Annotated in this window: 51 protein-coding genes, 3 tRNA genes and 3 pseudogenes (2 of these 57 only partly in view); 33 read left to right on the top strand and 24 right to left on the bottom strand. The window is 68.8% G+C overall.

Annotated elements, in window-relative coordinates; all coding sequences use genetic code 11:
- Positions 1–109 carry the 3' portion of a PAS domain-containing protein gene (locus KTN05_RS00865; RefSeq protein WP_217327471.1) on the top strand. 647 nt of this gene lie to the left of the window's left edge, so 109 of the gene's 756 nt are visible here — the last part of the coding sequence; its start codon lies off the left edge, out of view; it ends in the stop codon at positions 107–109.
- A gap of 78 nt (positions 110–187) precedes the next feature.
- Here KTN05_RS00865 and KTN05_RS00860 read toward each other — a convergent pair whose 3' ends face one another.
- Positions 188–1,603, bottom strand: coding sequence for a class II 3-deoxy-7-phosphoheptulonate synthase (locus KTN05_RS00860; RefSeq protein WP_217327470.1), 1,416 nt, complete (start codon positions 1,601–1,603; stop codon positions 188–190).
- Positions 1,604–1,775: 172 nt separating this feature from the next.
- On the opposite strand from KTN05_RS00860, the gene KTN05_RS00855 reads away from it, so the two are divergent.
- The 5 genes from KTN05_RS00855 (at position 1,776) to KTN05_RS00835 (ending at position 7,122) form a co-directional block, all read left to right on the top strand.
- Complete coding sequence (locus KTN05_RS00855; protein ID WP_217327469.1) at positions 1,776–2,960, top strand: ABC transporter substrate-binding protein; 1,185 nt, start codon at positions 1,776–1,778, stop codon at positions 2,958–2,960.
- A gap of 118 nt (positions 2,961–3,078) precedes the next feature.
- On the top strand, positions 3,079–3,861 hold the full coding sequence (locus KTN05_RS00850) for an ABC transporter ATP-binding protein (RefSeq protein ID WP_217327468.1): 783 nt from the start codon (positions 3,079–3,081) through the stop codon (positions 3,859–3,861).
- Complete coding sequence (locus tag KTN05_RS00845; RefSeq protein WP_217327467.1) at positions 3,858–4,688, top strand: ABC transporter ATP-binding protein; 831 nt, start codon at positions 3,858–3,860, stop codon at positions 4,686–4,688. Before KTN05_RS00850 ends, KTN05_RS00845 begins: the two co-directional genes overlap by 4 nt.
- Before the next feature lie 75 nt (positions 4,689–4,763).
- The gene (locus tag KTN05_RS00840; protein WP_217327466.1) at positions 4,764–5,771 is read left to right on the top strand and encodes a branched-chain amino acid ABC transporter permease; all 1,008 of its coding nucleotides are present in this window, start codon (positions 4,764–4,766) and stop codon (positions 5,769–5,771) included.
- Between the two features lie 10 nt (positions 5,772–5,781).
- Positions 5,782–7,122, top strand: coding sequence for a branched-chain amino acid ABC transporter permease (locus KTN05_RS00835; protein WP_217327465.1), 1,341 nt, complete (start codon positions 5,782–5,784; stop codon positions 7,120–7,122).
- 3 nt (positions 7,123–7,125) lie between these two features.
- Here the strand turns inward: KTN05_RS00835 and purN are convergent, their stop codons facing one another.
- Both purN and purM read right to left on the bottom strand, forming a co-directional pair.
- Positions 7,126–7,713, bottom strand: coding sequence for a phosphoribosylglycinamide formyltransferase (purN, locus tag KTN05_RS00830; protein WP_217327464.1), 588 nt, complete (start codon positions 7,711–7,713; stop codon positions 7,126–7,128).
- Positions 7,710–8,741: a phosphoribosylformylglycinamidine cyclo-ligase gene (gene purM / locus KTN05_RS00825; RefSeq protein WP_217327463.1), complete on the bottom strand. Its 1,032-nt coding sequence runs from the start codon at positions 8,739–8,741 to the stop codon at positions 7,710–7,712. The genes purN and purM overlap by 4 nt, the downstream gene beginning before the upstream one ends.
- Before the next feature lie 105 nt (positions 8,742–8,846).
- Here purM and KTN05_RS00820 point away from each other — a divergent pair.
- Positions 8,847–8,922, top strand: a tRNA-Ile gene (locus tag KTN05_RS00820).
- Positions 8,923–8,963: 41 nt separating this feature from the next.
- Here KTN05_RS00820 and KTN05_RS00815 read toward each other — a convergent pair.
- Positions 8,964–9,839 (bottom strand): hypothetical protein, encoded by an 876-nt coding sequence (locus KTN05_RS00815; RefSeq protein ID WP_217327462.1) that lies wholly within the window; start codon positions 9,837–9,839, stop codon positions 8,964–8,966.
- A 120-nt stretch (positions 9,840–9,959) separates the two neighbouring features.
- On the opposite strand from KTN05_RS00815, the gene KTN05_RS00810 reads away from it, so the two are divergent.
- Positions 9,960–10,035: transfer RNA gene (locus KTN05_RS00810), tRNA-Thr, on the top strand.
- A gap of 126 nt (positions 10,036–10,161) precedes the next feature.
- Here KTN05_RS00810 and KTN05_RS00805 read toward each other — a convergent pair.
- The 5 genes from KTN05_RS00805 to KTN05_RS00785 all read right to left on the bottom strand — a co-directional run bounded on the left by KTN05_RS00805 (position 10,162) and on the right by KTN05_RS00785 (position 13,802).
- The gene (locus tag KTN05_RS00805; protein ID WP_217327596.1) at positions 10,162–10,773 is read right to left on the bottom strand and encodes an outer membrane protein; all 612 of its coding nucleotides are present in this window, start codon (positions 10,771–10,773) and stop codon (positions 10,162–10,164) included.
- 176 nt (positions 10,774–10,949) lie between these two features.
- Positions 10,950–11,897, bottom strand: coding sequence for a biotin-dependent carboxyltransferase family protein (locus KTN05_RS00800; RefSeq protein ID WP_217327461.1), 948 nt, complete (start codon positions 11,895–11,897; stop codon positions 10,950–10,952).
- Positions 11,894–12,577 carry an allophanate hydrolase subunit 1 gene (locus KTN05_RS00795; RefSeq protein WP_217327460.1) on the bottom strand — a complete coding sequence of 228 codons (684 nt, stop codon included), beginning with the start codon at positions 12,575–12,577 and terminating at the stop codon, positions 11,894–11,896. The genes KTN05_RS00800 and KTN05_RS00795 overlap by 4 nt, the downstream gene beginning before the upstream one ends.
- A 5-nt stretch (positions 12,578–12,582) precedes the next feature.
- Complete coding sequence (locus KTN05_RS00790) at positions 12,583–13,347, bottom strand: LamB/YcsF family protein (protein WP_217327459.1); 765 nt, start codon at positions 13,345–13,347, stop codon at positions 12,583–12,585.
- A gap of 203 nt (positions 13,348–13,550) precedes the next feature.
- A complete protein-coding gene (locus KTN05_RS00785) occupies positions 13,551–13,802 on the bottom strand; it encodes a DUF2312 domain-containing protein (protein ID WP_217327458.1) in 252 nt (83 codons plus the stop codon).
- Positions 13,803–13,934: 132 nt separating this feature from the next.
- Between KTN05_RS00785 and KTN05_RS00780 the strand changes: the two genes are divergently transcribed.
- Both KTN05_RS00780 and dtd read left to right on the top strand, forming a co-directional pair.
- Positions 13,935–14,162: a hypothetical protein gene (locus KTN05_RS00780; RefSeq protein ID WP_217327457.1), complete on the top strand. Its 228-nt coding sequence runs from the start codon at positions 13,935–13,937 to the stop codon at positions 14,160–14,162.
- Position 14,163: 1 nt separating this feature from the next.
- A complete protein-coding gene (gene dtd / locus KTN05_RS00775; protein ID WP_217327456.1) occupies positions 14,164–14,613 on the top strand; it encodes a D-aminoacyl-tRNA deacylase in 450 nt (149 codons plus the stop codon).
- Positions 14,614–14,619: 6 nt separating this feature from the next.
- On the opposite strand, the gene KTN05_RS00770 is transcribed toward dtd, so the two are convergent.
- The 6 genes from KTN05_RS00770 to KTN05_RS18010 form a co-directional block, all read right to left on the bottom strand.
- Positions 14,620–15,195, bottom strand: coding sequence for a lipocalin family protein (locus tag KTN05_RS00770; RefSeq protein ID WP_217327455.1), 576 nt, complete (start codon positions 15,193–15,195; stop codon positions 14,620–14,622).
- Between the two features lie 29 nt (positions 15,196–15,224).
- Entirely contained in the window at positions 15,225–15,989 is a 765-nt protein-coding gene (locus KTN05_RS00765; protein ID WP_217327454.1) for an ABC transporter permease, read from the bottom strand.
- A complete protein-coding gene (locus tag KTN05_RS00760) occupies positions 15,986–16,933 on the bottom strand; it encodes an ABC transporter ATP-binding protein (RefSeq protein ID WP_217327453.1) in 948 nt (315 codons plus the stop codon). The genes KTN05_RS00765 and KTN05_RS00760 overlap by 4 nt, the downstream gene beginning before the upstream one ends.
- Positions 16,930–18,066: an ABC transporter permease gene (locus KTN05_RS00755; protein WP_217327452.1), complete on the bottom strand. Its 1,137-nt coding sequence runs from the start codon at positions 18,064–18,066 to the stop codon at positions 16,930–16,932. The genes KTN05_RS00760 and KTN05_RS00755 overlap by 4 nt, the downstream gene beginning before the upstream one ends.
- A gap of 7 nt (positions 18,067–18,073) precedes the next feature.
- Positions 18,074–18,979 (bottom strand): ABC transporter substrate-binding protein, encoded by a 906-nt coding sequence (locus tag KTN05_RS00750; protein WP_217327451.1) that lies wholly within the window; start codon positions 18,977–18,979, stop codon positions 18,074–18,076.
- A 146-nt stretch (positions 18,980–19,125) separates the two neighbouring features.
- The gene (locus KTN05_RS18010) at positions 19,126–20,124 is read right to left on the bottom strand and encodes a BON domain-containing protein (protein ID WP_254367875.1); all 999 of its coding nucleotides are present in this window, start codon (positions 20,122–20,124) and stop codon (positions 19,126–19,128) included.
- Between the two features lie 409 nt (positions 20,125–20,533).
- Between KTN05_RS18010 and KTN05_RS00740 the strand changes: the two genes are divergently transcribed.
- Positions 20,534–22,012, top strand: coding sequence for a DEAD/DEAH box helicase (locus KTN05_RS00740; protein WP_254367874.1), 1,479 nt, complete (start codon positions 20,534–20,536; stop codon positions 22,010–22,012).
- A 105-nt stretch (positions 22,013–22,117) separates the two neighbouring features.
- Here the strand turns inward: KTN05_RS00740 and KTN05_RS00735 are convergent, their stop codons facing one another.
- Complete coding sequence (locus tag KTN05_RS00735; protein ID WP_217327450.1) at positions 22,118–22,588, bottom strand: GatB/YqeY domain-containing protein; 471 nt, start codon at positions 22,586–22,588, stop codon at positions 22,118–22,120.
- Between the two features lie 126 nt (positions 22,589–22,714).
- On the opposite strand from KTN05_RS00735, the gene carA reads away from it, so the two are divergent.
- Together carA and KTN05_RS00725 are read left to right on the top strand one after the other, a co-directional pair.
- The gene (gene carA / locus KTN05_RS00730) at positions 22,715–23,863 is read left to right on the top strand and encodes a glutamine-hydrolyzing carbamoyl-phosphate synthase small subunit (RefSeq protein ID WP_217327449.1); all 1,149 of its coding nucleotides are present in this window, start codon (positions 22,715–22,717) and stop codon (positions 23,861–23,863) included.
- An 80-nt stretch (positions 23,864–23,943) separates the two neighbouring features.
- Positions 23,944–26,070: a glycosyltransferase family 2 protein gene (locus tag KTN05_RS00725; RefSeq protein WP_217327448.1), complete on the top strand. Its 2,127-nt coding sequence runs from the start codon at positions 23,944–23,946 to the stop codon at positions 26,068–26,070.
- 162 nt (positions 26,071–26,232) lie between these two features.
- On the opposite strand, the gene KTN05_RS00720 is transcribed toward KTN05_RS00725, so the two are convergent.
- A complete protein-coding gene (locus KTN05_RS00720) occupies positions 26,233–29,055 on the bottom strand; it encodes a bifunctional [glutamine synthetase] adenylyltransferase/[glutamine synthetase]-adenylyl-L-tyrosine phosphorylase (protein WP_217327447.1) in 2,823 nt (940 codons plus the stop codon).
- A gap of 201 nt (positions 29,056–29,256) precedes the next feature.
- Here KTN05_RS00720 and KTN05_RS00715 point away from each other — a divergent pair, with 201 nt between their 5' ends.
- From KTN05_RS00715 to ilvN, 3 genes are all read left to right on the top strand, one after another.
- On the top strand, positions 29,257–30,087 hold the full coding sequence (locus KTN05_RS00715) for an arginyltransferase (RefSeq protein ID WP_217327594.1): 831 nt from the start codon (positions 29,257–29,259) through the stop codon (positions 30,085–30,087).
- Positions 30,088–30,243: 156 nt separating this feature from the next.
- A complete protein-coding gene (locus KTN05_RS00710; RefSeq protein WP_217327446.1) occupies positions 30,244–32,010 on the top strand; it encodes an acetolactate synthase 3 large subunit in 1,767 nt (588 codons plus the stop codon).
- 11 nt (positions 32,011–32,021) lie between these two features.
- Positions 32,022–32,594 (top strand): acetolactate synthase small subunit, encoded by a 573-nt coding sequence (ilvN, locus tag KTN05_RS00705; RefSeq protein ID WP_217327445.1) that lies wholly within the window; start codon positions 32,022–32,024, stop codon positions 32,592–32,594.
- 105 nt (positions 32,595–32,699) lie between these two features.
- On the opposite strand, the gene KTN05_RS00700 is transcribed toward ilvN, so the two are convergent.
- A complete protein-coding gene (locus KTN05_RS00700) occupies positions 32,700–33,005 on the bottom strand; it encodes a hypothetical protein (RefSeq protein WP_217327444.1) in 306 nt (101 codons plus the stop codon).
- A gap of 139 nt (positions 33,006–33,144) precedes the next feature.
- Positions 33,145–33,951 (bottom strand): M48 family metalloprotease, encoded by an 807-nt coding sequence (locus KTN05_RS00695; RefSeq protein WP_254367873.1) that lies wholly within the window; start codon positions 33,949–33,951, stop codon positions 33,145–33,147.
- A gap of 121 nt (positions 33,952–34,072) precedes the next feature.
- Here KTN05_RS00695 and KTN05_RS00690 point away from each other — a divergent pair, with 121 nt between their 5' ends.
- On the top strand, positions 34,073–34,315 hold the full coding sequence (locus KTN05_RS00690) for a hypothetical protein (RefSeq protein ID WP_217327443.1): 243 nt from the start codon (positions 34,073–34,075) through the stop codon (positions 34,313–34,315).
- A 23-nt stretch (positions 34,316–34,338) separates the two neighbouring features.
- Here KTN05_RS00690 and KTN05_RS00685 read toward each other — a convergent pair whose 3' ends face one another.
- The 4 genes from KTN05_RS00685 to cysS all read right to left on the bottom strand — a co-directional run bounded on the left by KTN05_RS00685 (position 34,339) and on the right by cysS (position 39,290).
- Positions 34,339–35,385, bottom strand: coding sequence for a chemotaxis response regulator protein-glutamate methylesterase (locus KTN05_RS00685; protein ID WP_217327442.1), 1,047 nt, complete (start codon positions 35,383–35,385; stop codon positions 34,339–34,341).
- Between the two features lie 88 nt (positions 35,386–35,473).
- Positions 35,474–36,226: a squalene/phytoene synthase family protein gene (locus tag KTN05_RS00680; protein WP_217327441.1), complete on the bottom strand. Its 753-nt coding sequence runs from the start codon at positions 36,224–36,226 to the stop codon at positions 35,474–35,476.
- The gene (gene cimA, locus KTN05_RS00675; RefSeq protein WP_217327440.1) at positions 36,223–37,839 is read right to left on the bottom strand and encodes a citramalate synthase; all 1,617 of its coding nucleotides are present in this window, start codon (positions 37,837–37,839) and stop codon (positions 36,223–36,225) included. Before cimA ends, KTN05_RS00680 begins: the two co-directional genes overlap by 4 nt.
- Complete coding sequence (gene cysS / locus KTN05_RS00670) at positions 37,836–39,290, bottom strand: cysteine--tRNA ligase (protein WP_217327439.1); 1,455 nt, start codon at positions 39,288–39,290, stop codon at positions 37,836–37,838. Before cysS ends, cimA begins: the two co-directional genes overlap by 4 nt.
- A 176-nt stretch (positions 39,291–39,466) precedes the next feature.
- Between cysS and KTN05_RS00665 the strand changes: the two genes are divergently transcribed.
- Positions 39,467–39,556 (top strand) — tRNA-Ser (locus tag KTN05_RS00665).
- A 629-nt stretch (positions 39,557–40,185) separates the two neighbouring features.
- Here KTN05_RS00665 and KTN05_RS00660 read toward each other — a convergent pair.
- A complete protein-coding gene (locus tag KTN05_RS00660) occupies positions 40,186–41,529 on the bottom strand; it encodes an IS110 family transposase (protein ID WP_371823247.1) in 1,344 nt (447 codons plus the stop codon).
- Positions 41,530–41,600: 71 nt separating this feature from the next.
- Between KTN05_RS00660 and KTN05_RS00655 the strand changes: the two are divergent.
- The 15 genes and pseudogenes from KTN05_RS00655 to KTN05_RS00585 form a co-directional block, all read left to right on the top strand.
- Positions 41,601–42,029, top strand: a pseudogene (locus KTN05_RS00655) (integrase core domain-containing protein); the annotation flags it as partial.
- Positions 42,015–42,439, top strand: a pseudogene (locus KTN05_RS00650) (ATP-binding protein); the annotation flags it as partial. The pseudogenes KTN05_RS00655 and KTN05_RS00650, both read left to right, overlap by 15 nt.
- 77 nt (positions 42,440–42,516) lie before the next feature.
- Complete coding sequence (locus KTN05_RS00645; protein ID WP_217327438.1) at positions 42,517–43,902, top strand: PLP-dependent aminotransferase family protein; 1,386 nt, start codon at positions 42,517–42,519, stop codon at positions 43,900–43,902.
- Between the two features lie 122 nt (positions 43,903–44,024).
- Positions 44,025–44,810 (top strand): ectoine/hydroxyectoine ABC transporter ATP-binding protein EhuA, encoded by a 786-nt coding sequence (gene ehuA / locus KTN05_RS00640; RefSeq protein ID WP_256449466.1) that lies wholly within the window; start codon positions 44,025–44,027, stop codon positions 44,808–44,810.
- 44 nt (positions 44,811–44,854) lie between these two features.
- Complete coding sequence (gene ehuB, locus KTN05_RS00635; RefSeq protein ID WP_217327437.1) at positions 44,855–45,679, top strand: ectoine/hydroxyectoine ABC transporter substrate-binding protein EhuB; 825 nt, start codon at positions 44,855–44,857, stop codon at positions 45,677–45,679.
- 93 nt (positions 45,680–45,772) lie between these two features.
- A complete protein-coding gene (ehuC, locus tag KTN05_RS00630) occupies positions 45,773–46,429 on the top strand; it encodes an ectoine/hydroxyectoine ABC transporter permease subunit EhuC (RefSeq protein WP_217327436.1) in 657 nt (218 codons plus the stop codon).
- A complete protein-coding gene (ehuD, locus tag KTN05_RS00625) occupies positions 46,429–47,088 on the top strand; it encodes an ectoine/hydroxyectoine ABC transporter permease subunit EhuD (protein WP_217327435.1) in 660 nt (219 codons plus the stop codon). The genes ehuC and ehuD overlap by 1 nt, the downstream gene beginning before the upstream one ends.
- A complete protein-coding gene (locus tag KTN05_RS00620; RefSeq protein ID WP_371823246.1) occupies positions 47,085–47,843 on the top strand; it encodes an ectoine utilization protein EutA in 759 nt (252 codons plus the stop codon). The genes ehuD and KTN05_RS00620 overlap by 4 nt, the downstream gene beginning before the upstream one ends.
- Positions 47,840–48,826 (top strand): hydroxyectoine utilization dehydratase EutB, encoded by a 987-nt coding sequence (eutB, locus tag KTN05_RS00615; RefSeq protein WP_217327434.1) that lies wholly within the window; start codon positions 47,840–47,842, stop codon positions 48,824–48,826. Before KTN05_RS00620 ends, eutB begins: the two co-directional genes overlap by 4 nt.
- Positions 48,823–49,812: a cyclodeaminase gene (locus tag KTN05_RS00610; protein WP_217327433.1), complete on the top strand. Its 990-nt coding sequence runs from the start codon at positions 48,823–48,825 to the stop codon at positions 49,810–49,812. Before eutB ends, KTN05_RS00610 begins: the two co-directional genes overlap by 4 nt.
- Positions 49,813–49,823: 11 nt before the next feature.
- Positions 49,824–51,005, top strand: coding sequence for an ectoine hydrolase DoeA (doeA, locus tag KTN05_RS00605; protein ID WP_217327432.1), 1,182 nt, complete (start codon positions 49,824–49,826; stop codon positions 51,003–51,005).
- Positions 51,006–51,009: 4 nt separating this feature from the next.
- The gene (doeB, locus tag KTN05_RS00600) at positions 51,010–52,092 is read left to right on the top strand and encodes a N(2)-acetyl-L-2,4-diaminobutanoate deacetylase DoeB (RefSeq protein WP_217327431.1); all 1,083 of its coding nucleotides are present in this window, start codon (positions 51,010–51,012) and stop codon (positions 52,090–52,092) included.
- A gap of 42 nt (positions 52,093–52,134) precedes the next feature.
- The gene (locus KTN05_RS00595) at positions 52,135–53,511 is read left to right on the top strand and encodes an aspartate aminotransferase family protein (RefSeq protein ID WP_217327430.1); all 1,377 of its coding nucleotides are present in this window, start codon (positions 52,135–52,137) and stop codon (positions 53,509–53,511) included.
- Between the two features lie 98 nt (positions 53,512–53,609).
- Positions 53,610–55,189: pseudogene (locus KTN05_RS00590) on the top strand (ABC transporter substrate-binding protein).
- Positions 55,190–55,332: 143 nt separating this feature from the next.
- Positions 55,333–55,360: the start of an ABC transporter permease gene (locus KTN05_RS00585; RefSeq protein ID WP_217327429.1), read on the top strand. It continues 956 nt past the right edge of the window; 28 of the gene's 984 nt are visible here — the first part of the coding sequence; its start codon is at positions 55,333–55,335; its stop codon lies beyond the right edge, outside the window.

Raw genomic sequence — 55,360 nt, 5'->3', positions numbered from 1 at the left:
GTTCATCGGGCGGACCCGCGCGTCGGTCACGCCCGCGCCTGACCTGCCGCCCACGCCCGAAGAACGGCGGGCGCTGTTCCGCGTGATTCCGTCCGATCCGTCCGGCTGATCGGCGCTTCAACGGGACGATCCGCGCAAGCAAAAGGCGCGGCCTTTCAGCCGCGCCCAAAGTTCGCGCGTCGGACGGTCAACCCGCCTGACGCAGCCCGTTCTGGCCGTTGGTGCGGCGGGTGCGCAGCTCCTCGGCCACCAGGAACGCCAGTTCCAGCGACTGGCTGGCGTTCAGGCGCGGATCGCAAGCGGTGTGATAGCGCGATTGCAGATCCTCGTCCGTCACCGCCCGGACACCGCCGGTGCATTCGGTCACGTCGCTGCCGGTCATCTCGAAATGGACGCCGCCGGGCACCGTGCCTTCGGCCTGATGGACCTTGAAGAACTCGCAGACCTCGCGCAGCACCGAATCGAAGGGCCGGGTCTTGTAGCCCGAGGCCGACTTGATCGTGTTGCCGTGCATCGGATCGCAGGACCAGACGACGTTCGCGCCTTCCTCCTGCACGGCGCGGATCAGGCGCGGCAGGTGGTCGCCGACGCTGCCGGCCCCGAAGCGGGCGATCAGCGTCAGCCGGCCCGGCTCGTTCTGCGGGTTCAGCGTGGCGATCAGCGTCTTGAGGTCCGAGGTCGAGATCGTCGGCCCGCATTTCAGCCCCAGCGGGTTCTGGACGCCGCGGCAGAATTCCATATGGGCGCCGTCGATCTGGCGGGTGCGGTCCCCGATCCAGATCATGTGGCCCGAGCCGGCGATCGGCAGGCCGGTGGTGGTATCGATCCGGGCCAGCGCCTCCTCGTATTCCAGCAGCAGCGCCTCGTGGCTGGTGTAGAACTCCACCGTGCCAAGTTCATGCGCCGTCTCGGCGGTCACACCGGCGGCCTGCATGAACGCCATCGCGTCGCTGATCCGGTCCGCGATGTCGCGGTAGCGCGCCGCCTCGGGGCCGTCGGTGAAATCCGCGATCCAGCTCTGCACCCGGTGGATGTCGGCAAAACCGCCGGTCGAAAATGCCCGCAGCAGGTTCAGCGAGGCTGCGGCCTGCGTGTAGGCCTGCAGCATCCGCTGCGGGTCGGGCACGCGCGAGGCGGCGGTGAAGTCGAAGCCGTTGATGATGTCGCCGCGATAGCTGGGCAGTTCCACCCCGTCCACGATCTCGGTCGGGGCGCTGCGGGGCTTGGCGAACTGACCGGCCATCCGGCCGACCTTGACCACCGGAAGCTGCGCGCCCCAGGTCAGGACGACCGCCATCTGCAGCATCACCTTGAAGGTGTCGCGGATGTTGTCGGCCGAGAACTGGGCGAAGCTTTCGGCGCAGTCGCCCCCCTGAAGCAGGAACGCCTTGCCGGCGGCGACGTTCGCCAGCTCGGCCTTGAGGCGGCGGGCCTCGCCGGCGAAGACCAGCGGGGGATACTGGCGCAGCTGCGCCTCGACCGCGCTCAGCGCCTGCGGGTCGGTGTATTCGGGCATCTGGATGCGCGGAAACCGGCGCCATCCGGCCCGGTCCCAAGCGGGGGCAGTGGTGGCAGGCTGGGGTATGGCGTTGCTCTGGGCCATGTCGGTCCTCCGAAGTTCGCAATGTTATAGGCATTGCGGGCAGCAAACAAAACCCTTGCGTTCGCCACGTCCGTGACGCCCCGTCCGACCGCTTTCATGACGCTTTTCTTTTGGAAACGCCGCCTCTACCGTGACGTCAAGGACGAATGTCCGTCTGACAGGGAGAGAGAGAATGAAGAAGTTTTTCCTGGCCACCGCCGCGGTGGCCGCGCTGACCGCCGGCGCCTCGGCGCAGGATGTCAAGATCGGCATTTCCATGGGCTATACCGGACCGCTGGAATCGATGGCGCCGGACATCACCAACGGCGCCGAACTGGCCATCAAGGAGGTCAACGACTCGGGCAACCTCCTGGACGGGGCGAACGTCACCAGCGTGCAGGGCGACAACACCTGCGCCGACGCCGCCGCCTCGGTCGCCACGGTCGAGCGGCTGGTCACCTCCGAGCGGGTGAACGGGATCATGGGCGGCATGTGCTCGGGCGAGACGATCGCCAGCCTCGAACGCGTGGCGGTGCCGAACGGGATGGTGATGATCTCGCCCTCGGCCACCTCGCCCGCGCTGAGCGACATCGAGGATCAGGGCTATTTCTTCCGCACCTCGCCGTCAGACGCGCGGCAGGGCGAGGTCATGACCGACATCATGATGTCGCGCGGCGTGGACAACGCGGCCGTGACCTACACCAACAACGACTACGGCAAGGGTCTGGCCGAGGCGTTCAAACGCTTCTACGAGGAAGCGGGCGGCACCGTCACGATCATGGCCGCGCATGACGACGGCAAGGCCGACTATTCGGCCGAGGTCGCGGCGCTGGCCGCCGCCGGGGGCGATGCGCTGGTCGTGGCGGGCTATGTCGATCAGGGCGGATCGGGCATCGTGCGCGGCGCGCTGGATTCGGGCGCGTTCGATACCTTCGTGTTCCCGGACGGGATGATCAGCCAGGCGCTGGTGGACCGCTTCGGCACCGAACTGTCGAGCTCGTTCGGGCAGAACCCCTCGGCCGAGGGCGAGGGGCGCGAGACCTTCGTGGCGAATGCCGAGGCGGCGGGCTTCGACGGCAACGCCGCCTTCGCTGCCGAGGCTTATGACGCGACCGCGCTGATGCTGCTGGCGATGCAGGCCGCAAAGTCCTCGGATCCCAAGGTCTACAAGGATCAGGTGATGAACGTCGCCAACGCGCCGGGCGAGCCGATCATGCCGGGCGAGCTTGGCAAGGCGCTCGAACTTCTCGCGGCGGGCACCGACATCGACTATGTCGGCGCGACCTCGGTCGAGCTGGTCGGCCCCGGCGAAAGCGCCGGCATCTACCGCGAGGTCGATTTCCCGGACGGCACCATCAACGTCGTCAAGATCCACTGATCGCTGCGCCCCTGCGCCGTCCGTACGGGGCGGCGCAGGGGCTACGTCCTGAAACGCACGCCGGACCAACACGGCGGCATGGACTTCGCGGGCTGAAACGCGAAGCGCAGGGGGAAACATGATAGAGGTCCAGGACCTGCACCGGCATTTCGGCGGGTTTCGCGCCGTGGATGGTGCCAGCCTGACGATCGAGACCGGCTCGATCACCGGCCTGATCGGCCCCAACGGGGCCGGCAAGTCCACGCTGTTCAACGTCATCGCGGGTGTGCTGCCCCCCACTTCGGGGCGCGTCATCATGGACGGCGAGGACATCACCGGCCTGCCGCCGCACGAGCTGTTCCACAAGGGGCTGCTGCGGACCTTCCAGATGGCGCACGAATTCGGCTCGCTCTCCGTCCGCGAGAACCTGATGATGGTTCCGGCGGGCCAGTCGGGCGAGACGCTGTGGAAGACGTGGCTCGGCCGCGCCCGCATCCGCGGCGAGGAAGTCGCCCTGCGCAGGCGCGCCGACGAGGTGCTGGAGTTCCTGACCATCAGCCACGTCGCCGACGAGAAGGCGGGCAACCTCTCCGGCGGGCAGAAGAAGCTGCTCGAACTCGGCCGCTGCATGATGGTCGAGGCGAAGGTGGTGTTCCTCGACGAGGTCGGCGCGGGCGTGAACCGCAGCCTGCTGGGCACCATCGGCGACGCCATCGTCCGCCTGAACCGCGAGCGCGGCTATACCTTCTGCGTGATCGAGCACGACATGGATTTCATCGGCAAGCTTTGCGATCCCGTCATCGTCATGGCCGAAGGCAAGGTGCTGGCCAAAGGTCCCGCCGCCCACATCATGGAGAACGAGGCGGTGATCGAGGCCTATCTGGGCCGCGGCCTGAAGAACAAGGACATGGTTCAGGCATGAGCGACACGGATCACGGCTTCGGCAATCGCGGCAACCGTGACGCATCGGTGGTCAACCCCAAGGGGCGCGGCACGGTTGACGGCACCCGCCGCAGCGGCGCGGTGCAACCCGGCTCGGGCGCGGCGCCCTTCCTTGCCGCCACGGCCCTGCGCGGCGGTTACGGCAAGGCCGACATCCTGCATGGCTGCACGATCACCGTCGATCGCGGCCAGATCGCGGTGATCGTCGGCCCGAACGGCGCGGGCAAGTCCACCGCCATGAAGGCGATCTTCGGGATGCTGGACCTGCGCGAAGGCGCGGTGCAACTGGACGGGAACGACATCTCGGCGCTGAACCCGCAGGACCGGGTGCGGGCCGGGATGGGCTTCGTGCCGCAGGTCGCCAACGTCTTCCCCTCGATGACGGTCGAGGAGAACCTTCAGATGGGCGCCTATATCCGCGAGGATGATTTCCGCCAGACGATGGATCAGGTCTATACGCTGTTCCCCGCGGTCGCACAGAAGCGCAAGCAGGCGGCGGGCGAACTGTCCGGCGGCCAGCGCCAGCAGGTCGCCGTTGGCCGGGCGCTGATGACCCAGCCCAAGCTGCTGATGCTGGACGAGCCGACCGCCGGCGTCTCGCCCATCGTCATGGACGAGCTGTTCGACCGCATCATCGAGATCGCCCGCAGCGGCATCTCCATCCTGATGGTCGAGCAGAACGCCCGCCAGGCGCTGGAGATCGCCGATATCGGCTATGTGCTGGTGCAGGGCACCAACCGCTACACCGACACCGGCGCCGCGCTGCTGGCGAACCCCGAGGTGCGCCGCACCTTCCTGGGGGGCTGACCCGATGCCCGCCGTTTCCATTCCGAACGCCGCGCGCCGCCGCGCCACGGTCCCGCCGGCCCAGGAGATCCGCTGATGGATATCGCCAACGCGCTGGTCGCGATCCTCAACTTCGTTGTCATCCCCGCCGCCGCCTATGGCAGCCAGCTTGCGCTGGGGGCGCTGGGGGTGACGCTGATCTACGGCATCCTGCGGTTCTCGAACTTCGCCCATGGCGACACGATGGCCTTCGGCACCGCGATGGTGATCCTGCTGACCTGGGCATTGCAGGCGATGGGCGTCAGCCTGGGCCCGATCCCGACGGCGCTGCTGGCGCTGCCCTTCGGCATCGCCCTGACCGCCGCGCTGGTGCTGATGACAGACCGCTGGGTCTATCGCCATTACCGCCGCGTCCGGGCCGATCCGATCGTGCTGGTGATGGCCTCTGTCGGCGTCATGTTCGTGATGAACGGCCTGACCCGCCTCGTGATCGGGGTCGAGGAGATCCGCTTCGACGATGGCGCGCGCTTCATCATCTCGGTCCAGCAGTTCAAGGCATGGAGCGGGCTGGCCGAGGGGCTGTCGTTCCGCACCACGCAAGCCATCACGCTGATCGTCGCGGCGCTGTCCTGCTGGGCGCTGTTCCGGTTCCTGAACCGCACCCGGTCCGGCAAGGCGATGCGGGCCTATTCCGACAACGAGGATCTGGCGCTGCTGTCCGGCATCGACCCGGAGCGGGTGGTTCGGATGACGTGGATCATCGCGACGGCGCTGGCGGTGATGGCCGGCACGCTTTACGGGCTCGACAAGTCGTTCAAGGCCTTCAACTACTTCCAGATCCTGCTGCCGATCTTCGCCGCCGCCATCGTCGGCGGCCTCGGCAGTCCGACCGGGGCGGTCGCGGGCGGCTTCATCATCGCCTTTTCCGAGGTGGCCGTCACCTACCCCTGGAAGAAGATCGCCGGCTATCTGTTTCCCACATGGCAGCCTGACGGGCTGCTGCAGCTTCTGTCCACCGAATACAAGTTCGCGGTCAGCTTCGTGATCCTGATCGTGGTGCTGCTGTTCCGGCCCACCGGCCTTTTCCGCGGCAAGTCAGTCTGAGGAGACAGCGATGTCCGGCTCTCGTCAATCCGCCGCCGCAAACCCCTGGCGCGCACCTGCCCTGCTGGCCGTGCTGGTCGTGCTGTTCGTGCTGGAAGGCAGCCTGTCCAACGCGCTGTTCTCGGGCAGCTGGAACAGCGCGCTCGGCATTCTCAACATGGGGCTATTGTCGGCGATCATGGCGCTGGGGGTAAACATCACCTGGGGCTATGGCGGGCTGTTCAACGCCGGGGTGGTCGGGTTCCTCGCGCTGGGCGGCCTCGCCCCGGTGCTGATCTCGACGGCGCCGGTTCCCGGCGCGTGGGATGCGGGCGGCGTCCGCGTCGTGCTGGCGCTGGTCGTCGGGCTGCTGACGCTGGTGCTCGCGACGATCGTGGCCCGGCGTGTGCCCCGCGCGTGGAAGTTCTGGGCCGCCTTCGCGGTCGTCGGCGTGGGCTTCGTCATCTACCGTTTCCTGTTCGACCCTGCCGTCATCGCGATCGAGGCGAACAACCCCGCCAAGGCCGGCAATATCGGCGGGCTCGGCTGGCCGGTGCTGCTCAGCTGGCCGGTGGGCGGGCTGCTGGCCGCTGCGGCGGCATGGGGCGTCGGCAAGGTCGCGCTGGGGCTGCGCTCGGACTACCTCGCCATCGCCACGCTCGGGATCGGAGAGATCATCGTCGCCGTGATGCGCAACGAGGGCTGGCTGGCGCGCGGCGTCCTCAACATGAGCGGCATCCCGCGTCCGGTGCCCTATGAGCTGGAGCTTCAGGCCGACCCTGCGTTTCAGGCCCGCGTGGCCGGCTGGGGAATGGATCTGGCGACGGCCTCCGGCATCTGGGTCAAGCTCAGCTATGCGGCGCTGTTCATCGTCATCGTTCTGGCGCTGATCGCGCTGTCGGAACTCGCGCAGCGCTCCCCCTGGGGGCGGATGATGCGCGCCATCCGCGACAACGAGGTTGCGGCTGAAGCCATGGGCAAGAACGTGACCCGCCGGCATCTGCAGGTCTTCGTGATCGGCGCGGCGGTGATCGGCCTTGCGGGCGCGATGATGGTGACGCTGGACGGGCTGTTGAACCCCGCCGGCTACAACCCGCTGCGCTACACCTTCCTCGTCTGGGTCATGGTGATCGTCGGCGGGTCCGGCAACAACTGGGGCGCGGTGCTGGGTGCGGTGCTGATCTGGTATCTGTGGATCAAGGCCGAGATCTGGGGCCCCGCAATGATGGCCGTCATCACCGCGCCGATGGAGGCGGGGGCGCTGAAATCTCACCTGATGGGCAGCGCCCCGCATATGCGCTTCATCGCGATGGGGCTGGTCCTGCTGCTGGTGCTGCGCTTCGCGCCGCGCGGCCTGGTGCCCGAGAAGTAGCGCCTAGAGGTCGATCCGCCCCGCCTGCCCCGCCGCAAAGCGGCGCAGCACGGCGGGGTAGAGCCGGTGTTCCGCCGTCAGCACCCGCGCGGCAAGGGCATCCGGCGTGTCGCCCGCCAGCACGGGCACCCGCGCCTGTCCCAGGACGGGGCCATCGTCCAGCACCGGCGTCACCAGATGCACGGTGCAGCCCGCCTCGGCATCGCCCGCCTCCAGCGCGCGGGCATGGGTGTGCAGCCCCGGATATTTCGGCAGCAGCGAGGGGTGGATGTTCAGCATCTGCCCCTGGAACCGCTCCACGAAGCCGGGCGTCAGGATACGCATGAACCCGGCAAGGCACAGGATGTCCGGCCGCGCGTCCAGAAGCGGCCCGAGCAGCGCCGCCTCGAACGCCGCGCGGTCACCCCTAAAGCCCCGGTGATCCACGGCGGCGGTCGGAACGCCCATCGCCTCGGCCTTCGCCAGCCCGGCGGCGAAGGGATCGTTCGAAGCGATCAGCACCGGCCGCGCCGGGTGATCCCCGGTCATGCTTTCGACGAGGCGGATCATGTTCGACCCGCCCCCCGAGATCAGGATGGCGACCCGCTTCACCGAAGCTGGCCGCGATAATCCACTCCCTCGCCGGGTGCGACATGCCCCAGCCGCACCACGGATTCGCCCTGCTCCACCAGCAGCGTCTCGACCACCTCGGCGGCGTCGGCGGCGACCACCAGCACCATGCCGATGCCGCTGTTGAAGGTCTTGAGCATCTCCGTCTGCGTGATCCCGCCAGCTTCCGCCAGCCACGCGAAGGCCGGCGGCAGCGTCCAGGCATCCAGGTCCACCTGCGCCCCCAGCCCTTCGGGCAGCACGCGCGGCAGGTTTTCGGTCAACCCGCCGCCGGTGATATGGGCCGCGGCATGGACGCAGCCCGCGCGGATCGCCTGAAGCACCGGGCGGACATAGAGCCGGGTCGGCGTCAGCAGCGCCTCGCCCAGCGTGCCTTCGCCGAAGGGGCTGGCGTCGTTCCAGCCCAGCCCCGCCGCCTCGGCCACCTTGCGGACCAGCGAAAACCCGTTGGAATGCACCCCGTCCGAGCGCAGCCCCAGCAGCACGTCGCCATCCGCGACGCCGCGCGGCAGCTCCGTCCCGCGCTGCATCGCGCCGACCGCGAAGCCCGCGAGATCGAAGTCGCCTGCCGCATACATGCCCGGCATTTCGGCCGTCTCGCCGCCGATCAGCGCGCAGCCGGACAACCGGCAGCCCTCGGCGATCCCCTCGATCACGCGAGCGGCCTCGTCCACGCTCAACTTGCCGGTGGCGAAGTAGTCGAGGAAGAACAGCGGCTCGGCCCCCTGGCAGACCAGATCGTTGACGCACATCGCCACGAGGTCGATGCCCACCCTGTCCACGATGCCGGTGTCGATCGCGATCCGCAGCTTGGTGCCGACGCCATCGGTCGCGGCGACCAGCACCGGATCGTCGTAGCCCGCCGCGCGGGGATCGAACAGCGCGCCGAAGCCGCCCAGCCCCGCCATCACGCCCGGCCGCTTCGTGGCCGCCGCCGCCGGCCCGATCCTGTCCACAAGCGCATTGCCCGCGTCGATGTCCACGCCCGCGTCGCGATAGCTGATGCTCATGAAATCCCCACTGACCCGGTTTTCGCTGCCTTAGGACAGTTTGACTTGACCCGCAAACCCACATTTGCGACAGCCGCAACACCGGACCCGAAACGACCGGCGGCCGGGCCTGTAGCTCAATGGTCAGAGCAGGGCGCTCATAACGCCTTGGTTGGGGGTTCGAGTCCCTCCGGGCCTACCACCTCCCTCGATGCCGCGGCGCAAAGCCGCTTGAGCCTTCGCTCAGGGGGCGATGAACTCGACCCCCGGAAGGGCCGCGATTTCGGCCACGTCCTCGTCATAGGCGGCGGTCATCCGGTCCACGCGGTCCTGCGTCCAGCCGGGCAGGATGATCGTCGTCTCGATCGCGTCGCGCCGGGCGTGGCGTTCGAGCGTCTGCGAGAAGATGTCGCGGCGGGAATCGATCGTCAGCCGCGGCGCGGCCTTCAGCGCGGCGCGCAGCTCGGTCATGCCGTCGTCGGTCAGCACGTCGGCCAGCGCCGCCAGCCCGGCCCGCAGCGGCACGTCCGCCGGGATGGTGGAGAGGCGGCGCAGCACCTCGGGCCAGATCAGCGGCGAATCCTCATGGCACCACAGCACCAGCCGCCGCCGGCCGATGGATTGCAGGATCTGGCGGATCGCCGGGGCCCACCGCATCGATTCGGGATCGCGCCCCGCCATCAGCTGACCGGCGCGGCCGGGATCGATCTTGTCCAGCATGAAGGGGATCAGCGTCGCGGGATTGCGCAGCGCCATGAAGAACTCGGCGTCGGCACCGGGAAAGAGGTTCGCGGCGGCCACCATCTTGGGACCGGCGGCGGCGAAGAAGCCCGGCTCGGCCAGGCAGCGGGCCGGAACCCCGATCAGCGCCGGCTGCGAGATGATGATGCGCTGCGGATCGTCGCTGTCGAGGATGGAATCGAGCAGCACCTCCTCCATCTCCGGGGTCGCCGCCCCGCCGGACAGGGCCGCGAGCGCCTCCTCGAACAGGCCGCGATGGCGCGAGGGGGGGATCGGCTCGACCCCGTTCTCGAGCAGCCAGCCGCGATTGTCCATCAGCGCGCGGATCGTGCGCTCGGGCTCGGTTCCGTGAACGCCCAGGTAGAATGCCGCCTTCATCGTCCGTCCTTGTTCTCAGGCCCCGTGGCCGGCGCGGCGCACACTAACCGCAACGCCGCCACAGTCAAACGCAGGGACATGTTGCGCGGGCGGGCGGCGCGCGCTAGGCATCACGTCACGGCCGGTTTAGCTCAGCTGGTAGAGCAGCTGATTTGTAATCAGAAGGTCGCGGGTTCGATTCCTGCAACCGGCACCAATATTTTCGAAATAAGGTCCCGACGCTGCGCCAGGCCAATAAGGCTGCGTTCATCCGCTCGACGGGAGGCCAGAAAAAAGGCGCCGCAGATGCGGCGCCTTTCCTTGTTCAAGCCTAGAGAGAGGCTCAGAACTTGTACGAAGCGTTGATGCTGAACGTGTCGGCTTCGATGTCGAAATCGGTGCCAGCCTCCGAGAACTCGAAGTCGTTGCGCATCCACTCGGCGCCGACCAGGAAGCGCGGCGAGACGGCGAATTTCACGCCGACGCCATAGCCGAAGCCGGTTTCGCTGTCGCTGAAGCCGTTGAAGTCAACGTCGAGATGCGAGACGGCGATGGTCGCGTAGGGCAGGATCCGACCTGCGTCGTAACCCGCGAGAAGCTTGGCGCGGATCAGGTCGCCATCGCCGTCGATGGTCGAGTTGTCCACCTCGAGGTCGTCGAGCTTGTCATAGGACAGCTCGGCACCGCCGACGAAGCGGCCGAAGTCGCGCAGGTAGCCGGCGTGCACGCCAAAGTGCTTGCCATCGTAGTCATCGACGCCTTCGATCTCGCCGTCAACCTTGCCGATCTGCGCACCAGCGTAGAAGCCGGTCCAGTCCAGCGTCGGCGTGACCGGAGCCACGACGATCGGCGCGGCCGGTTCGGCTTCGACGACGGGGGCGACATAGCCGCCCGCAGCGGCGATGGTCGCGGTGCCGGCCAGAGCGGCGGCGGCGAGGAAGGAAGTTCTGATCATGGAAATCACTCCGTTTTCGTTGATGGAGTGGACATAGGCTCGCCTTCCGCGTTTGTCCCGTGGCCGCCCGGCTTCTCGCTTCGTTCCTGTGGCAATTATGTTACATACGCTGATGAAGGTAAGCCAATTTCCGCCAGATCCGGGCAAATCCCGCCTACTTCATCGGTCCTGCCTCGTCAGCGCCTCTTGGAAAGCGTCGCCAGCCATGCCTCGCGCTGCCGCGCATGGAGCCGGGCGATGCGGACCGCCGACTCGGGCGAGACCGCGTCGAAGGCGATCCGGCTGCGCGGCCGAAGCTGCACCGTGCGGTCCAGATCGGCGGCGACGACCGTCGCGATCTTGGGGTAGCCGCCGGTGGTCTGGTGGTCGCGCAGCAGCAGCGTGGCGACCCCGTCGCCCGCGACCTGGATGGAGCCCGCGACGATCGGCTCGGACGGGATCGACAGCGCGTCGCGCATCGGCAGCGTCGGGCCGCGCAGGCGCACACCCATGCGGTCATAGGAATCCGAAAGCTGGTGCGCGCCGTAAAGCAGCGCGGTGATCGCCTCGGGTTGCAGATGATGGTGCTGCGGGCCCAGCACGATGCGGGCATGGCCGGTCGGCCGGGCGAAGACGGGGCACGGAAAGCTGCGCTCGCGCGCAGGTTCGATCCGGCTGTCTTCGACGGTGATCTCGGCCCCCGTCGCCAGCAGGCCGCCGCCGAAGCCCGAGGTCGTGTGCGTGGCCGTGTGTCCCAGCCAGACGGGCGCCTGCACCTCTCCGGCGAGGGCGAGATAGGTCCAGCTTCCCCAGTGGCCGCGCCGGATCTGCAGCGTCTCGCCCGCGCGGAGCGTTCGGGCTTCCCACACGCTGGCGCGGGTTCCGGCGTGGTCCATCACGAAGCCGCCGCCCGCCACCGCGAAGGTGACGCCGCCCTCCAGACACTCGACGGTGAGACCGGCGGGAGAGACCTCGATGGCGGTCGCCTCCGCCGGGTTGCCGATGGCAAGGTTCGCGGCGGCGTGGGCAGTGCGGTCCATCGGCCCCGACTCGGGAACCCCGAAGCGCATCAGGCCGAGGCGGCCGCCGTCCTGATACGAGACATGCGGTCCGGCGAAGGTCACGCGAAGGCGGGTGGTGGTCATGCGTTCTCCGCCGATTTGCGTTCGTATTCCTCGCGCGAGATGCGGCGCATCCGCACGTGATCGCCCACGTCAAAAAGGAACGGTCGGTCCTCGTCGCCAGTCAGGATCCGGGTGGGCGAGCGGCCGATCACCCACCAGCCGGCGGGCATCAGCAGCGTGGTGACGATGCATTGCGGCCCGGCGATGATGACGCTGCCCGCCGGAACGCCCCGGATCGCCGCCGGCTTGCGCGGCAGCTGGATCGCGGCGGGGGTGCCCGACATGTAGGCATAGCCGGGGGTGAAGCCATACATCCGCACCGTGTAGTCGCCGCCCAGATGCGCGGCGATCACGTCATCGACGCTGATCCCCTTGGCCTCGGCCACGGCGGACAGGTCGGGGCCCAGATCGGGATCGTAGCAGATCTCGACCTCGCGCAGGCCGCCCGTCCGGCCCTCGGGCGCGGGGCGGGCGAGGCAGGCGCGGACCGCCGCCTCGATCTCGCGGTGGTCGGTGACGATGGGGTCGAAATCCACCAGCAGGTTGACCATCCCCGGCACCACCTCCCGCAGGCCGGGCGGCGGCGAGGCGGCCAGGGCGCGGTCCAGCGCGACTACCCGGTCGCTGGTCGCGTCGTCGATGGTCTCGCCCAGTTCCACCAGAAGGGCGTGTTCGGCCACGGGCGCAAAGCGCAATGTCACGGGCGTCAGTCCTTCAGGAACGGGGCGATGGTGACGCCCGCCGCTTCCAGCCGCGTGCGCAGCTTCCGCGCGATCTCGACCGCGCCGGGCGTGTCGCTGTGCACGCAGATGGAATCGGCCGCAAGCTCGATCGGCTCGCCGTCCAGCACCGGCATCCGGCGGTCCTGCAGGAAGGTGATGAGCCGCTGCGCCACCGCCTCGACATCATGCAGCACCGCGCCCGGCTGGCTGCGCGGAACGAGTTGACCGCTGGGCAGATAGGCCCGGTCCGCGAAGATTTCCGAGAACACCTCCACACCGGCGTCCCGCGCGGCATGTTCCAGCGCCGTGCCGGAAATCGCGAGAATGGAAAGGCCGCGATCCACCCCGCGCACCGCCCCGGCGATGGCTTGGGCGACGTCCGCATCGGCGGCGGCAAGATTCCCCAGCGCCCCGTGCGGCTTGACGAAGCGCACCTTCGTCCCCGCCAGCGCCGCCAGCGCGGACAGCGCGCCCGTCTGCGCCGCGACCATGCGCCCGATCTCCTCGGGGCGCATCGGGATGACGCGCCGCCCGAACCCCTCGCGGTCGGGATAGCCGGGATGGGCACCCACGACGACGCCGCGTTCCTTCGCCAGTGTCAGGGTCGCGAACATCGTCTCGGGATCGCTGGCATGGCCGCCCGCCGCGACGTTCGCGCTGGAGACGAGCGACAGCATCGCCGCGTCGTCGCCCATCTTCCACGGGCCGAAACCTTCCCCGAGGTCCGAGTTCAGGTCGATCTGGGTCATGTCGCCTCCTCCACTGGAGGCCATATTTCACCACGACCGGCCCGAGGTCCACACGAGACGCGCAGCCTGCGGGCGGGGCGTTGCGAAGACGCAGCACTCCGGCCGTCAGATCACCGGAGCCCGGCGGAACGCGCATCCACGGCAGCGGGAGGGCAGCGCCCGACGCCGCGCCGGGCGCCAGGGCCGCTCGCCCTGTCCTGCCGTCACTGCATCCCGAGTGCGGACTTGTACATCTCCAGGATCGCCTCTTCCTCGGCCACGTCGTCCTTGTCACGCTTGCGCAGGGCGATGACCTTGCGCATCACCTTGGTGTCGTAGCCGCGCGCCTTCGCTTCGGCCATCAGCTCCTTCTGGCGCTCGGCCACGTCCTTCTTTTCGGCGTCCAGCTGTTCGTATTGCTCGATGAACTGCCGCAGCTCTCCGGCCGCGACGCCGTAGCTGGTGTCGTCCTGCATCCTGTCCCCGTTCGCTCTTGCGCGCGGCTTGGCCGCGATCCGTCAGGGCGCGACCCTTAGGCCGTCTTGCCGGGCCGCGCAATCGCCGCTAGGCCGCAGCGGAGTGCTTCACCAGGGCCGAGGAGCCGCGCGATGACCGTATTCGACCTGCTGATCTGGGGCGGCGCCCTGCTGACCCTCGCGGGGCTGCTGGGCATCGTCTGGTGCATCGTCACCGTCGGCCGCGCCAAGCGCGCGAAGCTGGAGGACGGGGCGATGCGGGCGCGGATGCAGAAGGTCGTCGCGGTCAACATGGGCGCGCTCGGCGCCTCGATGATCGGGCTGATGGCGGTGGTGCTCGGCGTCATGCTGGGCCGCTGAGATGCGGGCGCTCATCCAGCGGGTCGCCCATGCCTCGGTCGAGGTCGAGGGGCGCGAGGTGGGCCGCATCGGGCCGGGGCTGCTGGTGCTGGTCTGCGCGATGCAGGGCGATGACGACGCCGCCGCCGACAAGCTGGCGGCGCGGGTCGCAAAGCTGCGGATCTTCCGCGACGCGGCGGACAAGATGAACCGTTCCGTGCAGGATGTCGGCGGGGCGGCGCTGGTCATCAGCCAGTTCACGCTGGCCGCTGATACCCGCACCGGCAACCGCCCCGGCTTTTCGACCGCCGCACCCCCTGACGAGGGGCGGCGGCTTTACGAGCGTTTCGCGCAGGCGCTGCGCGACCTGGGCCTGCCGGTCGAAACCGGCGAGTTCGGGGCCGAGATGAAGGTCTCGCTGCTGAATGACGGGCCGGTCACGATCTGGATGGACAGCACCGACCGCGCCTGAGCCGGTTCAGTTCGCCGCGGGCGGCTGCGCCGGATCGTAGCTCTGGGGCGGCTGCCGGGTGTCGTTCAGGGTCGAGACATCGACGCCCGCTTCGGTCAGCGCCGCCTCGGCCGCCTCGCGGTCCGCCGCATCGAGTTCGGCCGAACGGCCCAGAATCCACGCATAGTCCGAGCCCGGCGAACGGACGGCGGCCCAAGGATAGCTGCCATCCTGCGCCTCGCCCACCGCGACGATCTCGTAATTGACGCCCGGCGCATCCTCGGGCGATTGCGGGAACGTCACCTCGAAGGTGTTGAGGTTGCCGTCCACCACCTCGGCCGTACCGATCACCCCCATGACCTGCCCGTTCGCCGTGTCGCAGCGGTTCACGACCCGCAGCGTTTCCGCGTCGGCCAGTTCATAGAACGCGGTCGTCCCGCCTTCGCAGGCGGCCTGGAACGGCATGGGCGAGCTGGCGATCTCGTGCCAGACGCCGATATAGGCCTGCGGATTGATCTGCTCCGAGGTCGTCGTGCCTGCTTCCTGCGCCACGGCGGGGCTGGCGAGAAGGGCGAGAGCCGAGAGGCCGGCGAGAAATTTCATGGCGAAAGTCCCTTTCGTTACATCGCCACTCAACCGGCCGGCCTTGATGCGGGTTCCGCAGGAAGGCCCAGCCGGTTCCGCGCGGCTTCCGCCACCATGCCCAGCGCCTCATAGACGATCAACGCCAGCGCCGCCGTCAGCAGCCCGCCCTGCACCACGAAGGACAGGTTGTTGGCGTTCAGCCCGGCGATGATGACCTCGCCGAGGCTGCGCGCCGCGACGGTCGAGCCGATCGCCGCCGTCGAGACCGCGATCACGGCGGAAATGCGCACCCCCTCGATCATCAGCGGCAGCGCCAGCGGCAGCTCGACCCGGCGCAGCTTCTGGCCCGGCGTCATGCCCATGCCGTCGGCGGCGAGCCGGACCGCGCCGGAAACGCCGGTCAGCCCGGCGAGCGCGTTCTCGAAGATCGGCAGCAGGCCGTAAAGGAACAGCGCGATCAGTGTCGGCCACGTCCCGAAGCCGACCACCGGCACCGCCAGCGCAAGCACGGCCACGGGCGGGAAGGTCTGGCCGAAGCCGACCAGCGCGCGGGAGAGCGGCAGAAACTCCGCCCCTGCCGGGCGGGTGACGAGGATCGCCAGCGCGGACGCCAGCAGCGCCGAGGGGATGATCGCCGCCGCCACCAGCGCCAGATGCGACAGGGCGAGGCTGGACAGGCTCGCACGGTCATAGATCACCGGCATGTTGGGCGGGGCAAGCGGGCGCAGCATCGGCGCGAACAGGGCCGGGAACAGCAGGAAGGCCGCCGTCAGTGCCAGCAGGGCAAGCCGCAGAACGCCCGCCGGCCTCATTCCGGTCCCGCCTCGGGGCGGCCCGCGCGGATCACCGCATCGCGCCGGACGACGCCAACCGCGCGGCCGTCCGGGCCGGCGATGGGCAGGCGGTCGCGGCCGGTCCAGATCATCTCGGCCAGCGCCTCGGCCAGCGAGCTTCCGGCGGGCAGCATCGGCCCCTCGGCTGCGCCCGGCTCGGCGATCTCCCGCGCGGGGCGCAGGGACATGAGGCGGAACGCGCGGTCGCCCTCGCCCAGCAGGTCGGCGACGAAGGGCGTGGCCGGGGCGGCGATGATCTCGGCCGGGGCGGCGAACTGCTCGATCCGGCCCTCGCGCATCACGGCGATACGGTCGCCGAGCCGGATCGCCTCGGCCATGTCGTGGGTCACGAGGATCACCGTCGTGCCAAGCTGCCGCTGCACCCGGCGCAGGTCGGCCTGCGCCTGCCCGCGGATCACCGGATCAAGCGCGCCGAAGGGCTCGTCCATCAGCAGCAGTGCGGGCCGGGCAGCAAGCGCGCGGGCGACGCCGACCCGCTGCGCCTGCCCGCCCGACAGCTCGTGCGGGCGGCGCGGCCCGATCGCGTCGGGATCGAGCTGCAGCACCTCCATCAACTCGCGCACCCGGGCGCGGATCTGCGCCTTCGGCCAGCCGAGCAGTTCCGGCACGGTCGCGATGTTGCGGGCGGCGGACCAGTGCGGAAACAGGCCCGTATCCTGGATGACATAGCCGATCCGCCGCCGAAGCTGCGCGGGCGGCACCGAAGCCGTGTCGGCCCCGTCGATCAGCACCCGGCCCGAGGTCGGCTCGACCAGCCGGTTGACCATCCGCAGCAGCGTCGATTTCCCCGAGCCGGAGGTGCCGACCACCGCCGTCAGCGTCCCCCTCTCCAGCGTCAGCGACACATCGTCGACCGCGGCAAGGCCGTCATAGAGCTTGCTGACCGACTGGAACTCGATCACGGCGCGGCCCCCGGCAGAAGCCCCGCCGCCGCGTCCAGCACTGCCGAGGTGACGAAGGCCAGCGCCACGGTGGGCAGGGCGCCCAGCAGGATCAGGTCGGTCGCGGTCTGGCCGATGCCCTGAAAGACGAAGGTGCCGAAGCCCCCTGCCCCGATCAGCGCGCCGACCGTCGCCATGCCGATATTCTGCACCAGCACGATCCGCGCCGCGGCCACGATGACCGGCGCGGCCAGCGGAATGTCCACCCGCCACAGCCGCTCCCGCCGCGTCAGGCCCATGCCGTCGGCGGCCTCGGTCACGCTGCGGGGCACCCCGGTCAGCCCGGCGACGGTATTGGCGACGATCGGCAGCAGGGAATAGAGCAGCAGCGCCACGAAGGCGGGCGCCATGCCGATGCCGCGGATGCCCAGCGCCGCCGCGCCGGGCAGATTCGCCGCGACCCAGCCCAGCGGCAGGATCAGCATGCCGAACAGCGCGATGGACGGGATCGTCTGCACCGCCGTCAGCGCCCCCAGCACCGGCTGGCGCAGGCGCGGGGCGCGGGCCAGCGCGATCCCCAGCGGCACCCCCGCCGCCATCGCCACCCCGAACGAGCCGAAGGCGAGCCACAGATGCCGCCCCCCCTCGCGCCAGAACGCGGCGCTGCGGCTGCGGTATTCCTCCATGACCGAGAGTTCCGCCAAGACGCCCGAGCCGAGCAGCAGCCAGACCAGCGCGACGGCGCCGGCGGCGAAGCCGAGCCGCGCGGCGGGTCCGGGCCGCAGCCGCGCCAGCGCGTCGATCAGCAGCAGCCCGGCGAGCGTCAGGGCAATCCAGAAGCCTGCCCCCGGCCCTATCCGCGCGGCAGTCGGCGCATCGGCCCCTAGCCGGGCGGCGCCCCAGCCCATCGCCAGCACGAGCGAGACCAGCAGCGGCACGGCCACGCCCAGCCGCCACAGCGGTTGCCGGATCACCATGAGCGCGGCGATGGCAAGGCCGAGCGCCAGCAGCGCCGCAGAGGCCCCGGCGGTTCCCAGCGTCTCGATCAGGCTGCGCGGCTCGCCCGCCGCGATCCGGTTGGCGCGGAACACCGCGAAAGGCAGCAGCGCCGAGGCCGCCAGCGGCACGAGCAGGATCGAGATCCGGCCCCGCACCGGCGGCTCAGGGCAGCAGCCCGTTCGCGGTCAGGAACTCCTGCGCGACATCGGACGCGGACAGCCCCTCGACCTGAACCTTGCCGTTGAGATCCTGCAACGTCTCCAGCGTCAGCTTTTCGAAGACGGGGGCCAGCAGTTCCTCGATCTGCGGATATTCGGCCAGCACCTCCTGCCGGATGACCGGGGCGGGCTGGTAAACGGGCTGCACCTGCTTGTCATCCTCCAGCACCACAAGATCGGCGAAGGCGATCTGCCCGTCGGTGCCATAGACCATCGCCGCGTTGGCGCCGCTCGTCTGCCGACTGGCGGCCTGAATGGTCGCCGCCGTGTCGCCGCCCGACAGAACGATCAACTGGTCGGGACCAAGGGTAAAGCCGTAAGCCGCCTGGAACGCGGGCAGCGCGGGGGGCGAGTTCACGAACTCGGACGAGGCGGCCAGCTTCACCTCGCCGCCATTCGCGACCCATTCGCCGAACTGCGAAAAAGTGGTGACGCCCGCCGGCTCGGCCACGTCGCGGCGCAGGGCCATGCCCCAGGTGTTGTTGGCGGGCGCAGGAGTCAGCCAGACCAGATCGTTCGCCTCGGCGTCCAGCGCCTTCGCCTCGGCATAGGCGGCGGCGGCGTCCTTCCAGATCGGCTCGTCGGCGCGGTTGAAGAAGAAGGCGGCGTTGCTGGTGTATTCGGGGTAGATGTCGATCTCTCCCGCGACCAGCGCCTGCCGCACGACCGGCGTCGCCCCGAGTTGCAGGCGGTTATCCGTCTCGATCCCCGCATTCGTCAGCACGGCGAGGATCATCTCGCCCAGCACGCCCCCTTCGGTGTCGATCTTGGACGACACGACGACCTGCGCCGTGGCGGTCGAGGCTAGCGCGGCAGCGAACACGGCGGACAGGACGAAGGGTCGGATCACGGGCGGTCTCCTCGGATGGCGCGAAGGGCGACGCGGGGTCGTGGGAAAGGTTCACATCCGACCGTCCCGCGCGCAACCCCGAAGGCGCGAAATGCGCAAGGCCCCGGCCAGGTGCGCCGGGGCCTTGCCGTGACCGGGCGGGCCGATCACTCGTTGCTGGCGTCCGAGGAATACGAGTCCCGCGACGAGACGCGCAGGTTGTTCTGCACATGGTTCACGCCGCTGATGTCGTCCGCGATGTCCTCGGCCCGGCGCTTGTCGCGGCGGCTGTCCACGGTGCCGGACAGCGTCACCTCGCCGCTGTCCACGCTCACGTCGATATCGCTGGCGTCGAGCGAGGCGTCGTCGCTCAGCCGGTCGGAGACATCCTCGCGGATGCGCTCGTCCGACCGGGCGTAGCCCTTCGGCCCCTTGCCGCGATGGTAGGTCTTGGTCCAGCCATGCTCGTCCCGCTCGGAACTGCCGGAGCCGCCATAGGCCCCGGCGGCGCCAGCGGCGCCATAACGGCCGTAATCGCCATAGGCGGAGCCGCCGTAGCCCGAACCGCCATAGCCCGAACCGCCATAGCCGGACCCATAGGAACCTTCACGCGAGCCATAGCCCTGCCCGAAGTCCTGCGCGCCGCGGGCGCTCATGCCGTCGTCCGAATAGACATCGCCATAGCTGCCATAGCCGCCGCCGGTCATGCCGCGATACTGGCTGCCCGCGCCCGAGCGGCCGAGGTCTTCGTATCCGCCCCCATAGTTGCTGCGGCCATAGCCGCGCCCGCCCGCGCCGCCGCCATAGTCGCCGCCACTGAAGCCGCCGCCATAGCCGCCACCGGAGTAGTTGCCCCGGCCATAGTTGCTGCGGCCGTATTCGGGGCTGCCGTAGTCGCCGCCGCCATAGCTGCTGCCGTAGTTGCCGCCCCCATAGTTGCGGCCACCATAGTCGCGGCCACCGGAATCGCGGCTGGCCCAGTCGCGGTCATAGCCGCCGCCGTAGCCGCCACCCGCGTTGCGGTCGGGCCAGTTGGTGCGGCTGGAATAATCCTCCCGGCCGCGCATCGAGCGATCATCGCGCCAGTCGTCGCTCCGGCCAGCGCGGCGTTCCCAGTCCGAGCCGCCACGGCGTCGATCGTCGTTCCAGTTCCAGTCATCCTGCATGGTTCTTTCGCTCCCGAATGATCGTTGATGCGAAGATGCCGCTGTGTCAGCAGCATGGTTCGGTGCGCCGGATGCGCCCTCCGATGAGGGTTCAACGCGCGAGCCCGGCGTCTGGATCGACTAACAATTGATAGATCACCACACCGTGACTGTGGCGGCGTTTCGGGCAGATGTCGGGCGCGTCTTGACTTTCGGGGGGCGATCCCTCATCTGGAGCGAGCCGACATCCGCTGCCGCGTGAGCAGCCGCAGGTTTCCTGCCAGGGTCCGGCGCCTCATCAGGTTCCCATGTCACGCAAGGGTTGCCGGCGGGTTTCGTATCTGACCCGCGCCCTTTGCACTCCGCGCGTCCGATTCCGGGCCGTGGCACCCTCGCGGCCCGATACGGGGGCCTGGCGACAGGACGAGACATGACTGAACACACCACCGAAGCCCGCCCCGCGGGCCAGCGCAGCGCGCGCCCCTCTCACGGCAAGCCCGGCGCCCCGCGCGGCGACCGCAACACCCCGCGCGGCGAAAGCCATGGCCACGGCGGCAAGCCGAAATCGGCCGGCTTCGACGCCCGCCGCGGCCCCGGCCGCGCCAAGAAGGAACGGGCCGAGGCCGAGCCCTTCATCCGCCGCGCCATCCCCGACATGGACACCCCCTTCACCCGCATGGGCATCGACCCGCGCGTGGCGATCAACCTGCCCGATCTGGGCCTGAACGAGCCGACGCCGATCCAGGCGCAGGCGATCCCCGCGATCGTCGAGGGGCGCGACCTGCTGGGCCTCGCCCAGACCGGCACCGGCAAGACGGCGGCCTTCGGCCTGCCGATGCTGACCCGCCTGCTGGTCGCGGGCAAGCGTCCCGAGCCGGGCACCTGCCGCGCCCTGATCCTTGCGCCGACGCGCGAGCTTGCGACCCAGATCGCCCAGAACGTCGAGGCTTACGCCGTCGGCACCGGCATCCGCGCGTTCCGCGTCGTCGGTGGCGCGTCGATCAACGTGCAGGTGGACCGGCTTGCGCGGGGCGTGGACGTGCTGATCGCGACGCCGGGCCGGCTGATCGACCTGATCGAGCGCCGCGCCATCCGCTTCGACCAGACCCATTACCTGGTGCTGGACGAGGCCGACCAGATGCTGGACATCGGCTTCATCCACGCCCTGCGCCGGATCGCCAAGCTGCTGCCGGCCGACCGCCAGACGCTGCTGTTCTCGGCCACCATGCCCAAGCTGATGGAAGAACTTGCCGACAGCTACCTGCAGGAGCCGGTCCGGGTGCAGGCGAACCCGCCCGGCCGCCCCGCCGAGAAGATCGCGCAGGGCGTCCATTTCGTGAACCAGGGCGACAAGGCCGCGCTGCTGGCGGACTACCTCCGCAAGCATCCGGGCGAGCTGGCGATCGTCTTCGGCCGCACCAAGCACGGCTCGGAAAAGCTGCGCAAGCTGCTGGGCGACTGGGGCTTCAAGGTGGACGCGATCCACGGCAACAAGAGCCAAGGCCAGCGTGAGCGGGCGCTCGCCTCGTTCCGCGCGGGCCAGACCCATGTGCTGGTGGCGACCGACGTGGCGGCGCGGGGTCTCGACATCCCCGAGGTCGCGCATGTCTACAACTACGACCTGCCGAACGTGCCGGAAAACTACGTCCACCGCATCGGCCGCACCGCCCGCGCGGGCCGCGACGGCCGCGCCGTGGCGCTGTGCGCGCCCGCCGAGGTCGGAGAGCTGCGCGCGATCGAGAAGGCGATCAAGGCCGCGATCCCGGTGATCGGGGGCGAGCCGCCCACCGGTCCCGTGCCCGCCGCCCGCAAACCCGGCGGCAAGCCGAGCCTCGCCGGCGCGGTCACGCGCAAGCGCCCGGCCCGCCGCCCCTCGCGCGCGCCAAAATCCGGGACGCGGCAGGGCTAAAAGACTGACACCGGGAGCAACGCGCGCCCGGTGCCCTTGAAATTTGCAACGCGCTTCGGGCGGACTACACCGCCCGAGGCGCGCCCGCAGTCCAGCGGCAGGCGCTCAGCCCATCAGCCGCGCCTTGACCAGCGCCCCCGCGGCGCCGAAGTCCATCTGGCCCGCATGACGGGCGCGCAGCTCGCCCATGACCCGGCCCATGTCCCGCACCGACTCGGCGCCCAGATCCGCGATGACCGTGTCCACTGCGGCGGCGACTTCCGCCTGATCGAGCTGGCGCGGCAGGAATTCCTGGATGATGCCGATCTCCGCAAGCTCCCGCTCAGCCAGTTCAAGACGGCCGCCCTCTTCATAGGCGCGGGCCGATTCCTGGCGCTGCTTGACCATCCTCGACAGCAGCGCGACCAGCTCATCCCCCGACAGCCCGCCGGACGCATCCGGCCCGCCCTCGCCGCGGGCGGCGATCTCGCGGTCCTTGATGGCCGCGCCCACCAGCCGCAGCGTCGAGAGCCGGGCGGCGTCGCGGGCCTTCATCGCGTCCTTGGTGGCGCTCGCAATACGTTCGCGCAGTTCCATGATATCCTCGCTCTCTCGGCCAACGGTTCGCGTGCGGTGTCGCGCAGGCGGCCCGCCGGGGTCAAGCGGCCTTGACGCTGCGGCCCGCCCCCCCTAGTAATCCCGCCGATTTGCCGGAGTAACGACATGCCGAAACCGACCGCCTGCCTTGCGCTTGCCGACGGAACGATCTTCCACGGCTTTGGTTTCGGCGCGACTGGCGAGGTCGTGGCCGAGCTGGTCTTCAACACCGCCATGACCGGCTATCAGGAAATCATGACCGACCCGTCTTATGCCAGCCAGATCGTGACCTTCACCTTCCCCCATATCGGCAACACCGGCGTCACCGCGCTGGACGACGAATCCGCCGAGCCCGTCGCCTCGGGCATCGTGGTGAAGTGGGACCCGACCGAGCCGTCGAACTGGCGCGCGACCTCGGATCTGGCCGACTGGATGGAGCGGCGCGGCCGCATCGGCATCGGCGGCATCGACACCCGCCGCCTGACCCGTGCCATCCGCCAGCAGGGCTCGCCGCATGTGGTGCTGGCGCATGATCCGTCGGGCAACTTCGACACCGCCGCCATGGTGGCGAAGGCGAAGGGCTGGACGGGCCTCGTCGGGCTCGATCTGGCGAAAGCGGTGAGCACCCGGCAGAGCTATACGTGGGATCAGGGCCTCTGGGTCTGGCCCGACGGGTTCGAACCGCCCTCGCGGCCTGAAAAGCCGTTCAAGGTGGTGGCCATCGATTATGGCGCCAAGCGCAACATCCTGCGCTCGCTGGTCGCATCCGGCGCGGATGTGACGGTCCTGCCCGCGACCGCGACGGCCGAGGACGTGCTGGCCCATGACCCCGAGGGCGTGTTCCTGTCGAACGGTCCCGGCGATCCGGCGGCGACCGGCGAATACGCCGTGCCGATGATCCAGACGCTGCTGGAGCGTGACCTGCCGATCTTCGGCATCTGCCTCGGTCATCAGATGCTCGCGCTCGCGGTCGGGGCCAGCACGGTGAAGATGGGCCACGGCCATCACGGCGCGAACCACCCGGTCCGCAACGTGGAAACCGGCAAGGTCGAGATCACCTCGATGAATCACGGCTTCGCGGTGGACGCGCAGACTCTGCCCGAAGGCGTGCTGGAAACCCATGTGAGCCTTTTCGACGGCTCGAACTGCGGCATCCGCCTGACGGGTCGGCCGGTCTTCTCGGTCCAGCACCACCCGGAGGCGAGCCCCGGCCCGCAGGACAGTTCGTATCTGTTCGAGCGGTTCACGAAGGCGATGACCGAGCGGCGCGCGTGACGGCTGCAACCTGCGGCTGTTAACGCGACCTTAACCTCTGCTCGGGCATAGCGGTCCTGACACTTGTCAGGGAAGCAGCCATGTCCGCCACGACAGCGCCGAAGACCGAACCCGCCCGCGCCGCGCAGGTGATCTCTCTGCAGGCGCGGCTGCGGGACGGGCGGCTGGGCCGGGCGCGGCTCGACGCGGCGGCGAAGGCGCAGGCCGCGGCCCGGCCCGCGCGCGACCTGCGCCCGCTCGGGCAGATCCTGATCGAGGATGGGGCGGTCGCGCCCGGCGATCTGCTCAAGGCGGTGGTGATGCGCCAGCGGCAGGCGGTGCCGCTGGGGGAAATCCTGCTGGCCCACGGCTGGGTGACGGAAGCGGCGCTGACCCGCGCCCTGTCCCGCCAGTGGCGCAGTACGGTGCCGGACCTGGTGGAAACCCCGCCCGACGCGCGGCTGATCGACGAGGCGGGGGCGGAGCTTTGCCTCAACGCCGGCATCGTCCCGTGGCGGCGGATCGGCGGGGCGGCCTATGTCGCCGCGTCCCGCCCCGAGGAATTCGCCGCATTGGCTCCCCGTCTGCCCGCCAGCTTCGGGACGGTGCGGATGCTGCTCTGTTCACCCACAGGGGCGCGCGAGGCGATCCTGACCGCCCGCCGCACCGCGCTGATCCGGCAGGCCGAGACACGGGTGGACGGCGCGCTGAGCTGCCGCACACGGAACGAACGCCGCGCCGGACAGGTCGCGCTGGCCGTTATGGCGGCACTGGCGCTGGGGTTGCTGCTCGCCCCGCTGGGCCTGCTGACGGCGCTGACCCTGTGGGCGACGCTGACGCTGCTCGGCAGCATCGCGCTGAAAATCACGGCGTTCCGCGCCACGCTGCGCGCCCGCGCTGTCGCCACGCCACCGCCGGAACTCAAGGGGCAGTTGCCGCTGATCTCCGTCATGGTGCCGCTGTTCCATGAAGCTGACGTCGCGACCAAGCTGGTCGGCCGCCTCTCGCGCCTGACCTATCCGCGCGAACTCAGCGATATCATCCTGGTGGTCGAGGAAACCGACGATATCACCCGCGCCGCGCTGGAAGGCGCCGCCCTGCCCCGCTGGCTGCGGGTTGTGATCGTGCCGGACGGGCCGATCAGGACCAAGCCGCGCGCGCTGACCTACGCGCTCAGCTTCTGCCGCGGCGACATCATCGGCGTCTGGGACGCCGAGGACCGGCCCGAGCCGGACCAGCTTCACAAGGTCGCCCGCCACATGGCCACCGCGGCGCCCGACGTCGCCTGCGTGCAGGGCGCGCTGGATTTCTACAACCCGCGCACCAACTGGCTCTCGCGCTGCTTCACCATCGAATACGCGGCGCTGTTCCGGGCGGTGCTGCCGGGCGTCTCGCGGCTTGGCCTGATCGTCCCGCTGGGCGGGACGACCCAGTTCTTCCGCCGCGACGCGCTGGAGCGGTCGGGCGCGTGGGACGCCTGGAACGTGACCGAGGACGCCGATCTCGGTGTGCGGCTGGCGCGTATGGGGCTGCGGATCGAAGTGGCGGATTTCACCACCCATGAAGAGGCGAATTGCCGCGCCATTCCGTGGATCAAACAGCGCTCGCGCTGGCTCAAGGGTTACGCGATGACCTGGGGCGTCCACATGCGGACCCCGGTGCAGCTGTGGCGGCAGATCGGCACACGGGCGTTCCTGGGCTTTCAGGTGCAGTTCATCGGGATGCTGACCCAATATCTGCTCGCCCCGCTGCTGTGGAGCTTCTGGCTGCTCAGCCTCGGCCTGCCGCATCCGCTGCGCGAGCCGCTGGCCGGGCTCTGGGGCGGGCTGGGGGTGCCGGTGCTGTTCACGATCTTCGTGGCGTCCGAGCTGCTGAACATGGCCATCGGCATCTGGGCGGTTCGCCGGACGGGTCATCGCGGCCTCTGGACCTGGGCGCCGACGATGCATCTCTACTTCCCGCTCGGGTGCCTTGCGGCGTGGAAGGCGCTCTATGAGGTGGTGGTCAACCCGTTCTACTGGGACAAGACCCAGCACGGCGTGGACTGCACCGAAGAAGCGGTCGTTGCCGAACCGACCGAGGCGCTGCTTCCGCTGGTCACGCTCGGGAACCGGGTCGAAGCAGCAGCGAGGGAGGAAGCAGAAGCAGGACACGACCCGGCTTGTGCCGCCAGCCGCGCCGATCCGCTGCCGCCGCTCTCGCTCCCAATTCGGGGGAACGTGAGCTGAGCCGGGCGTAGGGCAATTTCTCCGGCTGTGATGCGACCCCGAGTTGGCTTGCCTCCGAGCGGCCCTCGATCACGCGGAAGGTAGTCGATACCGCCAAGGACCGGCCGCGCTGAGCCGCTGGCACCGCCGGACGGCTTGCTCGCTTCGCGGCCCGGTCACGACTCACCCCTCGGCGGCCACGGCGGTGCCCACCAGCTCGTCGGCGATGCTCCCCGCCTCCTCGACCATCGCGGTAAGCGCCGCGGCAAGCGCGTCGAGCGACTCCGCGCCTGTTTCCCGCAGCAAAAAGTCCTGCCCGCCGCGGCCCACCGTCTCCATGTCGAGCGCGCCGTCGGTCAGCAGCCGCGCGGCGCATTGGAGCCGCCAGAGGAAGCGGTGCGCGCCTGCAAGCCGCTCAGCCTGATCGCCCGCGATCAGTTCGGCGCGCTTGCCCGCGCGGATCTGCGCAGGGGTGGCGCGGGCCGGTGATCCGGCGCGAAGGGCCAGGGACTGCGCCAGCAGCTCGACATCCTGCAGGCGGCCGCGGCCGCTCTTGGCCTCCCACCGGCCATCGGGGGCCTTCGACGCGAAAATGCGCGCCCGCATCCCGGCCAGTTCGGGCAGCACCCGAGGGTCCTGCCCGCGTTCGCCAAGAACCTGCACCCGCAGCGCCTCGACGTCCTGCGCAAGGGGCTCCGCCCCGGCCCCGATCTCTGCGATAACGCGGGCGCGGGTCAGCGCCAGATGCTCCCAGGTCCAGGCCTCGGTCATCTGGTAGCTGCGGAACGATTCCAGCGACGTCGCCACCGGCCCCTGCCGCCCCGAGGGGCGCAGGCGCATATCCACCTCGTAGAGGCGGCCCGAGGCGGTGGGCGCCGACAGCGCCGTCAGCAGCGCCTGCGTCAGTCGCGCGTAATAGGGCCGCGCGGCAAGCGGGCGCGGCCCGTCCGAGCTTTCGACACCGCCGGCATCGTAGATCACGATCAGGTCCAGGTCCGACTGCGCGTTCAACTGCCGCGCGCCCAGCGAGCCCATGCCCATGACGATCGCGCCCCGCCCCGGCGCGGCCCCGTGGCGGCGGGCGAAGTCCTGCGCGACCACGCGGGACAGCGCGCCGATGGCCGCGTCCGCGATGTCGGCATATTGCCCCCCCGCCTCGTCCGCCCCGATCAGCGCCCGCAGGTGATGGACGCCGACGCGGAACTGCCATTCATGCGCCCAGCGGCGCGCCGCATCCAGCGCCCGTTCGTAGCTGCCCGCAGGCCCGGACAGCGCGGAGGCAAGCTGCGCGTCGAGCGCTTCGCGCAGCCCGCCCGCGCCGGGCCAGGGCGCGAAGAAGCTGCCGGCGATCACCGCGTCCAGCACCTCGGGATGGCGCGCGAGATAGGCCGCAAGCCCCGGCGCGGTGCCGCAGATATCCGCCAGAAGGTCGATCAGCTGCGGGTTCGAGGCGAAGAGCGAGAAGAGCTGCACCCCGGCCGGCAGGCCGCGCAGGAAGCTGTCGAAGCGGGCGAGCGCCTCTTCGGGGTGCGCGGCGCGGCTCATGCGGGCAAGGATCTGCGGCTCGATGCGGGAAAAAAGCTCCTGCGCGCGGCCCGAGCGAAGGGCCGGATAGGCCCGCCAGCCTTCGACCATCTCTGCGGTTTCGGGGGCCAGTTCCGGCATCGGCGGCTCATCCGCCGAAGTATCCGGTTCGAAGAAATCGCCCGTCAGCGCCTCGACCCGGTGCAGCCGCCCGACCACCTCCGCGCCCCAAGCCGCGGGATCGGACGCACCGTCCAGCGCGGCGACACGGGCGAAGGCCTCTCGCGCAATCGGCAGCGAGTGGGTCTGGACGTCGTTCACCATCTGGATGCGGTGCTCGATGTCGCGGTGGCGGCGGTAGTGCCCCGTCAACTCGTCGGCGACGGATTGCGGCAGCCAGCCCTTCGCCGCGAGCGCCGCGAGTGCCGGGACCGTCGCACGGGCCCGCAGGTCGGGGTCGCGCCCGCCGGCGATCAGCTGGCGTGTCTGGGTGAAGAACTCGATGTCGCGGATGCCGCCCTGCCCCAGCTTCATGTCGTGGCCCATTGCCTGGACCTGCCCGTGCAGCCCCTTGTGGCTGCGGATGCGGCGGCGCATGTCGTGGGTGTCCTGCACCGTCGCGAAATCCAGATGGCGGCGCCAGACGAAAGGGCGCAACTCGTGCAGAAACCGTTCGCCCGCCGCGATGTCGCCCGCGCAGGGCCGCGCCTTGATATAGGCGGCGCGTTCCCAGCTTCGGCCCTCGGCCTCGTAATAAGCGAGCGCCGCCCCAGCCGAGATGCAGACCGGCGTCACGGACGCGTCGGGCCGCAGCCGCAGGTCGGTGCGGAAGACATAGCCATGCTCGGTCTGGTCCGACAGCGTCGCGGCCGCCTTGCGCGTGGCGCGGATCAGCGCCGCGCGAACCTCGGGCTGATCGGCGGGCGCATAGGCGGTGTCGTCGTAAAGGACGATCAGGTCGATGTCCGAGGAATAGTTCAGCTCTCCCGCGCCCATCTTCCCCATCGCCAGCGCGAAGATGCCCGCCGCGACCGGCGACGCCCCCTCGCGGGGGGCGGGCAGCTTGCCGCGCCGCGCCTCGTCTGCGACATGGGCGCGCAAAGCGAGATCGGTGGCGCGGTCGGCAAGGCCGGTCAGGGCGCCCGTCACCTGTTCCAAAAGCCAGACGCCGCCAAGGTCGGCCAGCGCGACCCACAGCGCGACGCGCCGTTTCGCCCGCCGCAGCGCGGGGCCGAGTTCAGCGGATGTGAGCGAATCGAACCCGGCCGTCTCGCGGGCGACCACGTCGCCTGCCTCGAGCGCCGGAAGCAGCCAGGCGGCCTCCCGCTCGATCAGCCCGGCCAGATACGGGCTCGACCCCGCGGCGCCGCGGATCAGGCCTTCAAGCCTCGGCGGCGCGTCCGGGAACAGCGCCGCCGCCGACCGGCCGCGCGGGTCATCGACGGGAAGCGGAAGGCGGGTGATCCGGGCGGCGAAATCCATCCGCGCACCCTAGCCGCGCCCTTGGCGCCGTCAATCGCGGCCGCGGGCAAACATATGCTGTTCGCCGCTTGGCGGGCAGGGAAACAGTTGCTAGGTTTTGCATCGTTACCATGACCAGCGAAGTCCCGCCATGCCGCCGCTCTGGACGATGATGACCACGGACAGGTCGGCCGCACCGCAATGTGGAGGGTCCGCCGCTTGATGCGTCATACCCTGCCGAATGCGCCGCAGTTCTACGTCACGGCCCCGCAGCCCTGCCCGTATCTGCACGGCCGGGCCGAGCGCAAGCTGTTCACCGCCCTGACCCCCGATGCCGGCCAGACGCTGAACAACGTGCTGTCGCGGCAGGGATTCCGCCGTTCGCAGAACGTGCTCTATCGCCCGAGCTGCGAAAGCTGCGTGGCCTGCATGTCGGCCCGCATCCGGGTACGCGACTTCCGTCCCAGCCGCACCCAGCGCCGCCTGATCCGCCGCAACGCGGGGATGGAGCGCAGCGCCACCAGCGCCTGGTCCACCGAGGAGCAGTATGAGCTGTTCCGCCGCTACCTCGACGACCGCCACGCCGATGGCGGCATGGCGGACATGGACGTGTTCGAGTTCGCCGCCATGATCGAGGAGACGCCGGTCCGCACCCGCGTCGTCGAATACCGCGGCGCCCCGCCCGAGGGGATGAGCCGGGTGAACGGTCCGCTGCACGCCGTCTGTCTGACCGACGTTCTGGATGACGGGCTGAGCCTCGTTTACAGCTTCTACGACCCGGCCATGCCCGAGGCGAGCCTCGGCACCTACATGATCCTCGACCATGTGGAGATGGCTCGTCAGGCGGGGCTGCCCTATGTCTATCTCGGCTACTGGGTGCCGGGCAGCCGCAAGATGGCCTACAAGGCCGGGTTCAGCGCGCTGGAGATCTACAAGGGCGGCGTCTGGCAGGATATGGGCGACCCGCAGACGCATGAGGCCGATATCCACCCCCTTTCCGTCGATCCGATCGTCGAGCAGGTCGCGCGTATCGATCTTCCGCTCGACCGATAGTTCCAGAAATATAATTTCAAAATCTGCGACCGGGACGTTACTTTTCTCGATAGATCCTGTTGACCCTGCTGCAAAGCGCCCCTAGTTTGCCGCGACGCAGCGGGCCCATCGCAGCGCCTTGCGGGCGTAACGATCTGGATTGATGGAGAAATGGACATGTCCCGAACGATGACGGGTGCGAGAATGGTGGTCGAAGCCCTGCGCGATCAGGGTGTCGATACCGTATTCGGCTATCCCGGCGGCGCTGTCCTGCCCATCTACGACGAGATTTTCCAGCAGAACGACATCCAGCACATCCTCGTGCGGCACGAACAGGGCGCGGTCCACATGGCCGAGGGCTATGCCCGCTCGACCGGGAAGCCGGGGGTGGTGCTGGTGACCTCCGGCCCCGGCGCGACGAACGCGGTGACGGGGCTGACCGACGCGCTGATGGATTCGATCCCGATCGTCGTGCTGTCGGGTCAGGTGCCCACCTTCATGGTCGGCACCGACGCCTTCCAGGAGGCCGACACCGTGGGCATCACCCGCCCCTGCACCAAGCACAACTGGCTGGTGAAGGAAACGGACGAGCTCGCCGCGACGATCCACCGCGCCTTTCACATCGCGACCTCGGGCCGTCCGGGGCCGGTGCTGATCGACATTCCGAAGGACGTCCAGTTCGCCGAAGGCGCCTATGTCGGCGCGGAGGAAGTGGACAACACGCGCTACCAGCCGACGACCAAGGGCGACACCGACATGATCGCGCGGCTGGTCGAGCTGATCGAGCGCGCCGAGCGGCCGATCCTCTATACCGGCGGCGGCATCATCAACTCCGGGCCGGAGGCCAGCAAGCGGCTGGTCGAGTTGGCGGATGCGACCGGCTTTCCCGTCACCTCGACGCTGATGGGCCTCGGCTCCTACCCCGCCAGCGGCAGGGCGTGGCTGGGGATGCTGGGGATGCACGGCCTTTACGAAGCCAACATGGCGATGCATGGCTGCGACCTGATGATCGCGCTCGGCGCCCGCTTCGACGACCGGATCACCGGGCGCATCGCGGATTTCTCGCCCCATTCGATCAAGGCGCATGTCGATATCGACCCCAGCAGCATCAACAAGGTGATCCGGGTCGAGCTGCCCATCGTCGGCGACGTGGGCGAGGTGCTGAAGGAGGTGCTGGCGCTGTGGAAATCGCGCGGCAGCCGCACCAATGCCGATGCCGTCGGGGACTGGTGGGGCCAGATCCGGCGCTGGCAGGCGCGCGATTGCCTCGCCTATCGCCCCTCGGCCAGCACCATCAAGCCGCAATACGCGATGGAGCGGCTTGAAGCGCTGACCCGTGACCGCGACCGCTACGTGACGACCGAGGTCGGCCAGCACCAGATGTGGGCCGCGCAGTTCCTGCACTTCGACGAGCCGAACCGCTGGATGACCTCGGGCGGGCTGGGGACGATGGGCTACGGCCTGCCCGCCTCGGTCGGGGTGCAGGTCGCCCACCCCGAGGCGCTGGTCATCAACGTGGCGGGCGATGCCAGCTGGCTGATGAACATGCAGGAGATGGGAACGGCGGTGCAGTTCCGCGCCCCCGTCAAGCAGTTCATCCTGAACAACGAGCGGCTGGGCATGGTGCGCCAGTGGCAGCAGCTTCTGCATGGCGAGCGTTACTCGCAGTCCTGGTCGGAAAGCCTGCCCGATTTCGTCAAGCTGGCCGAGGCGTTCGGCTGCGCGGGCCGGCAGGTGAGCGATCCGGCCGAACTCGACGACGCGATCCGCGAGATGATGGACTATGACGGCCCCTTCATCCTCGACGTGCTGGTCGAGAAGCACGAGAACTGCCTGCCGATGATCCCGTCGGGCAAGCCCCATAACGAAATGCTGCTGGGCGACATGGAGGCGGCCGAGGATATCGGCTCCGCCATCCAGAGCGACGGCGCCGTGCTGGTCTGAGGAGAGACGTCATGTCCGCACTGAAACTGGCGCAAGGCGCATCCAGCCACTCCGCCTACGATCTGCGCGACCCCAACGCGCAGATCGAGGAGCGGCATATCCTGGCCGTGCTGGTCGATAACGAATCCGGGGTGCTGGCGCGGGTGATCGGCCTGTTCTCGGGCCGCGGCTACAACATCGACAGCCTGACCGTGGCCGAAACCGACCACGCGGGGCATCGCTCGCGCATCACCATCGTGACGCGCGGCACCCCGTCGGTGATCGAACAGATCAAGGCGCAGCTTGGCCGGATCGTGCCGGTCCATCAGGTGAACGACCTGACCGTCGAGGGGCCGTTCGTCGAGCGCGAACTGGGTCTCTTCAAGGTCTGCGGCACCGGCGACAAGCGGGTCGAGGCGTTGCGGATCGCGGATATCTATCGGGCGAAGGTGGTCGATTCGACGCTGGAAAGCTTCGTCTTCGAGATCACCGGCGCGCCCGAGAAGCTGGAGGCGTTCGCCGACATGATGCGACCGCTGGGGCTGTGCGATCTGGCGCGGACCGGGGTGGCGGCGCTCGCACGAGGGGCAGCGGCGCCGAAGTGATCGGCGGCCGGACGATTCGTCGTCCCGGCCGTCACGCCGTTAGCGGAATTTCCCATGCGGCGTAGGGAAGCGCGCGGCGCAGGTGCAATGGCGCAACTGCCAGCCTTAGAAGGCGGCAACGGCACGGCCCCACCGGGCGCTTTCATCCGCAGGTGCCGCTTCGGCCGCGTGGGTTGCGGATCGGTGCGGCGGCGGCCTTCTCACCTGCGCATCGTCCCAGCGGGTGACGCGGCGGGCATAATGGAAACCGGCGGCCCGTTCCTCGCTCAGGCGCACGATCTCGCCGCAGTCCGGCCAGCCGGCGTCCAGAAAATCCGCGGCGGATTCGAGATAAGCGAGCCCGCCATTGTTCTCGCACCAGACGACCGCCCGTTTCTGGTCCGCATTGCTCCACAGGATTACGCCAATCACGTTCCGCTTCCCTCGACTCGATAAGCGGATTTTTGCCGAGCCCAATGCGAGTTGGGAATCGTTAATTAACCAGAAGGTTGCAATCCGTATGCAATGGTGTGCCGTTGTGCCATTTGCGCCACTACCCGGCTGACTTCAGTCAACTCGCCCGGCCCGTTCTCACATCGCTCACCGCTCGGGTGACCTGCGCCTGCCGCGCCGCCCGGCTGGGATGCGAGCCGAGGATCTGGTCGCCGGGATCGGGCATCCGCTCGAAGAACTTCGCGCCGCGCACCGGATCGTAGCCGCCCTTCATCGCGATGATCGCGCCGAGATAGTCGGCCTGAAGCTCCCATTCCTTCGAATAATACCGCGCCCCCATCTGCGCCCCGATCCGCTGCGCCACCTCGATCGAAGGAAGGCTGACCCCGCTCGCCGCCGCGATGCCGGTGACGATCACGGCCCCGGCCGAGGCGGCCGACTGGCGCTGGCTGAGATGGTTCAGGATGTGGTGCGAGGCCTCGTGCCCGACGACGAAGGCCAGCTCGTCCGTGTTGCGGGCCTGCGTCAGCAGCGACAGCGTGAAGCCGATGATGGGACGGCCCTGATTGTCGAGCGTCTGGAAGGCGTTCGCCTCCAGCCCCGTGCGGTCGTCCACGACGAACTGATAGTCGCAGTTGATCGGCGTCCGGCGGCGGGCGAGGCATTCGCGCTCGATCGCCGGCTCCATCGTGCGCAGGACCGACAGGAAGTTCGCCGCCGCCTCTCTGGTCGAGGGATGCGGCGCATCGGGCTCCGGCTCCCGCACGATCGCGACATCCTGCGGCCCGGTGCCCACCACCGGCGCCACGCAGCCCGAAAGGACGGCTGCGGCCATGACTGCGGCGACCAGCGACCGGACAGTTCCGGTCGGGGCGGAGTTTCGGGCCTGCTGGGTCGTCTGGAACATCGTCTGGTCGTCTCTCATGGGCGCCTTCGTCTGACGCACCATAATCACGATCGGGACGCCGCGCCACGGGGGCGGTTGCACTTGTCCCCCCATCACGCGATTGTTCGGCCTCGCCCAAGCCGATCAGGGGAGTGGCCGCATGTTCACGATCGAGCACGACTTCGACGCGACCGTCGTCACGCTGATCGACGAGGTCCGCCAGGGCCGCAGGCCGCTGCTGGAGGACGTGGTCATCACCGCCTTCGACGACCGGGTGGTGATCACGCAGGCGGATGCCGATACGGATGCGCTCAGCACCGTTGTCCTGAGCATCGAGCAGTTGAACGAACTCCGCGCCGCGCTGAACCTGCCCGAGGGGAATTACCGCGTCACCCGAGACTGACCGGGAGGCCGCCCTCAGCCGGGTCATGCCGGCACCGCGGAACGGCTGGCCGATTTCAGGATTTCCGGCCCCAGTTCGCAAAGCGGCAGCACCCGTTCGGCGGCCCCCATCTCGACCGCCGAGCCGGGCATGCCCCAGACGACAGAGCTGTCCCGGTCCTGCGCCAGGCAGATCGCGCCGGCCTGCCGCATCTTCAGCAACCCGGCGGCGCCATCGCGGCCCATGCCGGTAAGGATCACGCCGATGGCGCGGCGCCGCAGCGGCACCGCGGATTCGAACAGCACATCGACCGAGGGACGGTGGCAATTGCGCCTGTCCCCCGCTTCCAGACGGCACGCGGGCTTGCCGCCGGAGATCGTCAGATGCGCCTCGCCGCCGGGCGCGATATGGACCTGACCCGGCCTCAGCCGCGCCCCGTCGCGGGCGAGGGTGATTTCCGGCGCGAGGGTGCGGTTCAGCCGCTGGACGAGGCTGGCCAGAAACGCGCCGGGCATGTGCTGGGCGATCACCGTGGGGGGGCAGTTCGCCGGGAAGCTGGCGAGGATCTGCTGCAGCGCGTCAACTCCGCCCGTCGAGGCGCCGATGAGGACGTAACGGCCGTTCCAGGCGAAATCCTGCGCGCCCTTCGGCACGCGGCCCGCCGGGGCGGGCGCAGGGCGCGCCGCGCGCGGCCGCACCCGTGCGGTCGCCGCGGCCACGACGATGTCCGGCAGCATCGCGAATGTTTCCGCCTTGTCGGCGAAGGCAGGCTTGCCGATGCACTCCACCGCGCCGAGTGACAGCGCCTCGATCGCGGCGGCGCTGCCGGCGTGGGTTTCGGCCGAGACCATGACGACCGGCATCGGCCGCGCTGCCATCAGCCGCGCAAGAAAGGCGAGGCCCGATTCGTCGGGCATCTCGACATCCAGCGTCAGGACCTCGGGGCGCAGCTCCGCGATCTTCTGGCGGGCCTGCAAGCCGTTGCAGGCCTCGCCCACGACCTCGATCCGGGGATCGGCGGTCAGGGCCAGCCGGATCAGCCGCCGCATCGTCAGGGAATCGTCGATCACCAGAACCCGGACCGGCTTCATGGTCCGTCCGCGGCAAGGGCTGGGTGGAACATGGCGGCTCCGTCAACAGACATGGCGGAATGTCTGGCACGGAAAGCTGAAGATCCGTTTAACGGCGGCCCCACCAGCGGCCGGTCAGCGCCAGCCGCATCAGCGCCGCGCGGCGGGCGAAGTCGGAGGGCGGCGGCGGCAGCGCCTCCCCCGCCGCGAGGGCGCGCAGCCGAGCCTCGGCACCCGTGCCGGGATAAAGGGCCGCCGCCCCATACCGGGGCACCAGATGGCGGCCCTGCCGTGCCGTCGCCAGCGCCTCGATGCCCTCGACCGCGAGCGCCCGCGCGGAGCCCGGATCGCGCAGACCGAGGTTCATGGCGGAAAGCGTCGGCTCGGCCCCCAGCCAAGCGGCCAGCCCTGCCCCGCGCGCCTGAGCGGCGATGACCGGCCCGGCCGGTTCCGGCATTCCGACCGCCCGCGCCGCTGCGGCCATGAGCGTCCCCGCGGTCGCGTCGATATAGCTGCGCAGTTCGGCCGCATCCTCGAACGGGCGGTGCTCGGCGTCGCGCAACCTTCCTTCGGCCAGTGCCGACAGGCGAGCGGCATCGGCGCCCCAGGCATCATGAAGCGGCGTCAGCATCTCGTGCGGCGGAGGCGGTGCGTCCGCCAACGCCGAGAGCCGGTCGATCCACCATTGCACCCGGATCTCCGCGATCATCGGATCGCGCGCGGCCAGCGGGGTGCGCGCCAGTTCCAGGTTGAGCGCATACAGCGTCACCAGCCGCGCCCGCGCCTTCGGCGGGGCCAGCAGCGCCATGGCGTGGCGGTCGGGATCGTCCTGTCGAAGCTGCGACGCCAGCGCCTCGGTCATGCGGCCGCGCCATCGCGGATCAGCTTCCAGCGGATCGCGTCGATCAGCGCCTCGAAGCTGGCGTCCACGATATTGGCCGAGACGCCGACAGTGGACCAGGACCGCCCGGCCCCGTCCACGAAATCGATGGTGACGCGGGTCACCGCGTCCACCCCCACGCCGATGATCCGCACCCGGAAATCGGCCAGCGCCATGTCGTCGATCGAGCCCTGCCACGGCCCCAGATCCTTTGCGATCGCCGACCAGAGCGCGCTGACCGGTCCCCGATCCTGCCCCGCCGCATCCGTGCCGTCGCTGACCGACATCACCCGCTCGTCGCCGACACGCAGAACGACCACGGCCTCGGCCACCGAAATGCGGTGCCCCTTGGCGTTCAGCCGTTGCTCGACCGTGACACGGTAGCGCTCGACCTCGAAGAAATGCGGCAACCGCCCGAGTTCCGCCCGCGCCAGCAGCTCGAACGAGGCCTGCGCGGAATCATAGGCATAACCCTGATCCTCGCGCGACTTCACCAGATCGAGGATACGGGACAGCGCGGCGTCACCCCGGTCCACCTCGATCCCCGCCCCGGCCAGACGCGCGCGCAGGTTCGACTGCCCGGCCTGGTTGGACATCGGGATCACCCGCTCGTTGCCGACCGTGGCGGGGTCCACGTGCTCATAGGTCTGCGGCGCCTTCAGGATCGCGCTGGCGTGCAGCCCGGCCTTGTGCGCGAAGGCTGAGGTGCCGACATAAGGCGCGGCGCGGGAGGGCGCGCGGTTCAGGATCTCGTCCAGCCGGCGCGAGATGCGGGTCAGATCGGCCAGCGCCTCGGGCGTCACGCCGGTCGTCAGGGTCGAGCGGAACGGCTCCTTCAGGACCAGCGTCGGGATCAGCGTGGTCAGGCTGGCATTGCCGCAACGCTCGCCCAGACCGTTCAGCGTGCCCTGCACCTGCCGCGCCCCAGCCTGCACGGCGGCGAGGGTGCAGGCCACCGCGTTGCCGGTGTCGTCGTGGCAGTGGATGCCGAGCCGGTCGCCGGGGATACCGGCGGCGATCACCTCGGCGGTGATGCGGCCAATCTCGGCCGGCAGCGTGCCGCCATTGGTGTCGCACAGCACGATCCAGCGCGCGCCAGCGCCTTGGGCCGCCCGCAGACAGTCCAGCGCATAAGCCGGGTCCGCGGCGTAGCCATCGAAGAAATGCTCGGCATCGAAGATCGCCTCGCGCCCCTTGGCGATCACATGCACGACCGAGGCGGCGATGTTGTCGAGGTTCTCCTGCAGCGAGATCCCCAGCGCCTCGCGCACATGATAGTCGTGCGCCTTGCCGACGAGGCAGACGGCGCTCGTTCCCGCATCCAGCACCGCCGCGAGCACGTCGTCATTATCGGCCGACCGCCCTGCCCGCTTGGTCATCCCGAAGGCGGTCATCGTGGCGCGAGTCCGCGGCGCCGAGGCGAAGAAGTCGCTGTCCGTCGGGTTCGCCCCCGGCCAGCCGCCCTCGATGTAGTCGATGCCGAGCGTGTCGAGCATCTTCGCGATCTCAGCCTTTTCGGCGGCGGAGAACTGCACGCCCTGGGTCTGCTGGCCGTCGCGGAGGGTCGTGTCGTAGAGGGTGAGGTGGGCGGTCATAGGATTCCGTCCAACTTGTCCGGATCAAAGTTTGGACCGCGTTCCCAAGCGATGGCGCCGCCTGGACCATCCTTAATGAGCACTCCCGCAGCTTCGAGTTGTGCTCTAATTCGATCCGCGGTGCTAAAATCCCGTGCCTGCCGTGCATCCCGCCGCGCTATGGCAATCTCCATGATCCGCTCGCCCACCTCGTCGGCAATCTCCAACCACTCGCCAATTTCGGGGAGAAGCAGACCAAGCGCCTGCGCCGAAGTCACGAAGTCGGCAATTTCATCACCAACAGAAGGAAACTCATCCTCGTAATACGCAATTCGGTGCTCGAGTCGAGTAATCGACCGATACATTTCGTGCAAAGCGGCCAGGGCTTCCGGTGTGTTGAGATCATCTGCAATCGCGGTCACGATTTCAGAAGCTGCTGTCCCGGATTGTGTGACGCCACCGGCTATGCCACGCCATCTTCTTAAGGTCGCCTCCGCCTCCCGCACCTTCTCCGCCGTCCAGTCCATCGGCTTGCGATAATGCGTCATCAGGAACACATACCGGATCACCTCGCCCGATATCCCCTGATCCAGCAGATCCCGCACCGTGAAGAAATTGCCCAGCGACTTGGACATCTTCTTCCCCTCGACCTGCAGCATCTCGTTATGCAGCCAGACGCGGGCGAAATCGGCCTGAGGATGCGCGCAGCAGCTTTGCGCGATCTCGTTCTCATGGTGGGGAAATTGCAGGTCGATCCCGCCGCCGTGGATATCGAAGCTCTCCCCCAGCAGCGCGGCCGACATGGCCGAGCACTCGATATGCCACCCCGGCCGCCCTCGGCCCCAGGGCGAATCCCAACCCGGCAGGTCGCCGCTGGACGGTTTCCACAAGACGAAATCCATCGGATCGCGCTTGAACGGCGCCACCTCCACTCGCGCCCCCGCGATCATGTCGTCCACCGACCGTCCTGAAAGCTGCCCATAGGCAGGATAGGAGCGGACATCGAACAGCACATGCCCCGCCGCCTCGTAGGCGTGGCCCTTGGCGATCAGGTCCGCGATCATGTCGATCATCTGCGGGATGTAGTCGGTCGCCCGCGGCTCATGGTCGGGCCGCAGCGCGCCGAGCGCATCCATGTCGGCATGATACCAGCCGATCGTTTCCTCGGTCCGGGCGCGGATCAGGTCCTCGAGGCTGCGCGGATCCCCCGCCTCCTTGCGCGCCAACGCGGCGGCGTTGATCTTGTCATCGACGTCGGTGAAGTTGCGGACATAGGTGACATGCCTGGATCCATAGACATGCCGCAGCAGCCGGTAGAGCACGTCGAACACCACCACCGGCCGCGCATTGCCCAGATGCGCCCGGTCATAGACGGTCGGCCCACACAGATACATCCGCACATCGGCGGGGTCGATCGGCACGAACGCCTCCTTGCGGCGCGTGCGGGTATTGGTCAGCTTGATCTCGACCATGAGGCCCCCTTCGGCGGGGTTCGGTCACGCGTGAACGGCCCGCCTGTCCCTGTGTCAGACGGTAATGCGGCAGATCATGGCGATGCGCGCGTTCATGGCGCGGACTTAGCAGCGACGTGGGACCGCGACAAGCGCCTTGCCGGGACGCGCGGGTTGCGCTAACCAGACGCGCTGCGGGAGGCGTGGCAGAGTGGCTTAATGCACCGGTCTTGAAAACCGACGTGGGGGGGACTCCACCGTGGGTTCGAATCCCACCGCCTCCGCCACTTGCCCGCGCGAAAGCGTTCTCCCCATCCGGCTGCGGCCGGATTTTTCCGTTATTTTCGAGGGTTATGCGGGACGAACTGAGCACTGGCCCTGCCGCCAGGAGGCCCGGAAGCGCTCTCTCCGGCGCAATATTCTCCCGACCTGTTGCCTGCGCCGATTTGGTGAATTGGCCGCAAGCCATTGATTAATAATGATGACTACTACGAAAAAATCTGTATCGTTCCGACAATCCAACCGAGGGCCGACCGAAACCCGGATCGAAATCTTCGCAGCCAGTGAACTGACGCTCATTGTGCTCCCGGAAGAATGGAAGACCAGGCAGGGCGCGTTCGTCAGCATGTAGCGAGATATACTCCGGCCATGAAGCTCGCCGGCGATGTCGCGCCTCAGCCAATCGACCTTCGCGAACCGGCGGTAACCTTAAATTTTCCGGCTGTCATAGGCCCAATGCAAGAGCGCCTGGCGCTGGCGCGGCCTGCACATTGGATTGCCCGGCTCGCAGTTTCTTCTCACCTGCGACACGTGCCGCCTCATCGCATTCCAGCGTCCGATCTGGCGCGCGTCCTCCTGTGGCAGGCGGCGACCCAGATAACAGCGGCAATACCACTGGAACCAGCCGCGCGGATCATCAGGATGTATCCACCCCTTCCGTCGCCATTCCGACAGGGGCTGGCTGGCGTCCACGCCGAAATAGTTCAGGGAACAGTCGCGGCGGGCGGGCGCGAGCTTGGCGCGTGCAAACCAGCTCGCGGGGAACTCCGCGCGGCAGTCGGTGAGATATTTCCCGCAGAACACACCGAGTTCGAGCATCTGCCTGGGCGTCAGCTCGGGGTGGACGGAGATCCGGGTTGTGCCGATCTTGCGCGATGTAGCGCTCGAACTTGTCGCGGAAGCTGTTGGCCGGCTTGAGCACGGCCGTCTGACCGGCCAGCCAGAGTGTGCGGCGCAGCCGGGCATTGCCATACTTCGAGATCTTGCTTCTGCCGCGGAACAGGCCGGACTGCACCGTCGCCAGATCCATACCGCAGAACTTCAGGAACTGCCGGTGATGGCGGAAGCGCCGCAGGTCGCCGGCCTCGGCCAGCACCGCAAGCGCATTGATCGGGCCGATACCCGGAATCGTGCGCAACAGGCGATAATCCGGGTGATCTCCCAGAAGCTTGGCGGCGCGCGCCTCAATGGCATTGCGCTGCTGGATGAGGCTGCGCCCCTGGGCGAGCACGAGGCGGAACATGCTTATCGCATCTGAGTCCGGTGCCACGGGCAGGCCCACGGAAGTCCTTGAGGTCTCGTAGATATCCGCCAGAAGAGCGGCCTTGCTCACGCGACGACCGATCACCGGCCACGCCACCTGAATGAAGGTCTCCTTGTCCATCGCCGTGATCATGTGCGGCGATGGGAAGGCCTCCAGGAACGCGAAGAACCAGTCGCCCCGCGAACTGCGGTGGAACCGGTCCGCCTCCGGGAAGTAGAGCGGGAGGTAGTGGGTCAGGATCCGATGCCACAACTCGGTCTTGGAGCGTGCGACCATCTCGTAGGTCTTCGACAATTCCTGGATGTCGCTGGTGCCGGCAACCAGAGGGTCGTGAAAGACCTGGACGGCGCCGATCTGGAGCATGTGCAGGATGACCTGGGCGTCCTTCGGGTCGTTCTTGTCCCAGCTGTTGTGCAGCGCCTCCCGGGTGCGGGCGAGCGCGACCGAGGAAACCAGCTTCAACTCGAAGCCGGCGGCGCCCAGGGCGAACATCAGGGCGCGGTGATAATTGCCTGTCGCTTCGAACCCGATCGTGACGGGCAGCTCGAAGCCGCGCAGAGCTTCGATCAGGCGCCGGTAATCGGCCGCGGTGTTCAGGACCGTCATCCGTCGCCGCCGCGTCTTGCCGGGCACGGCGATCAGAACCTCATGGCGGTGCTTCGATATGTCGATGCCTACCAGAACGCGGGCACCCGTCGTATCATGGGCCTTGGTCATGGCCGGGGTCTCCTCTGAGGTGTGGTTCGCAAAACCACCATAGAGACCTGAGCCCCGGCTATGGCCGCCCGCTGCGCAAATTGCTGGCTTCGCGCGCGGCCATAGCCCTCTTCAGCGCTTCATTCCAAACATGCTACGGCATCCAGTTCGCCGACCAGCCGCGCAATCGGAACACGCCCTGGTCACGGCAGATGCGCTTCGACATGATCTGCGAGGCCCACGGGATCGAGCACAGGCTGACGAAGCCAAATCATCCGTGGACCAATGGCCCGGTCGAGCCGATGAACCGCACGATCAGGGAGGCGACCGTCAAGCGTTTCCACTACGACGATCACGACCAGCTGCGCGCGCACTTGGCCGACTTCATGGCCGCCGACAACTTCGCGCGTCGGCTCAAGACGCTGAACGGCCTCAACCCCTGTGATTAAATTTGCAAGGTCTGCATCTCAGAGTCGGACAGATTCATCCTCAACCCGATCCATCAGATGCCGGGACCGAACAACCAGGCCGTCGCCGATCTTGTCGGGCAAGGCGCGCCAATCTTCGAGGCCGCCGTGCCGATCCTGACGCAGCTCCTGAAGGTTGAGGTGGCCGAGCGCGAGGTGCGCTCCATCGCCTATCACATGAAGGCCGCGCGCTTCCCGGCCTACAAGGATCTGGCTGGCTTCGACTTCTCGGCCAGCGAGATCAAGAGGCCGCGGTGCGCCAGCTCCACCGCTGCGAGTTCATCGACGGCGCGCAGAACGTTGTGCTGATCGGCGGGCCGGGCACCGGCAGGACCCATGTCGCGACCGCCTTGGGCATCCAGGCTATCGAACACCACCGCCAGAAGGCCCGCTTCTTCTCCACCATCGAACTGCTCAACGCGCTCGAGCATGAAAAGGCCAGGGGCAAGGCCGGGCAGGTCGCCGAACAGGGGCCAGCCGCCGTTGCCAGAACAATTCCGCAATGTCTTGCATCTTCGCGCCGATGCGCTAGCAGCAAATCATGACATCGTGGATGCCCGACCGCGCCAGCCTGACCCGACCGGCCTATCTGTCGCTGGCCGAGCAGCTTGCGCAGGCGATCCGGCGCGGCGATCTGGCGGCGGGCGAGCGGCTGCTGCCGCAGCGCCAGCTTGCGCATCGGCTGGACCTGTCGCTCCAGACCGTGTCCCGCGCCTATGAGGAGCTGATCCGCCGCGGGCTGATCGCGGGGGCGGTGGGGCGCGGCAGTTTCGTGCTGCCGGCGGCGGCGGAAACGCGGCCGCCCTATCTGGTGCAGCGCAGCGGCGAGGTGGTGGATCTGTCGATCCTCAAGCCCGTCACCGACCGCCTGCATGTGGAGCGGATGCGCGAGGGGCTGATATGGCTGGCGCAGAACATGCCGCCGCAGGACGCGCTGTCGTTCCGGCCGAACTCGATCATGCCGCCGCATCAGCACGTCGCCTCGGACTGGCTGGCGCAGGGCGGCATCGACGCGAGTCCCGACCGGATCGTCATCACCGACGGGGCGACGCCCGCGATCTCGACCGCCGTGATGACGGCGGTGCCGCCGGGCGGAACGCTCGCGGCGGCGCACCTGACCCATCATCTGCTGATGCCGCTGGCCCGCTATCTGGGCCTGCAGCTGGAGCCGCTGGCGGTGGACGACCACGGGGTCGTGCCGGCATCGCTCGACCGGGCGGCGCGGCGGGGCGGGCTGCGGGCCGTCTATCTGCAACCCGCCGCGATCAATCCGCGCGCCGTCCTCTCCCCGGCGGATCGCCGGGCCGAGATCGTCGAGGTGGCCCGCCGCCACGATCTGACGATCATCGAGAACGACGTGCTGAACGCGCTGATCGTGGACCGCCCGCCCCCCTATGCGGCCCTCGCCCCCGAACGGGTGCTGCATGTCAGCGGCTTCACCAAGATCACCCTGCCCGGCCTGCGGCTTGCTTATCTGGTTGTGCCGGAACGGCTGGCGACGGCGGCGGCGAACCGGCATCTGGTCACGAACTGGGTCGCGACCCCGGTGATGGTGGAGTTGCTGAGCCACTGGCTGACCGATGGCACGGTGGCCGAGTTGATCGGCTGGCAGCGGGGCGCGCTGGCGGAACGCCACGCGCTGGCCGCGCAGATGCTGGCGGGCCTGCCGTTCCGCGCCCATCCGCAGAGCCTGCATCTGTGGCTGGAACTGCCGCCCGACGCGCCCGAGGATGATTTCGTCGCATTGGCCCATTCGCGCGGCGTGGCCGTCGCCTCGGGCCGCGCCTTCCGGCTGAACGAACGCAGCGGCGGCGGCGCGGTGCGAATCGCGCTCGGCTCGGCCGACATGGGTCAGTTGCGGCATGCGCTCGGCGTCATATCCGGCATGATGGCCCGCACGGTCGAGCCGATCCTGCCGATGATCTAGGCAGTTACGGGGTCAGCCACCCCTGCCCACACCCCCAGATTGTAATGATCCGACTTTCGGATTGACATGACCCAGATGCATCACAATGCTGACCCCGAACCAGCCCAGGGGGGCAGACCTTTTTGACCGAACCCATCATCCGCATCGAGAATCTTCAGAAATCCTTCGGCAAGCTGACCGTCATCGACGGCATGTCCTTCGACGTCGAGAAGGGCGAGAAACTGGCGCTGATCGGCCCCTCGGGCTCCGGCAAGACGACCATCCTGCGAATGCTCATGACGCTGGAGCCCATATCCGGCGGGCGGATCGAGGTCTGCGGCGAGCCGCTGTATCACATGGAAAAGAACGGCGCCGAGGTGCCAGCCGACGAGGCGCATCTGCACAAGATGCGCCGGCACATCGGCATGGTCTTTCAGCACTTCAACCTGTTCCCGCACAAGTCGGTGCTGGACAACATCACGCTGGCCCCGGTGCTGACGCAGGGCAAGCCGCGCCCCGACGCCGAAGCCGACGCGCGGGGCCTGCTGGACATGGTGGGGCTGGCTGACAAGGAAGACGCCATGCCCGCGCAGCTTTCGGGCGGGCAGAAGCAGCGCGTGGCGATCGCCCGCGCGCTGGCGCTGCAACCGGAAATCATGCTGTTCGACGAAGTCACCTCGGCCCTTGATCCCGAACTGGTCGAGGAGGTGCTGGAGGTGATGAAGCGCCTCGCCTCGGAAACCGACATGACCATGCTGCTGGTCACGCACGAGATGGGGTTCGCCCGCGAATTCGCGGATCGCGTGCTGTTCTTCGACCGGGGGCGGATCTGCGAACAGGGCCCGCCCGAAGAGATATTCACCAATCCTGTGCAGGAGCGGACCCAGTCCTTCCTGCACAAGATCATCGCCGCGGGCCACCGCGTCTGACCACGAACACGCCCAACGAAAAAAGTCCAACAGCGGAGAAGACCATGAAAACCTGTGTGCTGGCTGCAATGATGCTCGCCGCCGCCCCGGCGATGGCGTCGGCCGTGACCCTTGATGAGCTGAAATCCGACGGGACGGCGACCATCGCCATCGGCAACGAGCCGCCCTTCACCGCCATCGATTCCTCGGGCAACGTCTCGGGCGCGGCGCCTGACGTGGCGCGGGCGGTGTTCCAGCGGCTGGGGGTCGAGAATCTCGACGCCCAGGTGATCGATTACGGCGCGATGATCCCCAGCCTTCAGGCGCGCCGGGTGGATGCCATCGCCGCCGGGCTGTTCATGAAGCCCGACCGCTGCGCCGCCGTCGCCTATTCCCAGCCCGTGCTGTGCGACGCCGAGGCGCTGCTGATCCCCGCCGGCAACCCTAAGGGCTTCCAGTCCTACGAGGATTTCGCCAATGACGAGACTGCCCGCCTCGGCGCGCCCGGCGGCGGCACCGAGGAGCGGCTGGCGCTGGACGCGGGCGTTCCGCGCGACCGGCTGGTCGTGGTGCCGGACCCGCAGTCGGGGCTGACGATGCTGCAGCAGGGCCGCATCGACGCCTATTCGCTGCCGGTCCTGTCGCTGAACGACCTGCTGGTGAAGTCGGGGGATTCCAGCCTGGAAGTCTTCGCCCCCGTGCAGGGCGCGCCGGTCTATTGCGACGGGGTGGCGTTCCATTCGGGCGACACCGAACTGCGCGACGCCTTCGACGTGGAACTGGCGGCGCTGAAGGAATCGGGCGAGTTCGCGCAGATCATCGAGCCCTACGGCTTCTCGGCCGAGGCGGCGATCTCGACCGACCGCGACACGCTCTGCGCGCAGGAATGATCCGCGCGCGCATGACCGCGCCGGGCTGAACGGGCGCTGCGGGGTTCTGGCCCCGCAGCGCATATCTTTCACCGAAATCAGGCAAGGGGCCGCATGGGCGACTGGCCGGGATATCTTCTGCTGATCCTTCAGGGCACATGGGTGACCGTGCAGCTGACCGTGATGGGCTGCGCGGTGGCGCTGGTGGTCGCCTTCGTCGCCGGGCTGGGCCGCATCGCGCCGTGGCCGCCGGTGCGCTGGCTCGCCACGGCCTTCATCGAGTTCTTCCGCGGCACCTCGATCTTCGTGCAGCTGTTCTGGATCTACTTCGTGCTGCCGATGCTGGGCGTGTCGCTGACGCCGATGCAGGCGGGGGTGACGGCGCTCGGCCTCAATGTCGGCGCCTACGGGGCCGAGGTGGTGCGCGGCGCGATCCTCGCCGTGCCGCGCGACCAGCATGAGGCGACGGTCGCGCTGAACCTGTCGCGCTGGCAGCGGCTGCGTCACGTCATTCTGCCGCAGGCGCTGCCGCTGATGCTGCCGACCTTCGGCAACAACGCCATCGAACTGCTGAAGGCGACGGCGGTCGTGTCGCTGATCTCGCTCTCGGACATGACCTTTCAGGCGCAGATCGTGCGGTCGCAGACCGGAAACACGCTGGTGCCGTTCGTGACCATCCTGATCCTCTACTTCCTCATGGCGCTCGCGCTCTCGACCCTGATCCGCCGGATCGAGCGGCGGGTGACGCGCGGGCTGGACGGGGTGCGCTGATGCAGTGGGATTGGGAATTCGCGGCCGAGATCACGCCGGTCCTGCTGTCGGGGCTGAAGGTGACGATCCTCGCCACGATCCTCGGGGCCGCAGTCGCCGCGGTGCTGGGGCTGGTCTTCGCCGTGCTGCGCCGGTCCTCGAACCGGATCGTGTCGCGGACGACCTCGTTCATCGTCGAGTTCATCCGCGGCACGCCGCTGCTGGTGCAGCTCTACTTCATCTTCTACGTCCTGCCGGATATCGGCCTGCGCCTGCCCGCGCTGACCGCCGGGGTGATCGGCATGGGGCTGCATTACGCGACCTATGCCGCCGAGGTCTATCGCGGCGGCATCGAGGCCGTGCCGCGCGGCCAGTGGGAGGCGGCGAAGGCGACCAACCTGACCGCGCGGCAGACCTGGATCAACGTCATCCTGCCACAGGCGATCCCGCCGATGGTCCCCGCGATGGCGAACTACCTGCTGGCGATGTTCAAGGAAACGCCGCTGCTGACCGCCATCACCGTGGTCGAGATGATGAGCCAGGCGCGGATCGTCGCCAACACGACCTATCGCTATGTCGAGCCGATGACGCTGGTGGGGGTGTTCTTCCTCGTCATCAGCCTGATCTCGGTCGTCGGCCTGCGCTGGCTGGAACGCCGCTTCGGAAGGGCGCCGCGGTGAGCGCCGCTCCCCCGCCCGTCCGGCTGGATGCCGAGCCGATCCCGCACCGGATCGGCCTGATCGCGCTGGCGACCGACATGACGACCGAGATGGACTACGCGCTTGCGCTCACCCCGCGCGGTATCGCGGTCCACACGACACGGATTCCCTTCGCCAACCCGGTGACGCCCGAGACGCTGGCCGCGATGGGGCCCGACCTGACGGCGGCGGCGGCGCTGATCCTGCCGGGCGAGACGCTGGACGCGGTGGTTTACAGCTGCACCTCGGCCTCGGTGGTGATCGGGGACGTGGCGGTGCGCGAGGCGATCGCGGCGGGCAAGCCGGGGGCCGAGCCGATCACGCCGATCTCGGCCGGCTTTGCGGCGCTGCGGGCGCTGGGGGCGCGGCGGATCACGCTGGTCACGCCCTACACCGCCGAGACGACGCGGCCGATGGCGGAGTGCTTTGCGGCGGGCGGGTTCGATCTGGCGGGCGTCACCAGCCTCGGCCTGACCGACGACCGGGCGATGGCGCGGATTTCCCACAACAGCATCGTCGAGGCGGCCCGCGCCGCCGTGGCCCCCGGCAGCGAGGCGCTGTTCTTCGCCTGCACCGCCGTCCGCGCGGCAGAGGTGATCGACCGGATCGAGGCGGCCATCGGCATCCCGGCGGTGTCCGCCAACCACGCCACCGCGTGGGCGGCGCTGCGCGCCTGCGGCGATCAGGGCGCGGCGGGGCCGGGCAGGCTGATGACGCTGCCGATGGGGCGATCATGACAGGGCTTGCGGTCGCGCTGGATGATATTCTCGCCGCGCGCGACCGCATCGCGGAACGGGTGCGGCGGACGTCGCTGCTGTCCGATCCGGTGCTGACGGACCGCTTCGGCGTGCCGGTGGCGATGAAGGCCGAGCACCGGCAGGAAACCGGCAGCTTCAAGCTGCGCGGGGCGAGCAACGCGCTGCTGTCCCTGCCGCCCGAGCGGCTGGCGCGCGGCGTCGTGACCGCCTCGACCGGCAATCACGGCCGCGCCCTCGCCCATGCGGCGCGGCTGGCCGGGGTGCGGGCGGTGGTCTGCCTGTCGCGGCTGGTGCCCGCTAACAAGATCGCCGCGATCGCCGCGCTTGGCGCCGAGCTGCGGATCGCGGGCGCCAGTCAGGACGAGGCGATGGCCGAGGTCGCCCGCGCCGCCGTTGGGGACGGGCTGACCGCGATCCCGCCCTTCGACGATCCCGCGGTGGTGGCCGGTCAGGGCACGCTGGGGCTGGAGATCGCCGAGGACTGCCCCGAGGCCGCAACCGTTCTGGTGCCGCTGTCGGGCGGCGGTCTGGCGGCGGGCGTCGCCGTCGCCGTGAAGGCGCTGCGGCCCGGCGCGAAGGTCATCGGAGTGACGATGGAAACCGGCGCGGCGATGGCCGCGAGCCTTGCCGCCGGAAGGCCGGTGGAGGTGGTGGAGGGGCCGAGCCTTGCGGACTCGCTCGGCGGCGGCATCGGCCTGGAAAACCGCGTCACCTTTCCGATCTGCCGCGCGCTGCTGGACGGCGCGGTGCTGGTCAGCGAGGCCGAGATCGCCGCCGCCATCCGCCACCTCGTGGCCTTGGGCGAGACGGTGGAAGGCGCGGCCGCCGTCGGCACCGCCGCGCTGCTTGCGGGCAAGGTCCGGGCCACGGGGCCGGTGGTCACGATCCTGTCGGGCGGCAACATCGACCCCGCGCTGCACGCCCGCATCCTCGCCGGCGCGAACGGGCCGGAGGCCGCATGAACCGCCCGCCCGTCACGATCCTGACCGAGACCGACCTGCGGGCGCTGGTGCCGCTGGACCTTGCCGCGGTGGACTGCATCGAAGCCGCCTTCGCCGCGCTCGCGACCAAGCCCGTGGCGATGCCGGAGGTCCTGCGCCTCGACATCCCCGAGCATCGGGGCGAGGTGGACGTGAAGACGGCCTACATCCCCGGCCTCGACCATTTCGCCATCAAGATCAGCCCCGGCTTCTTCGGCAATCCGGCGCTCGGGCTGCCCTCGACCAACGGCATGATGGTGGTGCTGTCCGCGCGCACCGGGCTGGTCGAGGCGCTGCTGCTGGACAACGGCTACCTGACCGACACCCGCACCGCCGCCGCCGGGGCCGTGGCGGCGCGGCATCTGGCGCGGAAGGATGCGCGGGTCGCCGCGGTGCTGGGTGCGGGGATGCAGGCGCGAATGCAGCTTCGGGCGCTGACGCTGGTCCGGGGGATCGGCGAGGCGCGGGTCTGGGCGCGTGATCCGGCCCGCGCGGAGGCGTTTGCCGGGGAGATGAGCGGGGCGCTGGAAGTTCCGGTGACTCCTGTGGCGACCGCCGAAGCCGCCACGAAGGGCGCAGACGTGATCCTGACGACAACCCCGGCCCCCTCTCCGATCCTGTCGGACGCCGACCCCGGCACCCACATCACCGCGATGGGCTCGGACGCCGAGCACAAGAACGAACTCGCCCCCGCCCTGCTCGCCCGCGCCACCTACGTCGCCGACAGGCTGGCGCAGACCCGCCGCCTCGGCGAGCTTCACCACGCCGTCGCCGCGGGGCTGATCCCGGCCGACAAGGATTTGCCCGAACTCGGCCAGATCGTCGCCGGCCTCGCGCCCGGCCGCCCCGACGCGCAGGCCATCACCATCGCCGACCTCACCGGCACCGGCATCCAGGACACCGCCATCGCCGCCCTCGCGCTGACCCGCGCCGAGGCGGCCGGGGCGGGGCAACGCTTCACCCCCTGATGGACCGCATCATGCCCGACATCGCCCTGAAATTCACCCGCGAGGAATATGCCCAGCGCCTCGACAAGACCCGCCGCGCGATGGAGGCGGAGGGCGTCGATCTGCTGATCGTCACCGACCCCAGCAACATGAACTGGCTGACCGGCTATGACGGCTGGTCCTTCTACGTCCATCAGTGCGTCGTCGTCCCGCCCGAGGGCGAGCCCATCTTCTTCGGCCGCGCGATGGACGCCGTGGGGGCGCGCTTCACCGCCTACATCGCCGAGGGCAGCATCATCGGCTACGCCGACGACTACGTGCAGAACACCCAGAAACACCCGATGGACCTGCTGTCCTCGATCCTCAGGGACAAGGGCTGGGGCGCGAAGCGCATCGGGGTCGAGATGGACAACTACTGGTTCACCGCCCGCGCCTTCGCCGCGCTGCAGGCGGGCCTGCCCGACGCGCGGTTCAGCGACACCACCGGCCTCGTGAACTGGCAGCGGGCCGTGAAGTCACCGACCGAACTGGACTACATGCGGAAAGCGGGCGCGATCGTCACCGAGATGCATCGCCGCATCGTCGAGGTGATCGAGCCGGGGATGCGCAAGAACGACCTCGTGGCCGAGATCTACGACGCTGGCATCCGCGGCACGGCGGCGTTCGGCGGCGATTACCCGGCCATCGTGCCGCTGCTGCCCTCGGGGCGCGAGGCGGCGGCGGCGCATCTGACCTGGGACGACAAGCCCCTGCGCGCGGGCGAGGGCACCTTCTTCGAGATCGCCGGCTGCCACAACCGCTACCATTGCCCGCTGTCGCGGACGGTGTTCCTCGGCAAGCCGCCGCAGGTCTTCATCGAGGGCGAGAAGGCCGTGCTGGAGGGGATGGAGGCCGGGCTCGACGCTGCCCGCGCCGGCAACACCTGCGAGCAGTTCGCGGGCGCGTTCTTTGACGTGCTGAAGAAATACGGCATCGTCAAGGACGGCCGCACCGGCTACGGCATCGGCGTCAGCTACCCGCCCGACTGGGGCGAGCGCACCATGTCGCTGCGCCCCGGCGACAGGACCGTGATGCAGCCGGGCATGACGTTCCACTTCATGACCGGCCTCTGGTCCGACGAGATGGGGCTGGAGATCACCGAATCCCTCGTCATCACCGAGGGCGCGCCGGAGCTTCTGGCCGATGTCCCCCGCAAGCTGTTCGTGAAGGACTGAGCCGATGCTCGTGCAGCTGACCGATCTTCGCCCCTCGCCCATGCTCGCCACGGTCGATTTCGACCGCGACGGCATCCAGCACGGCTTCCTGCGCATGCCCTACAGCCGCGACGATTCCGCCTGGGGCTCGGTCGTGATCCCGATCAGCGTGGTGAAGAACGGCGACGGGCCGACCGCGCTGCTGACCGGCGGCAATCACGGCGACGAATACGAAGGGCCGCTGGCGCTGTTCGACCTCGCCGCCACGGTGGCGGCCGAAGACGTCAGCGGGCGGCTCATCATCATCCCGGCGATGAACCAGCCCGCCTTCGCGGCGGGAACGCGAACCTCGCCCATCGATCGCGGCAATCTCAACCGCAGCTTTCCGGGGCGGCCGGACGGCACGGTGACGGAGAAGATCGCGGATTACTTCCAGCGGATCCTGCTGCCGATGGCGGACGTGGTGCTGGACTTCCACTCGGGCGGGAAGACGCTGGACTTCCTGCCCTTCTGCGCCGCCCATATCCTGCCCGGCGTTGAGGCCGCCACCCGCACGCAGGAGGCCCGCGCCTTCGAGCTGGTCGAGGCGTTCGGCGCGCCGTGGTCCGTGCGGATGCTCGAGATCGACGCCATCGGCATGTATGACACCGCCGCCGAGGAGATGGGCAAGGTCTTCGTCACGACCGAGCTTGGCGGCGGCGGCACCGCCACCGCCCGCACGGTGCGGATCGCGCGGGAGGGCCTGCGGAACGTGCTGACCGCCTGCGGCATCCTGCCGGGCGAGGTGCCCAAAGCCAAGACCCGCTGGCTCGACATGCCCGACGCCGATTGCTTCGTCTTCGCCGAGGATGGCGGGCTGGTCGAGTTCAAGGCCGATCTCGGCGACAGGGTGACGAAGGGCGAGGCCATCGCCCGGCTCTGGCCCACGGGCCGGACGGGGGTCGCGCCGACCGTGCTGCCGGCGCAGCGTTCGGGCATCCTGACCGCGCGGCACGTTCCGGGGATCGTGAAGCCCGGCGATTGCGTCGCCGTGGTGGGGGTCGAGGTCGGCGGGGCCGAGGATATGGAAGGGCCCGGCCCGCGCGAGCTGGAAGGAATCGTGCCGTGACGGCTACGCGGAGGCCGGGCGGTGGAAAATGAGGAGGAAACGATGCTGAGCAACGACGAACTGGCGAAGTGGGACCGCGAGAGCTTCTTCCACCCCTCGACCCATCTGGGGCAATTCGCCCGCGGCGAGGGCACGCAGCGGATCGTGACGGGCGGCGAGGGCTGCCACATCACCGACCGCGACGGCAACCGGCTGCTGGACGGCTTCGCGGGGCTCTACTGCGTCAACGTGGGGTATGGCCGGGCCGAGATCGCCGAGGCCATCGCCACGCAGGCGCGCGAGCTGGCCTATTACCACGCCTATGCCGGCAGCGGCTCGGAAGCGTCGATCACGCTTGCGAAGATGGTGATGGACCGCGCGCCCGAAGGCATGGCGCGGGTCTATTTCGGCCTGTCGGGGTCGGACGCGAACGAGACCAACGTCAAGCTGGTCTGGTATTACAACAACATCCGCGGCCTGCCGCAGAAGAAGAAGATCATCTCGCGCTGGCGGGGCTATCACGGCTCCGGCCTGATGACCGGCTCGCTGACGGGGCTGGAACTGTTCCACCGCAAGTTCGACCTGCCGCTGGCGCAGGTGATCCATACCGAGGCGCCCTATTACTTCCGCCGCAAGGATGCGGGCATGACCGAGGAGCAGTTCAGCGCCCATTGCGCCGAGGAGCTGGAAAAGCTGATCGCCGCCGAGGGCGCGGACAGCATCGCCGCCTTCATCGGCGAGCCGGTGCTGGGCACGGGCGGCATCGTGCCGCCGCCGAAGGGCTATTGGGAGGCGATCCAGAAGGTTCTGGCCCGGCACGACATCCTGCTGATCGCGGACGAGGTGGTGACGGGCTTCGGGCGTCTGGGGTCGATGTTCGGCTCGGACCATTACGGGCTGAAGCCCGACCTCATCACCTGCGCCAAGGGGCTGACCTCGGCCTATGCGCCGCTATCGGCGACCATCGTCGGCAACCGTATCTGGGAGGTGCTGATGCAGGGCACCGACGAGAACGGCGTCTTCGGCCACGGCTGGACCTACTCCGCCCACCCCATCGGCGCTGCGGCGGGGGTGGCGAACCTGAAGCTGATCGACGATCTGGGGCTGGTCGGGAACGCCGGAAGCGTGGGCGCTTACCTGAACGAGCGGATGCGGGCGGCGCTCGGCGATCACCCGAATGTCGGCGAAGTCCGGGGTGAAGGCATGCTCTGCGCGGTGGAACTGGTAAAGGATCGCGAAGGCCGCGCGTTCTTCGACGCGGGCGAGGGCATCGGCGGCAAGGTCGCGGCGGCGATGCTGCGCCGCGGCGTGATCGCGCGGGCGATGCCGCAGGGCGACATTATCGGCTTCGCGCCGCCGCTGTGCCTGACGCCCGGCGAGGCGGACACCATCGTCGCGGCCACAACCGAGGCGGTCGGCGAGGTGCTGGGAACGGGCTGAGACGCCGGGATCGGCCGGCGTCATCCCCCCGGAACCTGTTGCAGAAATGCGAAGCGCACGGCAACGTGACCAACAATCTGGCATCGAAGGATACGAGGATGAAACATCGTTACAAGCTGCTGACGGCGACCCTGCTGTCGGCGACCGTGCTGGCCGGTCCCGTCGCGGCCGAGACGCTGCGCTGGGCCAAGGCGGCGGACGCGACGACGCTGGACCCGCACGCGCAGAACCTCGGGACCAACCACAACTTCCTGCACCACATCTACGAGACGCTGGTGGACCGGGCCGTGGACGGCAGCCTGACCCCTCGCCTCGCGACCGAATGGGGCATCAAGGAAGGCGAGCCCGACGTCTGGGTGTTCAAGCTGCGCGAGGGTGTGACCTTCCACGACGGCGCGCCGTTCACCGCCGATGACGTGGTGTTCTCGCTCGACCGGGCGCGCAGCCAGGCGTCGAACATGCGCCAGCTTCACGTCGGCGTGGACAGCGTAGTGGCGGTGGACGACCACACGGTCGAGGTCCACATGAAGGGGCCGTCGCCGATCTATCCCGAAAACCTGACCAACACCTTCATCATGGACCGCGAATGGTCCGAGGCGAACAACGTCGTCGAGGTGCAGGACTATGCGGCGGGCGAGGACAACTACGCCGTCCGCAACACCAACGGCACCGGCCCCTACACGCTGACCCAGCGCGAGGTGGACGTGCGGTCCGTCATGTCCCTGTTCGAGAATCACTGGGCCGAAACACCGCCGCAGGTGACGGAAATCATCTACACCCCGATCGCCGAGAACGCGACCCGGCTTGCGGCGCTGCTGTCGGGCGAGGTCGATTTCGTGCAGGACGTTCCCGTGCAGGACATCGAGCGGCTGCAATCCAGCGACGGCATCACCGTCACCACCGGCCCCGAGAACCGCAGCATCTATCTGGGCTACCGCTTCGGAGAAGAGCCGCTGAAGTCGTCGAACATCACCGATTCGAACCCGATCGACAATCCGCTGGTGCGCGAGGCGCTGCATCTGGCCGTGGACCGCGAAGCGATCCAGCGGGTCGTGATGCGCGGCCAGTCCGATCCCACGGGCGTCGCCTCGCCGCCCTTCGTGAACGGCTGGACCGAGGAGCTGGACAAGTATCCCGCCCCCGACCCCGAACGCGCGCGCGAACTGCTGGCCGAGGCGGGCTACCCGGACGGCTTCACGATCACGCTCGACACCCCCAACAACCGCTACATCAACGACGAGGCGATCTCGCAGGCGGTGGTCGGGATGCTGGCGCGGATCGGCGTGCAGGTGAACCTCGCCTCGCGTCCCATCGCGCAGCACTCGCCGCTCATCACCGGCAACCAGAGCGATTTCTACCTGATGGGCTGGGGCGTTCCGACCTTCGATTCGGCCTATATCTTCAACGATCTGGTCCACACCAAGGAAGGCAGCTACGGCGCCATAACGGCGGGCTGTATTCCAACCCGGAACTCGATCCCAAGATCGAGTCGCTGGAAACCGAGATCGACCTCGATGCGCGCAACGCCACCATCGCCGAAATCTGGGAGGTCGTGCAGGCCGACCGGGTGATGCTGCCGATCCACAACCAGCTGCTGGCCTATGCCACCCGCGCGGGCGTCAACATCGACGTTCACCCGGAAAACCAGCCGCTGATGATGAGCGTGACCTTCGACTGAGGTCCGCATCCTGAACCTGGCCTGCCGCCTTTCGGGGCGGCGGGCCGACCTGCAAGTGTCCCGGCGTCACGCTTGCGCATGATTTCCCGGCCATGCAAGACGCCCCGATCCGCCGTCAGAAGTGACCAGCAGGAATCATTGCCATGTTCGCCTTCGTGCTGAAGCGGCTCT

The sequence above is a fragment of the Paracoccus sp. Z118 genome, from assembly GCF_019061185.1.
Classification (GTDB): Bacteria; Pseudomonadota; Alphaproteobacteria; order Rhodobacterales; family Rhodobacteraceae; genus Paracoccus.
The sequence above is the reverse complement of the archived record's forward strand: the minus strand, read 5'-3'. Positions and strand labels throughout refer to the sequence as shown.

What these genes read in the sequence shown, in the direction of transcription:
- KTN05_RS00860 (WP_217327470.1), bottom strand. Translation starts at nt 1,603, where the DNA reads ATGGCCCAGAGCAACGCCATACCCCAGCCTGCCACCACTGCCCCCGCT.
- KTN05_RS00855 (WP_217327469.1), top strand. Translation starts at nt 1,776, where the DNA reads ATGAAGAAGTTTTTCCTGGCCACCGCCGCGGTGGCCGCGCTGACCGCC.
- KTN05_RS00850 (WP_217327468.1), top strand. Translation starts at nt 3,079, where the DNA reads ATGATAGAGGTCCAGGACCTGCACCGGCATTTCGGCGGGTTTCGCGCC.
- KTN05_RS00845 (WP_217327467.1), top strand. Translation starts at nt 3,858, where the DNA reads ATGAGCGACACGGATCACGGCTTCGGCAATCGCGGCAACCGTGACGCA.
- KTN05_RS00840 (WP_217327466.1), top strand. Translation starts at nt 4,764, where the DNA reads ATGGATATCGCCAACGCGCTGGTCGCGATCCTCAACTTCGTTGTCATC.
- KTN05_RS00835 (WP_217327465.1), top strand. Translation starts at nt 5,782, where the DNA reads ATGTCCGGCTCTCGTCAATCCGCCGCCGCAAACCCCTGGCGCGCACCT.
- purM (WP_217327463.1), bottom strand. Translation starts at nt 8,741, where the DNA reads ATGAGCATCAGCTATCGCGACGCGGGCGTGGACATCGACGCGGGCAAT.
- KTN05_RS00815 (WP_217327462.1), bottom strand. Translation starts at nt 9,839, where the DNA reads ATGAAGGCGGCATTCTACCTGGGCGTTCACGGAACCGAGCCCGAGCGC.
- KTN05_RS00805 (WP_217327596.1), bottom strand. Translation starts at nt 10,773, where the DNA reads ATGATCAGAACTTCCTTCCTCGCCGCCGCCGCTCTGGCCGGCACCGCG.
- KTN05_RS00800 (WP_217327461.1), bottom strand. Translation starts at nt 11,897, where the DNA reads ATGACCACCACCCGCCTTCGCGTGACCTTCGCCGGACCGCATGTCTCG.
- KTN05_RS00790 (WP_217327459.1), bottom strand. Translation starts at nt 13,347, where the DNA reads ATGACCCAGATCGACCTGAACTCGGACCTCGGGGAAGGTTTCGGCCCG.
- KTN05_RS00785 (WP_217327458.1), bottom strand. Translation starts at nt 13,802, where the DNA reads ATGCAGGACGACACCAGCTACGGCGTCGCGGCCGGAGAGCTGCGGCAG.
- KTN05_RS00780 (WP_217327457.1), top strand. Translation starts at nt 13,935, where the DNA reads ATGACCGTATTCGACCTGCTGATCTGGGGCGGCGCCCTGCTGACCCTC.
- dtd (WP_217327456.1), top strand. Translation starts at nt 14,164, where the DNA reads ATGCGGGCGCTCATCCAGCGGGTCGCCCATGCCTCGGTCGAGGTCGAG.
- KTN05_RS00770 (WP_217327455.1), bottom strand. Translation starts at nt 15,195, where the DNA reads ATGAAATTTCTCGCCGGCCTCTCGGCTCTCGCCCTTCTCGCCAGCCCC.
- KTN05_RS00765 (WP_217327454.1), bottom strand. Translation starts at nt 15,989, where the DNA reads ATGAGGCCGGCGGGCGTTCTGCGGCTTGCCCTGCTGGCACTGACGGCG.
- KTN05_RS18010 (WP_254367875.1), bottom strand. Translation starts at nt 20,124, where the DNA reads ATGCAGGATGACTGGAACTGGAACGACGATCGACGCCGTGGCGGCTCG.
- KTN05_RS00740 (WP_254367874.1), top strand. Translation starts at nt 20,534, where the DNA reads ATGACTGAACACACCACCGAAGCCCGCCCCGCGGGCCAGCGCAGCGCG.
- KTN05_RS00735 (WP_217327450.1), bottom strand. Translation starts at nt 22,588, where the DNA reads ATGGAACTGCGCGAACGTATTGCGAGCGCCACCAAGGACGCGATGAAG.
- carA (WP_217327449.1), top strand. Translation starts at nt 22,715, where the DNA reads ATGCCGAAACCGACCGCCTGCCTTGCGCTTGCCGACGGAACGATCTTC.
- KTN05_RS00725 (WP_217327448.1), top strand. Translation starts at nt 23,944, where the DNA reads ATGTCCGCCACGACAGCGCCGAAGACCGAACCCGCCCGCGCCGCGCAG.
- KTN05_RS00720 (WP_217327447.1), bottom strand. Translation starts at nt 29,055, where the DNA reads ATGGATTTCGCCGCCCGGATCACCCGCCTTCCGCTTCCCGTCGATGAC.
- KTN05_RS00715 (WP_217327594.1), top strand. Translation starts at nt 29,257, where the DNA reads ATGCGTCATACCCTGCCGAATGCGCCGCAGTTCTACGTCACGGCCCCG.
- KTN05_RS00710 (WP_217327446.1), top strand. Translation starts at nt 30,244, where the DNA reads ATGTCCCGAACGATGACGGGTGCGAGAATGGTGGTCGAAGCCCTGCGC.
- ilvN (WP_217327445.1), top strand. Translation starts at nt 32,022, where the DNA reads ATGTCCGCACTGAAACTGGCGCAAGGCGCATCCAGCCACTCCGCCTAC.
- KTN05_RS00695 (WP_254367873.1), bottom strand. Translation starts at nt 33,951, where the DNA reads ATGAGAGACGACCAGACGATGTTCCAGACGACCCAGCAGGCCCGAAAC.
- KTN05_RS00690 (WP_217327443.1), top strand. Translation starts at nt 34,073, where the DNA reads ATGTTCACGATCGAGCACGACTTCGACGCGACCGTCGTCACGCTGATC.
- KTN05_RS00685 (WP_217327442.1), bottom strand. Translation starts at nt 35,385, where the DNA reads ATGAAGCCGGTCCGGGTTCTGGTGATCGACGATTCCCTGACGATGCGG.
- KTN05_RS00680 (WP_217327441.1), bottom strand. Translation starts at nt 36,226, where the DNA reads ATGACCGAGGCGCTGGCGTCGCAGCTTCGACAGGACGATCCCGACCGC.
- cimA (WP_217327440.1), bottom strand. Translation starts at nt 37,839, where the DNA reads ATGACCGCCCACCTCACCCTCTACGACACGACCCTCCGCGACGGCCAG.
- cysS (WP_217327439.1), bottom strand. Translation starts at nt 39,290, where the DNA reads ATGGTCGAGATCAAGCTGACCAATACCCGCACGCGCCGCAAGGAGGCG.
- KTN05_RS00660 (WP_371823247.1), bottom strand. Translation starts at nt 41,529, where the DNA reads ATGACCAAGGCCCATGATACGACGGGTGCCCGCGTTCTGGTAGGCATC.
- KTN05_RS00645 (WP_217327438.1), top strand. Translation starts at nt 42,517, where the DNA reads ATGACATCGTGGATGCCCGACCGCGCCAGCCTGACCCGACCGGCCTAT.
- ehuB (WP_217327437.1), top strand. Translation starts at nt 44,855, where the DNA reads ATGAAAACCTGTGTGCTGGCTGCAATGATGCTCGCCGCCGCCCCGGCG.
- ehuC (WP_217327436.1), top strand. Translation starts at nt 45,773, where the DNA reads ATGGGCGACTGGCCGGGATATCTTCTGCTGATCCTTCAGGGCACATGG.
- ehuD (WP_217327435.1), top strand. Translation starts at nt 46,429, where the DNA reads ATGCAGTGGGATTGGGAATTCGCGGCCGAGATCACGCCGGTCCTGCTG.
- eutB (WP_217327434.1), top strand. Translation starts at nt 47,840, where the DNA reads ATGACAGGGCTTGCGGTCGCGCTGGATGATATTCTCGCCGCGCGCGAC.
- KTN05_RS00610 (WP_217327433.1), top strand. Translation starts at nt 48,823, where the DNA reads ATGAACCGCCCGCCCGTCACGATCCTGACCGAGACCGACCTGCGGGCG.
- doeA (WP_217327432.1), top strand. Translation starts at nt 49,824, where the DNA reads ATGCCCGACATCGCCCTGAAATTCACCCGCGAGGAATATGCCCAGCGC.
- doeB (WP_217327431.1), top strand. Translation starts at nt 51,010, where the DNA reads ATGCTCGTGCAGCTGACCGATCTTCGCCCCTCGCCCATGCTCGCCACG.
- KTN05_RS00595 (WP_217327430.1), top strand. Translation starts at nt 52,135, where the DNA reads ATGCTGAGCAACGACGAACTGGCGAAGTGGGACCGCGAGAGCTTCTTC.